Here is a 56,307-nt window from a genome sequence, read left to right on the forward strand (position 1 = left end):
ATCCGGGCCCGATGCCCCGCCCGGCTCCGGGCCCGGTGCCCGCCCGGATTCCGGGCCCGGGGGCAAGCCCGTCGTGCGGACCGCGAGGACCGTCGTGTCGTCGGCGAGCCGGCCGTGGCAGTGGCGCAGGGTGCCGTCGCGGACGTGGGTGACCAGGCGGGCGGGTTCGGCGGTGCGGGGGTCGCGGGTGATCGCCGCCGTGAGGTGTTCGGTCAGCGGGTAGAAGGCGCCCGAACCGTCCCGGGCCTCCGTCACCCCGTCCGTGACCAGCAGCAACGTCTCGCCGGGGTCGACGGTCACCCGCAGCACGGCCGGCGGGCCGGCCCACAGGGCGAGGTCGCCGAGGCCGAGCGGCAGGCCGTCGCCGGACGGCAGGAGCCGTACGCCGTGGGTGCCGACCGCGAGCGGCGGCTCGTGGCCGAAGCCCACGATCTGCACCGTCCGCCGGTCGCCCGGCGGGAACCCCAGCAGGACCGCCGTGGCGAACCGGTCCCCGTCGGCGCCGCCCAGGGCGGCGGTGAGCAGCCGGTGGCGGCGCATCCGGGTCTCCAGCCGGACGGCGACGGTCGCGAGGTCCGGCTCGTGGTACGCGGCCTCGCGGAACGTGCCGAGCAGCGCGGCCGCCGCCTCCACCGCGCCCAGCCCCTTGCCCTGGACGTCACCGAGCAGGACCCGGGTGCCGTGCGGGCCGGGCTGGATGTCGTAGAAGTCGCCGCCCACCCGGGCCTCGGCGTCGGCCGCGAGGTAGACGGCCGCGTGGTCCAGACCGCCCCAGACGGCGGGCAGCGGGCGCAGCACGGTACGGCGGGTGGTCTCGGCGATGTCCATCATGTGCAGCATCCGCCGCTCCCCGCGCACCCGGACCGCGGCGGCCAGCACGGAGAGGATCCCGCCGACCAGGACGAGGACGAAGTCGGCCGGCCCGGCCCGGTACTGGTCGGGCCAGGCGGAGTCCGCGAAGAGGTAGGTGAGGAGCGCGAGCACCGCGAACAGGATCGTCGTCCACACCCCGCAGAGCGCGGCGGCGATGGCGCAGACGAACACGCACCAGGAGACGATCCGGAACTCGCCGGTGGTGTTGTAGTCGGCGACGGCGATGGCGACGAGCGTGGCGAGCGGCACCAGCCAGGTGACGCTGCGGCCCCGAATCCGCAGCAGCTGGTGGCGTTGCGGGACGTCCCGGCGCCGGGCCCGCGGGGTGCGGTCGTGCGGGTCGTGGCCCCCGGCCTCCATGAGGTCAGCGAAGCACGGTGGGCGAGCGGCCGCATCCGGGCACCCTGCGCGGGCACTCCGCGGGCACCCGACTTGCCACCGCCCCCGGCCAGGTGTGCTCTGGAGACGGGGGCGAGGAGAGAGGAGTGCTCTCATGGCTCATGCGGCACCCGCGGTACGGACCCCGTCCCGGCCGAGCAGGACACCCGACGTCTTCAGCGAGCGGACCCACCGGATCGCGTCGTGGGCGGTACCTGTCGTGCTCGGGCTGATCTACGGCTACTGGGTCGCGGCCAACAACCGCTCCGGCGGTCCCATCACCGGCTGGAACGTCCTGCTCGGCTTCGTGAGCGCGATCGTGTTCGCGGCGCTGTGGATGGGCATCCACGCCCTCGCCCCGCACATGATGCGTGAAATGCACGCCCTGCTGTGGGCGACGTTCGCGGGCTGTGCGTTCGGCTTCCTCTTCAGTGAGACCGGTGCCAGCGTGCTGCGTTCTGCGGCCATGGGCGTGGCCATCGGCGCGAGCACCTTCGGGGTGCTGTTCTACCGCTACTACACGCACGAGGACGCGGCGGGCCATCGCATCCGTTAGCCCCCGCCCCCCTCCAGTCGCCACGTGGGCCCCGGCGTTGTGCGCCGGGGCCCACGTGTTCCCTCATCCCTCCACTCACCGGACGACGGGGATCCAGTCCCAGCCGCCCGACGAGGCTCAAGAAGCGCTGAACTCGAAGGAGCCCGAGATGGTGAACGAGCCGGAGGCGACGACGCTCCACGCGTCGTTCCAGAACGGGTCGTCCCAGTTGAGCCAGTGCCCGTTCTTCCACTGCGGGAAGGGGTCGGCGCAGGCCGGTACGTGCGCGCGGCCGATGTCGACGAACGCGGCGGCGGCCCAGGCCTCGGCGCCGACGAGCCAGTACCAGTACGGGTTGCCGTTGACGCTCTGTCCCTTGACCATGCACAGCACACGGTCGTGGCTGCCGGGCGGGAGCTGCCCGACCAGCGGTGCGTGGGTGGTGGGTGCCTGTCGCAGGTTGACGTCGGTGCTGGAGACGACGGTGCCCCGGACGGAGCCGTCGCCACTGCCGTGTCCTTCGGTGTAGGTCGGTGAAGCTTCCGCCGCGGTGGTGCCCAGCGCCGTAGCGGCGAGGGTGCCACCGGTGAGCAGGGCCGCGGCCAGAGTCCGCAGGGCCGGAGTGGTGCGCATGATCGGCCTCCTTCTCCCCAGAACCAGGAAACACCCGTTCGGGTGAACCCTCCACCGGAGACGGCAGGGAGGGCCGAAAACCCCAGCTCCGGCGCGGTGCGGTGGGGGTGCACCCGGGCGGCCCAGCACCGCTCGCGCCGCCCGTGCGGCCGCTGTTGCCTGGGAGCGTGTCCCGAAGCCCGCGGACCGCCGTCTCGGCCGTCCTGATCGCTCTGGCCTGCCTGCTGGTGCCGTTCGGCACGCTGGCGGCCTGGGCGGCGTACGGCCTGACGGACACCGGCCGGTACGTCACCACGATGGCGCCGCTCGCCTCGGACCCGGCGGTCCGGGACGTCGTCGCGGACACGGTCGGTGACGACGTGGCACGCGCGTCCGGCCTGAACCGTGTCCTCGTGCGGGACGCGGTCCGCTCCTTCACCGGCACCCGCGCCTACCGCACCGCGTGGGACGCGGCCGGCGAGGCCGCGCACACCGCGGTGATGCGGGCGCTGCGCGACGACCACCACGACCGTCCCGTGACCCTCGATCTGGCCTCCGTCACCGCGCCCCTGAAGCGCCAACTGGCCGCCGACCATGTGCCGTTCGCCGCGCACATCCCGGTCGAGCACCGCGGGGTGGCCCTGTTCCGGCCCGACCAACTGGCCGTCCTGAGGAAGGGCTACCACGTGCTCGACTTCGCCGCTGTCTGGCTGCCGTCGGCAGCCGTCCTCTTCGCGGTCACCGGCATCGCCGTGGCCGCCTGCCGCCGCCGCGCGCTCACGGCGACCGCGCTGGGCACCGCCCTGGGCGGCGCGTTCCTCGGCCTCGCGGTCGCGATCGGCCGCCGCCTCACCCTCGCCGATCTGCCCGACCCGGCCCACCGCCCGGCGGCGGCCGCGGTCTACGACGCCCTGACGGCCACCCTGCGCACCGCGTCCTGGCTCCTGCTGACCCTGGGGCTGACGGTCGCGACGGCCGCCTGGCTCACCCACCGCCTCCACATCCGGCTGCCCCAGCCCCGGCGCCGGGCATCCCCCGCCCCCACACCGGTTCCCCCTCCTAACCCGACCCGAGCCCGAGCCTGACGGCAGCGCGGGGACACGGCCCGCTCAGCCGGCGCCTCCGCCCGGCCCCGCCGCCGCCACGCCCGCCAGCGTGCGCAGGGCCCGGGCCAGTTCTTCCTCCGGTGCCGACGCCAGGCCGAGTCTGACGGCGGGTGGGGTGCGGTGCGGGGTGACGGTGAAGGCGGTGCCGGGGGTGACGGCGATGCCGTGGGCGGCGGCGGCCGCCGCGAAGGTGTCCGCCCGCCAGGGCGCGGGCAGCTCCCACCAGGCGAAGTAGGCGCGCGGGCCGGTGCGGACGCCGGCCGTGCCCAGGTGCTCGGCGAGGATCGCCTGCCGGCGTTCCGCGTCCGCCCGTTTCCGGTCGACCAGCGTGGCCACGGTCCCGTCCCCGATCCAGCGCACGGCGGCCTCCAGCGCGAACCGCGCCGCGCTCCACCCGCCGGAGCGCACCGCGGCGCCCACGGCCTCCACCCGGTGCTCCGGTACGACGAGGAGGCCGACGGTCAGCCCCGGCGCGACCCGCTTGGACAGCCCGTCGACGACATGGGTGAGCCCCGGGGCGTGCGCGGCGAGCGGGACGGCGTCGGGACGCAGGAAGGACCAGATGCGGTCCTCCACCACGGGGATGTCCAAGTCCTCCACCGCGGCGGCCAGTTCGCGCTTGCGGCGCTCGGTGGTGACCAGCGAGGTCGGGTTGTGCAGGGCCGGCTGGAGGTAGAGGGCGGAGAGCGGCGCGGCACGGTGGGCGGCGGCGAGCGCGTCCGGCCGTACGCCCTCCTCGTCGCCCGGCAGTGGCACGAGCACGATGCCCAGCCGTCCGGCGATCTCCTTGACCAGCGGATACGTCAGCTCCTCCACGCCGACCCGGCCGCCGGGGCGGACCAGGGAGGCGAGGGCGGCGGCGATGGCCTGGCGGGCGTTGCCGGTGAACAGGAGGCGGTCGGGGGCGGGCCGCCAGCCCGGGAGGGCGAGCAGGTCGGCGGCGGCCGCGCGGGCGTCGGCGGTGCCGCCCGCCGCCCCCGGACGCATCGCCTCCGCGAGCACGTCGGGCCGCAGCAGGGGCGCGAGGGCGGGGGCGAGCAGCTCCGACTGGCCGGGCGCGGAGGGGTAGTTCAGCTCCAGGTTGACGGGGGCGGTGGTCGCCGCCTCGACGAGCGAGCGCCCGTACGGCCCGGCCGGGGCGGCCCGGACGAAGGTGCCGCGTCCGACCTCGCCCACCACCAGTCCCCGGCGGACGAGTTCGCCGTACACCCGCCCGGCGGTCGAGGGCGCGATGCCGTGGCGGCGGGCGAACCACCGCTGTGGGGGCAGCTGTTGGCCGGGGCGCAGGCGTCCGGCGGCGATGTCGTCGGCGATGCGGTCGGCGACGGCCCGGAAGTCCCGCATGAGGCTCCCCCTCCTGAGATTGCACCGAGGGCAATGATCTTATTGCACCGAGAAGTCGGGCCGACCTAGGGTCGCACTCATGGCACCCTTCCTCGCATACGAGGACAAAGGCCCGCACTCCGCACTGGCGCCCCTTGTCCTCGTCCACGGCCACCCCTTCGACCGCACCATGTGGACCCCGCAGATCGAGACGTTCTCCGCCGAACGCCGGGTGATCGCCCCCGACCTGCGCGGCTACGGCGCCTCCCCCGTCCACCTGGGCGTCACCCCCCTCTCCCGCTTCGCGGAGGACATCCGGGAACTGCTCGACGCGCTCGGCGTCGGCACCTTCGTGCTGGCCGGACTCTCCATGGGCGGCCAGATCGCCATGGAGTGCTACGACCGCTTCGGCGACCGCGTCCGGGGACTGGTCCTCGCCGACACCTTCCCGGCGGCGGAGACCGGCGCCGGGAAGCTCGCGCGCCGCGAGACGGCCGACCGGCTGCTCACTGAGGGCATGCGGGGCTACGCCGACGAGGTGCTGGAGAAGATGGTCGCGCCGTACGCCGCCCCCGAGGTCAAGGCGCACGTCCACCGCATGATGACGGCCACCTCCCCCGAGGGCGCCGCGGCCGCCCTCCTCGGCCGCGCCGAACGCCCCGACTACCGCGCCCTGTTGACCCGGGTCACCGTCCCCGCCCTCGTCGTGGTCGGCGCGGACGACGTCTTCACCCCGGTCTCCGACGCCGAGGCCATGCACGCCGCCCTCCCCGACTCCGAGCTGTGCGTGATCGCCGGCGCGGCCCATATGCCGAACCTGGAGCGGCCGCGGGAGTTCGACGCGGCGCTGGGGAAGTTCCTGGCGAGGATCGAGGCGTAGCCTTTTGACGGACATGCGAGGAACAGCCCGTCCGGCGAAGCGGGGGACCGGCAAAGGAGTCGGATGAGTCGGATGACACGGACGAGTTCAACGCGCACATCGGGGGGCGCATCGAGGTCGTCCGAGCGTTCCGCCGCGCCGCCTTGGCGGGGCCGGCACCGGATGCGGCTGCTCGGCGCCTGGTGCGCGGGGCTGCTGCTGGCCGGGGTGAGCGTGGTCGTCGGCTGCCGGACCGCCGACACCGACGCCGTCACCCCCGTACCGCAGGTGCTGGCCTTTCTGCCGTGGCTGCTGGTGCCCGCCGGCCTGGCCGCGGCGCTCGCCCTGCTCGCCCGCTGGTGGACCGGCCTGGTCTGGGGGGTCCTGGTCCTCGCGCTGCTCGCCTGGTACGTCCGGCCGTACGGCCCGGGCGGCGAGCCCGGCGGACCGGCGCTCGCCCGGCTGCGGGTCCTCACCTCCAACGTGGAGTTCGGCTGGGCCACCGGCGCCCTGATCCCGGTGATCCGGCGCGACGAACCGGACATCGTGTTCGTCCAGGAGTGCGAGTACACCTGCCAGGCCCGGCTGCGGCGCGAGGTCGGCGCCGCCTACCCCTACCGGGCGGCCGTGGAGGGGGACACCTCCGTCGGGTCGGTCGTCCTCAGCCGCTTCCCGCTCACGGCCGCCCCGGCCGTCCCCGGGAGGATGGGCATGCCGGGGGCCGTCGCCGACGTCGACGGGCACGCCGTACGGCTCCAGCTCGCCCACCCCAAACCCCCGCTGCCCCGCCAGGTCTCCCTCTGGAAGACGGAACTGGGCCGGCTGCGCGCCTTCGCCGCCCGGCACGACGACGGACCGCTCGTCCTCGCCGGGGACTTCAACGCCTCCCAGGACCACGCCGTCTTCCGCCGCATCCTCGACACCGGGCTGCGCGACGCCGCCCGGCTGGCCGGCGAGGGCCGCGAACCGAGCTGGCCGAGCGACACCACCCCCGCGTTCGGCACCCAGATCGACCATGTGCTCGTGTCCGAGGAGTTCTCGGCGAGCCACGCCCGCTTCCTCGACCTGCCCGGCACCGACCACCGTTCGCTGCTCGTGGACCTCACGCTCCACCGGCCCGAATAGCCGTTCGCGGGCGGTGCCCATAATGAGCCCATGTCCCGCCAGTTCCCCATCGGCCTCACCCCTCCCGACTGGCTGGTGCGGAACCTGCGGCCCCAGCGCTCCCCGGTCAACCGGCCCGCCGTCGCCCGCGCCGCCGTCGCCATGACCCTGCCCCTGGTGATCGGGCCGTGCCCGTCCCCCGCTCCTACTGGGTGGCCCTGACCATCACCTTCGTCCTCAAGCCCGACTTCGGCTCGGTGTTCTCCCGGGCCCTGCTGCGGGCCCTCGGCACGGTCGCCGGACTCGTCGTGGCCGCCGCGGTCCTCTCCCAGGTACCGCGAGGCTGGTGGGACGTGCCCGTGATGCTGCTCCTGGCCCCGCTGATCCCGGCGCTCACCCCGCGCGGCTACGGCTACCAGACGGCGGCCATCACCCCGGTGATCCTGCTCCTGTCGGACGTCCTCAACCACCAGGGCACCGGCCTGCTGCTGCCCCGCCTGGTGGACTCCCTGATCGGCTGCGCGATCGCGCTGGTCGCCGGCTATCTGCTCTGGCCCGAGAGCTGGCACACCCGGGTCGGCGACCGGCTCGCGGACGCGGTCGCCGACGCCTCCCGCTATGTCGAGGCGGCCTTCGGCCCGGACGTCGTCCCGGCCGCCCGCGCCCGGATGCGGCGCCGTCTCTACCGCGACCTCTCCGTGGTCCGTACGGAGTTCCAGCGTGCCCTGACCGAGCCGCCGCCCACCGGACGACGGGCCGCCGCGTGGTGGCCGCTGGTCGTCGCGGTGGAAAGGATCGTGGACGCGACGACGGCGGCCCGGGTCCGTGTCAAGCACGGAGCCGGACCGCCGTCGGAGCGGGAGATCGCCCATGTCGCACTCCAGCTGCGGGAGCTGGCCGAGGGCCTGCGGGACACCGAGGTCCTCTATCCCGTCCGCACGGACCTCACGGGTCCGCCGGACAGCGTCCTGGAACCACTGCGCCAGGAGGTCGCCGCCACCCGCGCGATCACGTCACCGCGGGCGGAGGCGGGTCGGTGACCCGCCTCCTTCGGTGTCAGACGCCGATGTCGCGGCCGTCCGCGCGCCACACCGCCACGACCGCCGGGCGGACGATCTTCCCGGGCCCGTCCGGCCAGGTGCTCGCCGGCTTCTCCACGGACGCCCCGTCGACCTCGCCCGGGTGCTGCACCGCGACCAGCACCCGCCGGTCCTGGATGATCGGACCGCAGGTCTCGGCGCCCTTCGGCACGGTCAGGAACTGCTTCAGCTCACCGCGCCGCGCGCCGCGCGTGGCCACACCGAAGAGACCGTCGTGCGAGCCGAGCTGGGCGCCGTCGGTGGAGATCCACAGGTTGCCGTACGGGTCGAACGCCACGTTGTCCGGGCAGGAGATCGGGCTGACGTCGTCCTTGGGGAACCCGGCGAAGTAGGTCGCCGGGTCGTTCGGGTCACCGGCGACGAGGAACAGCGACCAGGCGAAGGTCTTGCTCTCCGGCCGGTTCCAGCGCTCGGTCAGCTCCAGGATGTGCCCGTGCTTGTTGGCGTTGCGCGGGTTGGCCTCGTCCGCCTTGGCGTTCGAGCCGACACCGCGGTTGCTGTTGTTGGTGAGCGCGACATACACCTTGCCGGTGACCGGCGAGGGCTGGATGTCCTCGGGCCGGTCCATCTTCGTGGCGCCGACCTTGTCACCGGCGAGCCGGGTGAAGACGAACACCTCGTCCGCCGTCATGCCCTCGACGTGCGAGACCGCGCCCGAGGCGGTGGCGGTGGCCAGCGGGATCCACTCGCCGCTGCCGTCGAACTCACCGTCGGCGGGGAGCTTGCCGGTGCCGTCGATCTCGAGGGCCGGGGAGTCGCCGGTGAGCTTGGCGACGTACAGGGTGCCCTCGTCGAGCAGCGAGAGGTTGTGCTCGCGCACGGCCCGGGAGGAGCCCTTCTTCATGCGCTTGGTGCCGACGAACTTGTAGAAGTAGTCGAACCGCTCGTCGTCACCGGAGTAGACGACCGGCCGGCCGTCCTCGGTCAGCCGCACGGTCGCGGCCTCGTGCTTGAAGCGGCCGAGGGCGGTGTGCTTGCGGGGCGTGGAGGTCGGGTCGTACGGGTCGAGCTCGACGACGTACCCGAACCGGTGCACCTCGTTGGGCTCCTGCGCGACGTCGAAGCGCTTGTCGAAACGCTCCCACTTGCGCTCGGTGGCCCCCGTGCCGATGCCGTACCGCTTGTCGGTGGCCCGGCTGCTGTTGGCGAAGTACTGGTTGAAGTTCTCCTCGCCGTGCAGCGTGGTGCCCCACGGGGTGGTGCCGCCGGAGCAGTTGTTCAGCGTGCCGAGGACCTTGCGGCCGGTCGGGTCGGCGGAGGTCTTGAGCAGGTCGGACCCGGCGGCGGGGCCGGTGAGCCGGAACTCGGTGGTGGCGGTGACGCGCCGGTTCAGGTGGTGGCGCGGGACGGGGGTCAGCGCGCCCGTCCGGCGGTCCTCCTCGACGACGACGGCGGCCAGGCCGTGCGCCGCCCAGGCGATCTCGACCTGCTCCCGGGTGGGGTTGGCGGGGTCGTAGCCGCGGAACATGAGCACCTCGTCGGTGTACTCGTGGTTCGCGACGAGGAGCTGGCGCCGGCACTCGTCCTCGAGCGGCAGCAGCGCGAGGAAGTCGTTGTTGTAGCCGAACTGGCCGGCCTGGGCCGCCGCGGTCTGCTTCTCCGGGTCGAACGCCGGCGCGCCGCGCAGGATGGGCTCGCCCCAGCGGATCACGACATTCTGCTTGTATCCGTCCGGGACGGTCACGGCGTCGGCGGTGTTCGGCGCGACGGAGGAGTAGCGCAGGCCGCGGGCGCCGTCGGCGGCGGGTTTCTTGGACGTGGCCCGAGCCGTGCCCTGAGACGAGTCCTGGGGCGCCGCGGCGGCGGGAAGCGCACCACCGGTTCCGGCCGCCGTGGCGACGGTGACGACGGCCGCGGCCTGCATCATCGTGCGGCGGGACAGGGCGCCGGCGATGACATCGCCGACGTACTCGTTGTCGCTGGTGTTGGGCACCTCGTGGAAACAGGCGTCGCCACAACGGAAACGACAGGTCAGGGCGGATCGTCCGCCGGGATGCGATCCGGACGGCGTTCCGATGATCGGAAGAAGCTTGCGCACCTTTAATCTCCCCTTGCATGCCCTTGGTGTGAGCGTGACGGTAGGGGCACGTATGTGCGGAAGCGCGGCGACCGGGTGAACGGCGGGTGAATCCCCGGCTGCGACAAGGGTGTTGAGGTTGCGGCGGACAAGGCTGAGAGGCGGTGTTGACACACCCCACTTCCCCTTACTCACCCCTGCCCAAGATCGCCACGTGAGGCCGCTAACCTTACGTGTCCGTCCTGGCCAGGGATTGACGGGCATCAACTCACGCGAAGGGTTGCGCGCATGGGCATTCTCACTCGCCTTCGGAACGCTTTCGGCCGCTCACGCAAGGAGCGCGCCCTCGAGGCGGAGGGTGCGGAACAGGTCCCTTCGCAGGGGCACACGCCGGCACAGGAAGAGGTCCCCTCGCAGGGACAGACGCCGGCACAGGAACAGTCACCGGCCTCTGAGCCCACGCCGGAGGCCTCTGAGCCCACGTCGGCACAGGCCTCTGAGCCCACGCCGAAGGTCCCCGAGCCCCGCTCGGAGTCCTCCGAGGCCCATGACCTCGTCTCAGCGGCCTTCGACAACGTGGCGGTCCCGAAGCCGACCCCCTCCGGGGAGCCGAAGACGGACACGGAGGCCGCCCCGGCGACTGAGCCGGAGGCCCTTGAGCAGGAGCCGGCGGCTGCTGAGCCGGAGCCGGAGCCGGCGGCTGCTGAGCCGGAGCCGGAGCCGGCGGCTGCTGAGCCGGTGGCTGAGGCTGAGCCGGAGCCGGAGCCGGTGGCTTCCGAGCCGGAGCCGGCGGCTGAGGTGATCGCTGAGCCGGTCGCTGAGCCGGTTGCCGAGGCAGAACCGGAGGCTGAGGCCGAGGCCGAGGCTGAGCCGGTGGCTGAGGTCACTCCGGAGACCGAGGCTGAGGCGGAGGCGGAGGCCGAGGAGGCCGCTGAGCCGGTCGCCGAGGCTGAGCCGGTGACCGAGGCGGAGCCCGTCGCCGAGGCGGAGCCGGAGCCGGAGGCCGTGGCGGAGGCCGAGGCGGTCGCCGAGCCGGTCGGCGAAGTGGAAGCTGAGGCCACGGTCGAGGCTGAGGCCGAGGGCGAGCCTGTCGCGGAGGCCGAGGCGGTTGCCGAACCGGTGACTGAGGCGGTCGCCGAGCCGGTGGCTGAGGCGGTCGCCGAGCCGGTGGCTGAGGCGGTCGCCGAGCCGGTTGCCGAGGCCGAGGCAGAGCCGGAGGCCGAGGCCGTGGCGGAGGAGCCGGCGCCGGCTGTGGAGCCGGTTGCGGAGGCGGAAGCCGAGGCGCCGGCGCCGGAGGTGATCGAGCCGACGGCGGAGACAGAGCCCGAGCCGGTCGCCGAAGAGCCGACGCCCGAGGTGGAGCAGGCCACGGAGACCGAGCCCGTCGCCGAGGACCCGACGCCGGAGACGGTCGAGGAGCCCACGGCCGAGCCGGAGGCGGAGCCGACGGCTGAGGCCGAGCCCACCGAGCCCGAGGCCGCCGACGGCGAGGCCGCCCTGGAGGAGCCCGCACCCGACAACGAAACCCGCACGGGTGGTGCGGGTGGGAACGACGAGGCCGAAGGCGAAGCCGAGGCCACCGAGCCCGAGGCCGCCGCCCAGGCAACCGCCGAGGCCACCGAACCCGCGGCCAGCGACCCCGCCGCCGACGCCATCGAGAAGGCCGGCCTCACCGGCACCCGGGCCGCCGTCTACCTCGTCCTCGACCGCTCCGCGTCCATGCGCCCGTACTACAAGGACGGCTCCGCCCAGGCCCTCGCCGACCAGACCCTCGCCCTCGCCGCCCACCTGGCCCCCGAGGCCACGGTCCACGTCGTCTTCTTCTCGACGGAGGTCGACGGCACCGCCGACCTCACCCGCACCGACCCCGAGAACAGGATCGACGACCTGCACGCCGGCCTGGGCCGCATGGGCCGTACCAGCTACCACGCCGCCGTCGAGGCCGTCGTGAGCCATCACGAGAAGTCGAAGAACTCCCAGGCCCCCGCCCTGGTGGTGTTCCAGACGGACGGCGCCCCGGACGCCAAGACCCCGGCCACCCAGTCCCTCACCGACGCCGCGAAGAACCACCCCGGCGTGTTCTTCTCCTTCGTCGCCTTCGGTGAGCACGACAACAAGGCATTCGACTATCTCCGCAAGCTGAAGACCCCCAACGCGTCCTTCTTCCACGCGGGCCCCACCCCGCGCGAACTCACGGACGCCGAACTGTACGAGGGCGTCCTCGCCAACTGGCGCCCGTAGCCCCCGTACCCGCAACACCCTCGGCACTCATGACCCGCAGTAATCGGGCCGCCCCCTCCCACCCCTTAAAACGGGAGGCGGGCGGCCCACCCATGTCGGCTACGATTTCAATTTCAAGGCTCATAAAACGACCGACTGGGAGCAGCCTCCGATGGCTCGACACCTCATCACCAGCGCCCTTCCGTACATCAACGGAATCAAGCACCTGGGCAACATGGTGGGGTCCATGCTCCCGGCGGACGTGTACTCCCGGTACCTCCGCCAGCGCGGCCACGACGTGCTCTACATCTGCGCCACGGACGAGCACGGCACCCCCGCCGAGCTGGCCGCGAAGGAGCGGGGCCTCCCGGTCGACGAGTTCTGCGCGCAGGCGCACGACGCGCAGAAGGCCGTCTACGACGGATTCGCACTCGCGTTCGACTACTTCGGCCGCAGCTCGTCTCCCGAGAACCGGGAGATCACCCAGCACTTCGCCCGCAAGCTGAACGAGAACGGCTTCATCGAAGAGCGCGCCATCCGCCAGGTGTACTCGCCCGCCGACGGCCGCTTCCTCCCGGACCGCTATGTCGAGGGCACCTGCCCCCACTGCGGCTACGACAAGGCCCGCGGCGACCAGTGCGAGAACTGCACCCGGGTGCTCGACCCCACCGACCTGATCAACCCGCGCTCGGCGATCTCGGGCTCCACGGACCTGGAGGTGCGCGAGACCAAGCACCTCTTCCTCCTCCAGTCCAAGCTCCAGCACGAGGTCGAGGCCTGGGTCTCCCGGCACGAGGACGACTGGCCGCAGCTGGCGTCCTCCATCGCCCGCAAGTGGCTGAACGAAGGCCTGCACGACCGCGCGATCACCCGCGACCTGGACTGGGGCGTCCCCGTCCCGGCCGACACCTGGCCGGAGCTGGCCGCCGAGGGCAAGGTCTTCTACGTCTGGTTCGACGCCCCGATCGAGTACATCGGCGCGACGAAGGAGTGGGCGGACCAGGATCCGGAGAACCGGGACTGGAAGTCGTGGTGGTACGAGGCCGACGACACGGTCCGCTACACCGAGTTCATGGCCAAGGACAACGTCCCCTTCCACACCGTGATGTTCCCGGCCACCGAGCTGGGCGTGCGCGAGCCGTGGAAGAAGGTCGACTACGTCAAGGCCTTCAACTGGCTGACGTACTACGGCGGGAAGTTCTCCACGTCCCAGAAGCGCGGTGTCTTCACCGACCAGGCCCTGGACATCCTCCCGGCCGACTACTGGCGCTACTTCCTGATCGCCAACGCGCCCGAGTCGGACGACTCGTCCTTCACCTGGGAGCACTTCACGGCGACGGTCAACAAGGACCTCGCCGACACCCTGGGCAACTTCGTCAACCGCGTGCTGTCCTTCTCCAAGAAGCGCTTCGGCGAGGAGGTCCCGGCGGGCAACGCGGCCGGTGAGGCCGAAGCGAAGCTGGGTGAGCAGATCTCCGAGCTGCTGGCCGAGTACGAGACGCAGATGGAGGCCCTCCAGTTCCGCAAGGCGGCCGCCGCCCTGCGCGCCCTGTGGTCCGCGGGCAACTCCTACCTCGAGGAGAAGGCCCCCTGGCTGGAGATCAAGACGGACAAGGACGGCGCGGCCCTCACCCTCCGCACGGCGATGAACCTGATCCACCTGTACGCGGTGGTCTCGGAACCCTTCATCCCGTCGACGGCGAAGACCATGCGCGAGGCGTTCGCCCTGGCGGACGACACGGCGACCTGGGTCACCGCCGAGGAGGCGAAGGCCCTGACCTCCGTCCCCGCCGGCACCCCCTTCACCGTCCCCCCGGTCCTCTTCGCCAAGCTGACGGACGACGACCTGGCGGCGTACAAGGAGCGTTTCGGCGGCCAGGAGGCCTGACCGCTCCGCACCAGGGACCCGCACGAACGCGCCCCGCACCCGGTTTCGGCCAGGTGCGGGGCGCGGCGCGTAGGTGCGGTCAGGTGCCGGACGCGTAGGACACGAAGTCCGTCCACGCCTGCGGCGCGAAGCCCAGGCGCGGCCCCTGGAGGTGCTTGGAGTCGCGGACGTGGACGGTGGCGGGGGTGGTGGCGATCTCGACGCAGGACTCGCCGTTGGTGCCACCGCTGTAGCTGCTCTTGAACCACGCCAGTCCGGAGGCGTCCCTGGCGGAGGGGTTGCGGATCATGTCTCTCCCAGCAGTTGCAGAATGAAGGCCAGTGACTCCCGTGGCGGGAGGGCTTGCGCCCGGATGGTGCTGAACCACAGGTCGAGGATGCGCAGTTGCTTCGGGTCCGAGGCCGGCCTGCCGTTGAACGCCCCTCAAGGGTGAGGCGGATGAACCGGGTTGGGAGGTGGACCCGGACGACGAGTGGAGCCGTACCGCCTGGCCGTTCACGCGCTGCATCCCGGTGCCCTCCGTCGTACGTCCGTGACCCCACGCCGCCGGTTACACGTTAAGTACGCACCACCACGCTCAGTCACCCGAATCGGAGAAAGTCCACCCCCCTTCTGCGTCACATCCCGCGTCACATGACAGCCGAGGGGCCCGGGAGCGTGGCGCTCCCGGGCCCCTCAGGCGTGCTCGGGCGTCACTTCAGGACGCCCGCCCCCGTCGTCGTCCCCAGCGAGGTCGGCAGGTTCTTCGCCGAGGTCTCCAGGCCGGTGGTGAGGGCCGGGGTCCAGTTGACCGTCGTCTTCAGGTCCTTCGACGACGCGGCGTTGTACGCGGCGACGAGGTCGGTCGCCGTGCCGTTGACGAGGTTGCCGCTGCCCTTGACCGAGCCGGTGCCGTCGCCGCTGAGCAGCTTGGCGACCTTCACGCTCGACGGCACCTTCCAGTAGTTGTTCTCCGCGACGATCTGGGCCTTCGCGCGGGAGTTGATGCTGTACTGCACCGCGTAGCCGCTGAGGGTCGTGACGTCGTAGTAGTTGTTGTAGATGTGGACCTGGCCGACGCGGGTCAGCGGGGCGCGCTGGACGATGCCCTTCCACATGTTGTGGTGGAGGGAGACGCGCAGCTTGCCGGCGGGCTCGCTGTCGCTGCTGCCGATCAGCATCGTCTTGTCGTGGTGGGTGAACTGGTTGCGCGAGACGGTCACCAGGTCGGAACTCTTGGTGATGTCGAGCGAGCCGTCGTGGATCTGGTACTCGCGGCCGTAGTACTTGGGGTTGGCGCTGTCCAGGTGGGGCGCGTCGGTGAACGTGTTGTGGTCGGCCCAGACATGGGTGGCGCCGCGCAGGGTGACCGAGTCGTAGTTGGAGTTCCAGTTGCCGTCGTCGCCGTCGGTCGGATCCCACTGCGGGAAGCAGTCCTCGGTGGCGGCGAAGGTCAGGTTGCGGACGATGACGTTGTCCACGTTCTGGATCTGGAGCATGCCGCCGGAGATCCCGGCGTTGCTGCCGGGCACGCCCACGAGGGTGGTGTTGGCGGGGACCTTGAAGACGATGTTCTTCGCCTGCTTGGTCTGGGCGGCGGCGCGGGCCTTCTCCTGGGTTCCGGAGGGCAGCTTCGACGTGCCGTAGGCGGCGGGGTCGTACGCCTTGAGGTACGCGGAGAGCGAGTAGCCGGTGCCCGACGCGTAGTCGGCGCAGGTCAGCTTCTTGCCGGAGTCGTCGGTGTTGGCGTCGATGGTGCCCTTGACCTTGATGATCCGCGGGGTGGTGTCGGACGCCGAACCCAGCGCCTTCACGAGCTGGGCGCGGGTGGAGACGGTGAAGGTGTGCGCGGCGTCGGCCTTGGTGCCACCGGTCGTGCCCGTACCGGACGAGGCCCAGCCGTCCTTGGCGGCGAGCGTCTGGTGGTACAGGTCCACGGTCCCGGCGTTCGCGTTCATCACGACGACACCGGCGCCGACCCCGGCGGCCACGACGGCGGCGGAGACGACGAGGGTGCGACGGGTGTGGAGGGACCGGCGGTGAGCGGGAGCTGCCACGGGGGATCCTTAGGGGAGGAGCGGACTTACGACCTGTCAGTGGCCGCCGGGTCGTGAAGAGTTGCCGCGAATCGAAAATTTTCTCTCCCTTCCCGCGCGCCTCGTGATCAAACCCTTCACGATTCCCACACGTCCCGCTTAAGGTGCCCATCGGGGGGCGAACGCCCCTACGGGGAGGGGAAACACCACACATGGGCAGATCAGCCCTGCCGTCGCGCCGTCGCGCCACGGCCACCACACTCATCGCTGTCTCGCTCGCCCTCGCGGGCGCCACGCTCCCGGCCACACCGGCCGCGGCGGCGACCGTGCTGCCGCCGTGGACGAGCGCGAAGACACTGAGCAGCTACAAGTCCGAGGTCCAGGACGTCGTCGTCACCGCGGACGGCACCGCCGTCGCCGTCTGGACCGAGACCGTCACCGGCGACCTCTACGCGGCCCGGCGTCCCGCGAACAGCGACACCTGGAGCACCCGGGCCAAGCTCGCGGGCCCGACCTTCGACGCCCGGCTCGCGGCCCGGCCGGACGGCTCGGTCGTCGCGGTGTGGACCGACAGCGGAACCGGGACGGGGTGGCGGACCCGCTCCGCCGTCCTGGCTGCCGGGCAGACGGCCTGGTCGGAGCCCACCGTTCTCGACTCGGTCAGCGTGTCGGGCTCCGTCGCGCCCGACATCGCCGTGGGGCCCGGCGGGCAGGTCGCCGCCGTGTGGGCCCGCAGCGCGAACTCCCGCAGCGAGGCGTTCGCCTCCCTCCTGTACCCGGAGGGCACCTGGTCCGAGCCCGAGCAGGTCAGCAACGCCGCCACCCACGCGGGCACCTCCGGCTACGGCAACATCGCCGGGCCGGAGATCGCCTTCGACGGGCAGGGCGGGCTCGTGGCGTCGTACTGGATGACCGTGAACAACCTCTACCGGGTGATGACCAACGTCCGGCCCGCCGAGACCTTCGCCTGGCACACCCCGCAGATGATCACCGCCTCCTACGAGACGCCCACGCTGGCCTCCGCCCCGGACGGCTCGGTCCATCTGGTGTACGAGGACCTGAACGGCGCCTTCCAGGTCATGCGGCGCACCGACGCGGCCTCCGCGTGGAGCGGGCCGCAGAGCGCCGCGTCCGGCGTCGGCGAGCCCGCCGACATGCCGGAGCCGCTGGTCGGGCCCGACGGCGATGTCACCCTCGTCTGGTACGACCGGGCCGAGGGTGCCAAGGACGTGCGGACCACCACGTTCGACAGCGCCACCGGCGCCTGGTCGGAGCCGCGCACCCTGTCGGGCGAAGTCGCGGCGTACACCTCCGACGCGGCGATCGCCCCCGACGGCTCGGTCCATGTGCTGTGGCCCGAGACCGAGGATCAGAGCGGCTCCCTCTACGAGGCCACCCTGGCCGACGGGGTGTGGACGTCACCGCGCCGGGTGGGCACCGTCGGCAAGCTGGTGCACGGCCAGATCGCCGCGAACTCCGTCGGCACCGCCACCGCCGTCTGGGGCGCGGTCTCCACCTACTCGACCTACACGGACGTCACCGCCGCCCGCACCGCCTGGCCCGCGCTCGCGGTGACCGAAAGGATGGTCCCGGGCACCGTGCCCCTCAAGGGCACCACGTCCTCCAGCGCCGCCTGGAAGCCGACCTGGACGACGAACTCGCCGGTCGCCTCCTGGACGCTCACCCTCACCGACACCGCGGGCAAGGCGGTGCGCACCCTCACCGGCACCGCCGCGGCCGGCTCCACCACCGTCGCCCCGGTGTGGAACGGCCGTACGAGCACCGGCGCCATCGCCGTCAACGGCAGGCTCACCTGGACGCTGAAGGCCGTCCAGTGGGGGTCCGGCACCTCGTCGACCCTCGGGACCGGCACCGTGACGGTGACCGGCGGCAGCCCGGCGTTCCGTGACTTCGGCGGCCACGACGTCACCCCGGACGGCCTGGGCGACCTGCTCCAGCTCGACTCCTCGGGCCGGATCCAGTGGGACCTGGGCGACGGCACCGGCCAGCTCGAGACGGGCGCGTCGGCCACGGGCTGGTCGACGAGCATCAAGGCGGTGCCGTTCGGCGACCTGAACGGCGAACGCTGCAACGACGTCCTCGTCCGCGTCGGCGACGCCCTGCGCGCGTACCGGCCGGCCTGCGGGACCGCGCCGAAGCCGACGACGTCGTACAAGACGATCTCCAGCACCGGCTGGAAGCAGTACGACGTCCTCACCTACCCCGGGGACGTGACCAAGGACGGCCGCCCCGACCTGATCGCCCGCAACGCCTCCACCGGCGCCGTGTACCTCTACAAGGGGACGAGCACCGCCACCCTGTCCGCGCGGGTGAAGCTGTACGACAACTGGAAGACGTACAAGAAGGTCGTCGGCGCCGGGGACCTCAACGGGGACGGCATCGGCGATCTGCTGGCGCAGGACACGGCCAACAACCTGTACCGGTACTACGGCAAGGGCAACGGGACCTTCTCGGCGCGCGCGAAGATCGCCGCGAACTGGGGTGGCTCGTACAACGTCGTCGTCGGTGTGGGGGACCTCAACCGGGACGGCAAGGCGGATCTCGTCGCCCGCGACACGGCCGGGAACCTCTACCGGCAGTCCGGCACCGGCAAGGGGACGTTCGGCAGCCGCGTGAAGATCGGCGGCGGCTTCGACCGCTACAAGGGCCTGTTCTGATCGACCCGATCCACCTCGCAACGCGACAACCGACATCTGGGGGATTTCCATGGCACTCTTCGGCAACGCCCACCCGATCGACAACAACCAGGCCCAGCAGGACTACGCGCGTCTGCTGGGCCAGGGTGAGCAGGTGCACGCCGCGTTCCTGCTGATCCGCGACACCATCCTGTTCACCGACCGCCGGCTGCTCCTCGTCGACAAGCAGGGCATCACCGGCAAGAAGGTGGAGTACCACTCCATCCCGTACCGCAGCATCACCCACTTCGCGGTGGAGACCGCCGGCACCTTCGACCTCGACGCCGAGCTGAAGATCTGGGTCTCCGGCACGCCGACCCCGATCGAGAAGACGTTCACCAAGGGTGTGGACATCTACGAGGTGCAGGCGATCCTCACGCAGTTCGTGGCCAGGTGACGTCGGTCGTCACGTCGGTCGTCACACCGATGTCCGCGGGGGCCGTCTGTCACTGACGGCCCCCGCCGTCGTCACTGGCGGCCGCCGCCCGGCCCGCCGCCTCCGCCGAAGCCGCCGCCCTCCGGGGCGTCCCCGGCGGTGACCGTGGCGATCTGTTCCGCGTCACCGAGCGTGCCGGGCTTCGCGGCCAGGCCGCCGGTGGCCTCGGAGGCGGCCGCCGAGCCGCCGGACCAGACGCGGTACTTCGCCCCGGACTCGATCGCGGCCGACGAGTAGACCACGTTCTGGATCTGCTTCGCCGTGACGTACGTGGCCACCACCTTCCCGTCGGCGTCGGCCACATGGAGCGTCGTGCCCGCCGGGACGGAGGAGTCGAGGGTCGCCGACAGCCAGCCCTGCGCGGAGTCCTCGTCGGGGGCGACGGCCATGCCGGAACTGCCCGCCGCGAGGAGCGTGCCGCCGCTGACGGTGAAGCTGCCGTTGACGTCGAGCGCGCCGTTGCCGCCCTGCTGGGGGCCGTTGACGACGACCGTGCCGCCGGTGATCTCGGCGGTGCCGTTGGAGTCCAGACCGTCGCCCTCGGCGTCGATCAGCAGGGTGCCGCCGGTGACGGTCAGCTGGTGGTCGCCGACGCCTTCGCCGCCACCGCCTCCGCCGGGCCCGCCCCCCTGTGCGGCGGAACTCCCGCTGCTGCCGGACGCGTTGACCCCGTCGTCGCCGGCGACGACCGACACCGAGCCGCCGCCCACGAGACGAGGAGCGGTTGGGTGCTCATGACACGACGATCGGACAGCCGCCTGTGAGGCTCCTTGGGGATTGCTCAAGCGACGTTGAGAAGTACGGGGGAAGTACGGGGGAAGTACGGGAGAAGTGCGGGGGAAGTACGGGAGGAGTCCTGGCAATGACTGGCTGGTAAAGTTCGCTCACTTGTGCGAGGGCGGGGGCCCTCGCGGGGGAGGGAAACAGCACGTGGGCACGCACGCCCGGAGACAGGGCGGCGTGACCGCCGCGCTCTCCGCACTCGCGGTCGCCGCAGCGACCGTCGTCATCACCAGCGGCGGCGGCACCGCCAACGCGACCGGCACCACCGGCACCACAGAGATCGTCCTCACCGACCCGGCCTCCGCCGCACCGCGCACCGAGCGTCCGCTCGTCGCCGGCGAGACCGGCTATCTGCACCGGCAGAGCGGAGTCGCCGGCCTGCTGTGGACGGACTACACCACCGGCGCCACGGTCAGCGTGCGCAACGCCGACGGCGTCTACGCGCCCGTCTGGCCCTGCGCCACCGTGACCAGCGTGTGCCGCAACGCCTGGTACGGCTCGGACGGCGACCTGGTCGCCCTGCCCGCAGGGACGTCGACGTCGAAGTCCGTCACCCTGTGGGACCCGGCGACCCGCGACACGTCGACGGTCACCTCGGACCACTACTACCGGGCGCTCGCCGGGGAGACGGTCGTCACCGGCCGGACCCTCATCGACTTCCCGGGCGGAGAGCGGCGCGAACGGACCATCACCGGCGACGCCTTCACCATCCAGGACAACACGGTGGCCGCCGCCGACGCGCACGGCGTGCTGGTCAAGGACGGCACCGCGATCTCCTACATCGACGTCGACACGGCCGTCGAGACCGGGGCCTTCCAGGACGTCGACGACGACGGGTACGCCGTGATGAGCGACGACCGGGTCGGCTGGTACGACGTCGACAACGGCGACCTGCACCTCAAGTCCCGGACCGACCCGGCCGTCGAGGAGCGGACGTACGCCCTGCCGTACCTCGGCGACCTGCACGGCGCCCCCGTCCTCAGCGGTGACCGACTGCTGCTGCCCCTGGACGCCGCCTCCGTCTCCTGGACCGAGCTGGCGGCCGTGTCGCTCACCGACGGCTCCGCGCGGGTCCTGCTGACGGCCTCCGACGCCTACCCGCTGGCCGCCCCCGGCGACACCGCGCTGGTCGCCGGCGGCACCGGCGCCGACGACTGGTGGCTCCAGCGCGTCGGCCCGAGCGCGGAGGACGGTACGCCCGTCCTCAGCAAGCAGGCGCGGGTCCCGGCCGTGGAGAACGCCAAGACGGGCCTCGCCCTCAGCCGGGGCAGCCTGCGCGTGGTCGAGACGGGCGGCGACACCTCCGTCCGCACCCTCACCACCGACGGCCACGCCGCCCTCGACTCCTCCGCCCCCACCGACAGCTCCAAGATCACCGCCGCCTGCCCGTACACCGGCGTCGTCTGCGCCCCCCTCTGGGGCAACGCGGGCCACTCACCGGACGACGTCTACCTCAGCACGTACACCGGGGGCACCGGTCAGAAGCTCGACAGGATCAAGGTCACCGGCTCGTACAACGCGGTCGAGTTCGGCACCTCCGGCGGCACCATCGTCGACGTCTCCGACGACTACGTGGTCTACCAGTCCGGCGGCACCTCGCCCGCCCAGTACGTCTGGGAGCTCGGCCAGGGCCAGAAGCTGAAGCGGAGCGTCCGCGCCACCGCCCTGAACGGCCCCACCTTGTGGAGCGCGACCTCCACCTCCGGCCAGGTCACGTCCTACAGCCTCACCGACGACAAGACCCTCAGCACGGTCACCCTCCCCGGCGCCGGCTGCGTCCCGACCGAGCTCCAGGCGGCGGGCCGCTGGCTGTACTGGGCGTGCGGCACGGCCTCGGCCGGCGTGTACGACACCAAGGCCCGCACGGCGGTCCCCGTCACCCCGGGCGATGTCCTGCTCGGCGACGGCTTCACCGTCCGCCACGACCACACGACGGACGAGTTGGTCCTGACCGAGGCGGCCACCGGCACCACCCGCGTGCTCGCCGCCGACGTCCCCGAGACCGGCCAGGCCACCGACCGGCGGTACCGGTGGACGGTGGACGAGTACACGGGCCTGGTCGCCTGGTTCGACGGCTACGAGCGCACGCACGTCGCCACGACCGGCGGGACTCCGTCGGCACCGACCGTGTTCCGGTCGCAGACCGGTCACTACGGGCCCATCGGCGCCTCGGACTTCTGGAGCGGCAGCCTGCAGGTGTCCCGCCCGGTCAGCTCCTGGTCCCTGACCTTCACCTCGGTGGAGAGCGGCGAGACCGGCCGGGCCGTCCGCACGATCACCGGCGACGCGACCACGACATGGCTGTACGCGAACTGGAACGGCAAGACGGAGAGCGGCACACGCTTCCCCAACGGCCCGTACAAGTGGTCCCTGAGCGTGACCGCCCTCGGCGCCTCGACCGCTGCACCGGCGGGCGGCGGCAGCGGCTTCCTCACCGAGGGCTCACCCGTCCGCCACGACTACGGCAGCATGGACGGCACCGACGGCACCGGCGACCTGCTCACCCTCAACACCACCGGCGGCCTGACCATCCACCGGGGCACGGGCACCGGCAGGTTCTCCGAGAAGGTGACCGGCACGGGCTGGCCCACGACGATGACGGCGGTGCCGGCCGGCGACCTCAGCGGCGACCGCTGCAACGACGTCCTCGTCCGGCTGAGCAGCGGCGCCCTGCGTCTGTACAAGCCGGGCTGCAACGCGACGCTCAAGCCGTCGACGTCGTACACCACCCTCGCCACCAGCGGCTGGAACCAGTACGACCTCCTCACCTCCCCCGGAGACATCACCGGCGACGGCCGCCCCGACCTGATCACCCGCGCCACGACGACCGGCACGCTCTACCTCCACAAGGGCACGAGCACCGGCAAGCTGTCGTCGCGCGTGAAGCTGTACGACAACTGGAAGACGTACAAGAGGATCGTCGGCACCGGCGACCTGAACGGGGACGGCGTCGGTGATCTGCTGGCGCAGGACAAGGCGAACAACCTGTACCGGTACTACGGCACCGGCAAGGGGACCTTCGGGGCCCGGGTGAAGCTGTTCGCCAACTGGGGCGGCACGTACAACGCCGTCGTCGGAGCCGGAGACCTCAACCAGGACGGCAGGGTCGACCTCGTCGCCCGCGACACCGCCGGCAAGCTGTACCGCCAGTACGGCGACGGCAAGGGCTCGTTCGCGTCGCGGGTGCAGATCGGGACGGGCTGGGGCGGGTACAAGGCCCTGTTCTGAGCCGTGCGGATCGGCCGAGCCGAAGGCGCCCGGGTCCCGTGGACCCCCGGAGTCCCCGACGCGAGCGAGAAGGGCGACGCCTTCGGGGGTGCCCTGACGGTGGCCGACCTCAACCGGGACGGGCTGGCGGACATCGTGATCGGGGCGCCCTACGAGACCGTGGGCTCGAAGCTGTACGCGGGCCAGGTGACCGTGATCCCCGGGCGGCGCACGGGCACCCTCGGTACCGGCGCGTACTCCTTCACCCAGGACACGGCGGGCGTCCCGGACGCTTCCGAGCCCGTCGACCAGTTCGGCATGACCGTCGCCACGGGGGACGTGAACAGGGACGGCAGGCCGGAGCTGTTCGTCGGCGGGACCGGCGAGAACGACTTCACCGGCGCCGTCTGGACCTTCCCCGGCTTCACCGCCGGCCCGGTCGCCGCCCGCAGCCGTATGTTCACGGCCCCCTCGGTCGGCCTCACCCAGCAGACCGGTACGGCGCTGGGCGGGAACGGGCTGGGCTGGGTGATCTGAGCCGTATATCAGAGGTGAGCGGTGGAGCCGGGACGCTAGGCTCCGCCGCATGTCCACGCCCTTGCCGAGCTTCGAAGAAGCCGCCATCGACTCGATCATGACCCACGCGGGCCGGGCGACGCTCCCCTTCCAGCGGGCCCATCGCGGGGAGGGACACGCGACGGCGTTCTGGTTCAACGAGCTCGTGAGCAGTGACGCCGACGGCGAGACGGTCCGCCCGTACCTCGTCACGGCCGCCGCGCCGACGCGCGTGGACCTCGCCGAGGTGACCCTCCGCCCCGAGCTGTGCGACCCGGCGCCCAGCGCCGCGAAGCTCCTCATGCTCGACTTCGCCGAGGGCTGGACCACGCTGCCGGGGCTCGGCGTGGCCGTGCTGCCGGGCGCCGTCCTGGACGCGTACGCCGAACGCAAGGGCTGGAGCTGGTCCACCGACGAGATCACCGACGGGCTCGCCGCCCGCGCGGAGGACATCGCCCGGATCGGCAAGGACCCGGTCACGGCGTACGCCCTCGGCCACGAGGCGGACGAGGACCGGCCGCAGGCCGTCGTGGTCGGCGCGCTCGCCCGGGCGGACGACGGCAGCGTCCGCTGGGGCGGCAGGCTCCCCGAAGGCTGCGTGGGCGCCCCGGTGTTCATGAGCCTCCCGCTGCCGGGCAACGCCTTCAAGCTGGTCTGCGCCGGGGTGGCCCTGCCCGCCGACGACCACGGCTTCGGCCATCACCCGGTGGCGACGTTCGACGCGATCCGTACGGCGCTGAACCCGGCCGCGGGGCCTGCCGCCCGCCGTTGGTGGCGCTTCGGCCGCTGAAGCCCGTACGACTGCTACGACTACTCAGTGGACCTTCTCCAACCGCACCTGCGCCTCCTCACCGACGTCCTCGCGCTGACGCCGGCCCCTTCCTTCTTCCTGGCCGGCGGGTACGCGCTCCAGGCCCATGGTCTGCTCCAACGCCCGCACGCGAACGTGGACCTGGCGACGGAGAGCGCGGAGCCGATGCCCGACATCGCCCGCTCGCTGGCCGAGGCGCTGATCTCCCGGGAGCACGAGGTGACCGTGCGGGACACGGACCCCCTGTCGGCGCACCTGACGGTCACCGACCAGGAGACGGGCACCGCCCTGGACCTGGCCCTGGCTCTCCACAAGGAAACCCTCTGGGCCCCGCCGGTCCTGACCCCCTACGGCCCGACCCTCTCCCTCCCCGACGCGGTCGGCACGAAGATCCGGGCCCTCTACGACCGCGGACTGGCCGTCGACCTGATCGACGCGCGGGCCGCGTCCGCCCGCTTCACCCTCCCCGACCTGGAGGAACTGGCCCGGCGTCACGCCCGCGACCCGTTCGACCTCCCCACCCTCCAGACCCGCCTGACCGGCACCGACCACTACCCGGACACGGCGTTCACGGCGTACGGCCTGACGGAGGAGGAGATCGTCGCCCTGCGGGCGTGGGCCCAGGAATGGTCCACTGACATCGCGGAACGCCTGCTGGAGGACGGGGCGTCACCGGACGACACGGAAGGGGAGCTGCCATGAGCGAGGCGGCGCACGCGAGTCTGGACGGTCTTGTGCTGGGGGACGCGTTCGGCGACAGCTGGTTCCTGCACTCCGACGAACCCGCCGAGGAGCTGTGGGCGGCGCGGGAACCACGCCCGGCACCCTGGCCCTGGACGGACGACTCCGCCATGGCATTCGTCCTGTTCTCCCACCTCACGGCCCACGGCGAGGTCCGTCCGGACGACCTGGCGCGGGAGTTCGCCGCCGAGTACGAGCGCGACCCGAGCCGCCAGTACGGCCCGTCCATGCACCGGGTGCTGCGCCGCATCGGGGCCGGTGAGCACTGGCGGGCGGTGACGACGGAGCAGTTCGGCGGGCAGGGGTCCCACGGCAACGGCGCGGCCATGCGGGTCGCGCCGCTGGGGGCGTGGTTCCACGACGACCCGGCGGCCGCCGCCGAACAGGCCCGCCTCTCCGCGCTGACCACCCACGCCCACCCGGAGGCCGTCGCGGGGGCGGTCGCCGTGGCGGTCGCGGCGGCGCTGGCGGCGGCGGGCGCGGGCCGGGAGGCGATCCCGCGCGCCGAGTTCCTCCGTCGGATCGCCGCGCAGCTGCCGGACACGGACGTCCGGGCCCGCCTCCTGGTGGCCGCGGGCTTCCCCGACCGCACGTCCGTGCGCCATGCGGCGTCCGTCCTGGGCTCCGGCAGGGAGATCTCCGCCCAGGACACGGTCCCCTTCGCCCTCTGGTCCGCGGCCGGGCACCTGAACGACCTGCCCGAGGCCCTCTGGCAGACGGTCGCGGGGTGGGGCGACCGCGACACGACCTGCGCGATCACGGGCGGGGTCGTCGCGGCGCGAACCGGCACGGGTGCCGTGCCGGCGGCGTGGCGGGAGGCATGCGAGCCATTTCCCGCCCGCGTCACGACCCTTCGACGCGAAGACGCCGCAGGAGAGCGGCGAGCCCGACGGGGGTGACGGGAAGTATTCGGCCGGGGTCGTCACTCTCGCGGAGGAGGAGCGAGGCTTCGCCGCGAGCGAGTTCGACGCACTCGTTGCCGTCGGCACCACCGGAGAACGTGGACTTCCCGCGGTACTGGAGGCGGAGGCGGATGCGGTGCTCGTCGCCTCGGCCGCCTCATCGGCGGAGGCGGACATCGCGAGGGCGCCGCCCGCGCCGACCGCGGCCACCGCCGCGGTGCCGGCCACGCCGACCTTCCGGCGCGTCAGGTCCCTTTTGTGCTTCGGTTCTTGTGTTCCCGTCATGTCCCGGACGCTAGGTAGGAAGGCTGTCAGCGCCGTGGGAAAGCACTGTGGCTGACCAAGAAACCTGAAGGAGAAACAGAAAGGGGCCGGAAATCTACGATGATTTCCGACCCCTTACGGGAATTCAATCAGGTAAGGCTTGCCTTACCGAATTGCCTTGCCCGGATGCCTACCGGTTGCCTCACCCGGTCGCCCTACCCGGTCGCCCCTACTTCGGCTGCGGCTTCCGCACCGTCAGGTGCAGTTCCTTCAGCCGCGCCTCCTCCAGCTCCGTCGGCGCGCCCATCATCAGGTCCTGGGCGTTGCCGTTGAGCGGGAAGGCGATCGTCTCGCGGATGTTCGGCTCGTCCGCGAGGAGCATGACGATGCGGTCGACGCCGGGGGCGATACCGCCGTGCGGCGGGGCGCCGAAGCGGAACGCCCGCAGCATGCCGGCGAACTTGTCCTCGACCGTCTCCCGGTCGTAGCCCGCGATCTCGAAGGCCTTGAGCATGATCTCCGGCTCGTGGTTCCGGATCGCGCCCGAGGACAGCTCGACGCCGTTGCAGACGATGTCGTACTGCCAGCCCAGGATGTCCAGCGGGTCCTGGGTCTCCAGGGCCTCCAGGCCGCCCTGCGGCATGGAGAACGGGTTGTGCGAGAAGTCGATCGCGCCGGTGTCCTCGTCCTTCTCGTACATCGGGAAGTCGACGATCCAGCAGAAGCGGAAGACGCCGTCCTCGAAGTGCCCGGCGCGCTTGGCGGCCTCGACCCGCACCGCGCCCATGATCTTCGAGACCTCGTCGAACTCGCCCGCGCCGAAGAACACGGCGTGCCCGGCGGCCAGCGAGAGCCGCTTGGTCAGCTCCGCCACGTTCTCCTCGGTGAGGAACTTCGCGATCGGGCCGGACAGCGCGCCGTCCTCGCCGACGCGCACCCAGGCCAGGCCCTTCGCGCCCTGCGAGACCGCGAAGTCACCGAGCTGGTCGAAGAACTTCCGGGGCTGGGCGGAGACGTCCGGCACCGGCAGCGCGCGCACGTGCTTGCCGGCGAACGCCTTGAACTCCGAGCCCTCGAAGATGTCGGTGATGTCGACCAGCTCCAGCTGGGCCCGCAGGTCCGGCTTGTCGGAGCCGTACTTCAGCATCGCCTCGCGGAACGGGATGCGCGGGAACGGCGAGGTGACGTGACGACCACCGCCGAACTCCTCGAACAGCTCGGTCATCAGCTGCTCGATCGGCCGGAAGACGTCCTCCTGCTCGACGAAGGACATCTCGACGTCGAGCTGGTAGAACTCGCCCGGCGAACGGTCCGCGCGCGCGTCCTCGTCACGGAAGCAGGGCGCGATCTGGAAGTAGCGGTCGAAGCCGGAGATCATCAGCAGCTGCTTGAACTGCTGCGGCGCCTGCGGCAGGGCGTAGAACCGGCCCGGGTTCAGACGGGAGGGGACCACGAAGTCACGCGCGCCCTCGGGGGAGGTGGCGGACAGGATCGGCGTCGCCATCTCGTTGAAGCCCAGCGCCGTCATCTTGTGCCGGATGGCCGAGATGACCGCCGTACGCAGCATGATGTTGCGGTGCATGCGCTCGCGGCGCAGGTCCAGGAAGCGGTACTCCAGGCGCCGCTCCTCGTTGACCCCGTCCTCGGCGTTGATGGTGAAGGGGAGCGGGGCGGCCGCGCCGAGCAGCTCGACCTCGCCGACCTCGACCTCGATCTCACCGGTGGGCAGGTCCGGGTTCACGTTCTCGGCGCCGCGGGAGACGACCTTGCCGTCGACGCGGACCGTGGACTCCTTGGTGACCTTGTCCAGGGCCTCGTACGCGGGCGTGCCGGGACGGGCCACGAGCTGCGTGATGCCGTAGTGATCGCGCAGATCGATGAAGAGGATGCCGCCCAGGTCGCGCCGATTGTGCAGCCAGCCACTCAGCCGGACGTCGGTGCCGACGTCAGAGGAGCGGAGCTCGCCGCAGGTGTGGGACCTGTACCGATGCATCGTCGTTCATCCAGTCTTCGCGGATCGGGGGGCACGTTTCACGTGAAACAACCCCAGCCTACCGGCCAGCCCGAGATCGCCTCCCCTCAATAGCGCGGCGACGATCAGTGGCACTTTTCGTTCCGGTCTTCTTAAAGTGGGGCGATGCGCACTGGCGAGCCCCTGCCCGCCGTGGGAGAGGTCCTCGCCTCCCTCGCGACCGGCCTCTGGCACTGGAGCACCGCCACCGGTCTGGTCACGGTCGACGCCGAGGCTGCCCGGCTGCTCGGGCTGCCCGCCGAGGAGGCGGTCCTCACCGAGGCCCAGACCCGGGCCCGGCTCCACCCCGTCGACTGGAACGAGATCACCGGCGTCGTCCAGCTCGCCGTCGCCGAGGGCACGCTCGCCGAGGTACGCATCCGGATCATGGACGACCGGGGGCGGGTCGTCCGGGTGGTGCGCAGCCGCTCCAAGCCGTCCTTCGACCCGGTGAAGAGGGCGTACGAGCTGATCGGCACCCTCCAGGAGGTGACCGAGCCGCGTCCGGGCACCCCGGCCGGGCGGACCGCCGTCACCGGTGACTGGCGGCGTTCGCGGGAGGCGTTCCTGCTGGACGCGGGCCGGGCGCTGGCGGAGGCACGGGACACCGAGGAGGTGCTGCGGGTCGCGGCCGGGCTGTCGATGCCGGGCTTCTCCCCCGACGGGCTGGCCGTCTTCGGTGTGGAGGGCGACCGGCTGACGGTCATCGGCCACCACGGGCAGCGGCCCGGCGACGAGAACCCCTTCCTCCATATGCCCGTGGAGACGGACTATCCGGCCGCCGAGGTGGTGCGCACCGGCCGGGCCGTGTATCTCTCCTCGCCCGGCCAGTACAAGGAGCGCTATCCGCTCACCTGGCCGATGGCCTCGGACTTCGGCCGGGAGTCATGGGCGTTCCTGCCGCTGACGGTGGCCGGCCGCACCATGGGCGCCTGGATGGCGGCCTTCACCTATCCGGTGGCGTTCACGCCCGACGAGCGGTCCGTGCTCACCACGGTGGCCCGGATGCTGGCCCAGGCCCTGACCAGGGCGGGCGTCGCCGAGACCCAGCGGGAGCTGACCGACGGGCTCCAGCGCTCCATGCTGCCGACGCTCGGCCCCGAGATACCCGGCCTGACCCTGGCCGCCCGCTACATACCGACCGGCGGCGGGCTCCAGGTCGGCGGCGACTGGTACGACATGATCCCGCTGCCCGGCGGCACCTCCCGGTCGAAGTCCGGCTCGGAGCGGTTCGCGCTGGTCATCGGGGACGTCCAGGGGCACGACGTGCGCGCCGCCGGGCTGATGGGCCAGCTGCGCATAGCGCTGCGGGCGTACGCCGCCGAGGGGCACCGCCCCGACGCCGTCCTCTCCCGCGCCTCCCACTTCTTCCACGGCCTCACCGACGCCGACGGCGACGGCGACGTACGCTTCGCGACCTGTCTGTACGTCGAGGTCGACCCGGAGAACGGGGTGCTGGAGTTCGCCCGGGCCGGCCATCTCGACCCGGCCGTGCGCCTGGCCGACGGCACGGTCCTGCTGCGCGCCACGGCCGGCGGGCTGCCGCTGGGCGTCGACCCCGACGCCGACTACCCCACCACCCGGCTCGCCCTGGAACCCGGCGAGGCGCTGATGCTCTGCACGGACGGGCTGCTGGAGACCGGCGGGCACGACCTCGACACCGGCTGGCGGCGGATCCGCGGGATCCTGGAGACACACGAGGGCGACCTGGAGACGCTGGCCGACGCCCTGGTCCAAGCCGTGCACGGCCCGTCCTCCCACCACACCACCGGCCCGCTGGCGGACCGCCGCGAAGACGACATCGCGGTCCTGCTGCTGTGCCGGCAGGGTGCGGCGGGCTGCGGCCTCGACACCAGCGCGACGGTACGACGGCCTTCCGTACGGCGCACCATGCTCACCGTCGCGCAGGCCGACCCCGAGCGGGTCTCGGTGGGCCGGCAGCAGCTGCGCGAACTGCTGCACGACTGGAGCAGCGACGACCAGGTGGACTCGGCGGTGCTGCTGGTCTCCGAGATGCTGACGAACGTCCTCGTGCACACGGACGCCGACGCGCTGCTCGTCGCCGAGGTGACCGGAGCGTCCGGCCAGCGCCGGATCCGGGTCGAGGTCACCGACACCAGCGACGATCTGCCGCACAAGCGCCGGCCCGGCGAGCTGGCGTCCTCCGGCCGGGGGCTGGTCCTCATCGAGCTGCTCGCGGACACCTGGGGGGTGGCGCCGCGGGGCGAGGGCAAGAGCATCTGGTTCGAGCTCTACGAGCCGCCGGTGGCGTCCGCCGGGGTGCCGTAACGGACCCGCAGCTCGTGCAGGACGCCGAAGGCGGCGGCGGTGAGCGGGACGGCGAGCAGCATGCCGAGAATGCCGGCGACGGAGGCACCGGCCGTGATCGCGAGCATCACGGCCGCCGGGTGCATCTGCACGGTGCGGCTCTGGATCATCGGCTGGAGCACATGCCCCTCCAGCACCTGCACGGCCAGCACCACCCCGAGCGCCCACAGCGCGATGACGAACCCCCGGTCGGCGAGCGCGACGAGCACGGCGACGGAGCCGGAGAGGAACGCGCCGAGGTAGGGGATGTAGGCCAGCACGAACACCAGGGCGCCGAGTCCCACGGCGCCCGGCACGTCGAGGACGAGCAGCCCGATGGTGATGCACAGGGCGTCGATGAGGGCGATGAGCGTGGTCCCCCTCATGAACCCCTCCACCGCCTGGAAGGCCCGCCGGGCCATGGCCTCCACGATGTCCGCGGTGCCCCGAGGGGCGACGGCCCGCATCGCGTCGACGGCCCGGTGCGAGTCCCGCAGGAAGAAGAAGACGAGCAGCAGCGCGAGTACGGCCATGGCGATGCCCTCACCGACCACGCTCACCCCGCTGATCACATTGGAGGCGGCGGTCCCACCGAACCGGCTCAGCAGCTCCCTGGAGTTGGCGGCGAGGTCGTCGAGCGAGGTCCCGGCGGCACCGAAATGATCGGCGATGCCGTCGGCGGCGTCCCGGAGTGAGGCGATGATCTCGTCGCCGCTGTCGATGAGCGCGGCGACGACGATGTACACGGCACCGCCGACGACGGCGACCACCGCGACACAGGTCAACCCGGCCGCGATCGACCTGGGCACCCGCGCCTTCACCATCCGGCGGTACAGCGGCCCGAGCAACGCCGTCCCGAGCAGGGCGAGCAGCACGGGCGTCACCGCCGTACGGAACTCCGCACACAGCCGGATCCCGACGTAACCGACCCCGGAGGCCAGCAGAATCACGGCACACCAGGCGGCGAACCGGCGGGCGGGGTCGGGGAGCAGGTGCACGGGTCCAGCGGATCACGGGGCGAGCGAATTGTCCTACCCGGCCGGGCCGGTCGAGTGACGGGGCGTCACATCCGTGCAGAATCGATGCGTCGATCCCCTAACGGATGAATATCCGTGCTACGCACACCAGTTGCACCCGTCCCATGCCTACCGTCCGGGACGGAGGTGATGCTCGATGTACGAGCACAACAACACACCGTCGGACGAGTCGACGGGACTGCGACGGGACGCGATCGAGATCAGTGACTTCGTGTTCGCGGCCACCGGGGCGCGTGTGCGAAGGCTGACCACACCGGACGGGACCCACTGGTTCCCGGCCGTGGACGTATGCCGGAACCTGGGGTACGCACATGTCGGATCCACTCTGCGGAACGTTGCCGACACAACCAACTTCGCCAGTGTCGAGAGCGTGCTCCTGACGCACGATCTCGACATTCCCGCAGGTCGAGAGTGGCGACGAGACATGAATCTGGTGAATCTCCAGGGACTGATCCGGTTGGTGAACGGCTGCACCAAGCCAGACGCCCAGCCCTTCAAGACCTGGGTCTCCGAAGTCATCGCGACCATCCAGCGCGACGGTTTCTACTCCCTCGAACCGGCCGCCGTGCAACCCGCCCCGTCCGGCGGCACCGCGTACGCCATGCCGGCCGAGGTGGCCGAGGCCATCGTGCGGCTGGAGGAGCGCAACGTCCGGGCGGACGAGATGATGCTGGCGTTGCAGGAGGAGCGGAACGATCTGCTGCGGGGGATCGGTCACAGCCAGAGCCTGATGGCCGACGCGCTGCGGGACATCGCCGAGGCCCTCAGGCAGCCCGACGCACGTCCTGGGCCCGCCCCGGCCACGGAGCTGACGCCTCAGCAGATCCTCGCCAAGTGGAAGGCGACGAACCTGGTCGTGACGGAGGACGTCCATGTGGTGGCGGCCTACCTGGCACCGGCGCTGCTGCGCGGCGGGGCGAGGTGCTCCGTGGACGAGATCTCCACTCGTACAGGCCTGTCGCCCAAGCGCGTACGGGACTGCCTGGACGTGCTCTTCGAGCGGGGATGTGTGCGGCACGGCGGCCGTGCGGCGGATGGGACACCGGTCTGCGTCCTGCCGTGACGCGATGAAACGGCCCGACGTCGCAAACCGAAGTTGCGGCGTCGGGCCGTCGTCGTACCGTATCGGACCTCAGGCCTCCTGCGGGCCCTCCTCCGTCATTCCGTGCACCGCCGGGATCGTGCCGAGGCGGCCCTTCTGGAAGTCCTCGAACGCCTGCATGAGCTCGTCCTTGGTGTTCATGACGAAGGGGCCGTAGTGGGCCATGGGCTCACGGATCGGCTGTCCACCCAGGAGCACGACCTCCATGTCCGGCGTGTGGGAGTCCTGCTTCTCGTCCGCGCGGACGGTCAGCGAGGAACCCGCGCCGAAGACCGCCGTCTGGCCCAGGTGGATCGGGCGGCGCTCCGCGCCGACCGCGCCCTTGCCCGCCAGGACGTAGGCGAGGCCGTTGAAGTCCTCACGCCAGGGCAGCGTGAGCTCCGCACCCGGGGCGAGGGTCGCGTGGATCATGGTGATGGGCGTGTGGGTGATACCCGGGCCCGCGTGGCCGTCCAGCTCACCCGCGATGACCCGCAGGAGCGCGCCGCCGTCGGGGGTGGTGAGCAACTGCACGTTGCCGCCACGGATGTCCTGGTACCTCGGCGCCATCATCTTGTCCCTGGCCGGCAGGTTCACCCACAGCTGGAGGCCGTGGAAGAGACCGCCCGACATGACGAGGTGCTCCGGCGGCGCCTCGATGTGGAGCAGGCCGGAGCCGGCCGTCATCCACTGGGTGTCGCCGTTGGTGATGGTGCCGCCGCCGCCCTGGCTGTCCTGGTGGTCGAAGATGCCGTCGATGATGTAGGTGACGGTCTCGAAGCCACGGTGCGGGTGCCAGGGGGTGCCCTTCGGCTCCCCGGGCGCGTAGTCCACCTCGCCCATCTGGTCCATCATGATGAACGGGTCGAGGTGGCGGTAGTGGATCCCCGCGAACGCCCGGCGCACCGGGAAGCCCTCACCCTCGAAGCCGCTCGGCGCGGTCGTGACGCCGAGTACGGGACGGGCCACGGCGTCAGCCGGCGCGGCGACGCGCGGCAGCATCAGCGGGTTCTCGACGGTCACTGCGGGCATGGTCGGTACCTCCTTGGGCGACTGCGTCCCAGTTTAGTTGAGCGTTGAACTTTCTACCACCCCAGAACGACGGAAGCCCGGAGGACATTCCCTCCGGGCCACGTCACCCCCGTTCACCGAGGACCGGGGTCGGTCAGTTGCTGAAGTACAGGTACTTCCACGCGCCGTACGTCGTCGAGTTCACGTTGTCGCCGGACGAACCGTTGACGTACACGGAACGGGCACGCAGTCGCCAGCCGGCCTCACCGGCCGCCTCCAGCGACACGGCCGACTTGCCGTTCGAACCGACCGGGAACCAGTACGGGTCCGCCGGGTACCACGAACCCTGGTAGTAGACCTCGACGTCGAAGCGCTGCTGGCGCCCCGGGAAGTAGGTCATCGTCGTGGTGAGCAGCGGGTCGGTGTTCTTGTGGAACCAGTAGTACGACGTCGAGCCGATCTTGGCCGTCCTGTAGTGCTTGGTGACGGCGGTGGAGATCTTGACCCGGGCGTAGGCCGTGACCTTCACCGTCTTGGGCGCGTAGCGGGCGTCGCCCGCGAAGACCGCGGTCACGGTGGTGTCGCGGGTCATGTCCACCCAGGCGGCGAGGTCGCCGTTGGAGTTGACCTTGCCCGTCTTGATCAGCTTCTTCGGCTTGTCGCCGCCGAAGGGGTCCGCGTAGATCTGGACCGAACGGTTCTTGTACGTCGTCCCGAGGTGCGCGGTGAACTTGACGTCGGTGCCGTAGTTGTACAGCTTGCCGTTGTTGTTCAGGCTCAGCTTGGTCGACGCGCGGGAGACCGTGACCTTGTCGGAGGCGGAGACCCCGGTGTGGGTGGCGTCGCCCGCGTAGCTCACCTTGTAGGTGACCGCGCCGCCGGCCGGCGGGATGTCCGAGAAGGAGTACGTGCCGTCCGCGTTCGCCGTGACGGCCGGCAGCGCCTTGCCGCTCGGGCTGTCGAGGTCGGTGCGGGTGACGGTGAGCTTGGCGCGGCCCGGCAGCGGGATCGTCGCCGAGATCTTGCCGGTGACCGTCAGCTTCTTGGCGCGCGGCGCGGACGTCGGGGCGTTCACCGTGAGGGTGGGGACGTTCTGCGCGGGCTCGGTCAGGGCCTTGAGCGTGTAGGTGCCGCCGCTGCCCGCGACGAGCGCGAAGATCCGGGAGGAGTCCGGGGCCCAGGCCACGTCCGCGGCCGGCTGGGTGCCGGTGGCGAAGGTGCGGACCGGCTGGGTGGCGTTCGGCCGGTACACCGCCACCTTGGTGCCGGTGATCTGGGCGATCAGGCCGCTGCGGCCGACGTCGGCAGCCTGTCCGGCCGGGTAGGCGCCGGCCTTGGCGAACTTGCCGTCGGCGTAGGCGTCCCGGTCGGTGCCGTTGACCAGGACCTGATTCCAGCCCGCGACCAGGTCGATGTCCCGGATGCCGGTGTTCAGCGAGTAGTCGCTGAAGTACCAGGCGGTGAGCTGGGGCGTGCCGGCCGAGACGTCGACGACGGCCATCGAGTCCGTGGAACCGCCGCCGGTCTGGCCGATGGCCAGCACGCCCGGCCGGAGCGGGTCGGTGTCCAGCAGGGCCTGGCCCCACAGACCGACGGACGTGCCCTCGGTCGGGAACTGCGCCAGCGTCACCGGGTCGGTGCCGCTCGCCGGGTCCACGGTCGGGTCGACGGAGCCCAGGTCGCCGTCCCACTGGTCGCCGTAGGTGAACCACACCTTGCCGGCCGAGTAGGCCAGGTGTCGCGGACCGGTGCTGGTGGCCACCGGGTACCGGGTCTTGACCTGGAGGGTGGCCGCGTCGAGGGCCACGATCTCGTGGCTGCTCGGCAGGGCCGCGTACAGGGTGCTGCCGTCGTCGGAGACGGCCAGGTCGCTGACGTCGCCGAAGCCGACGTTCAGACCGACGAGGGTGCCGCTGTAGTCGGCGGCGAGGATCCGGCCGTTGGCCTTGTCACCGACGAAGACGCGCTGGTGGGCGCCGTCCACGACGAGGCCGACGGGGCTGGTGACGGTGGTGGCGGCGGCCGAGGCGGGCCCGGCCACGGCGACGCTCAGCGCCGCAGAGCTGACGAGGACCGCGAGTGCCGTCGCGGCCGATGTGCTGCGCATGCGCACAGTGATGAACCCCCACAGAAGAACCCGGAGTTGCCGGGTGATTGAGAGAGCGCCGCGCGACACCCGGACACGACCGCCATGAGCGGCGACCCCCGGGGCGCGGCTGCCTGAGGAAACCCTATGGCATGCCTGTGACAATCAGGGAGCGGATTTCCACGGCGGGGGAAGGGGGCGAAGTACGGGTGCCGCGGGGGTGAACGGGCGGGGGTGGGGCGGGATACGGCTCCGGTCGATCTCGGGGGTGGGGGCGAACGGCCGGGCACGCGGGTCGACGGCCGGGGCGCACGGCGCGGCGAACCACCGGCTCGCTGGGCCCGCGCCGGACGCGTTGCGCGAGGGTCCGAGAACACCGCCCGAACCGCGAAGGCTCCGGCCGACGCGCCGCCGCCCCCAGGCCGACCGTCCGGGCGCCGGGCGAACCGCAGTACGCAGGGGGTAGATCATCCGGGACTCGCACAAGAAGCCGCCGGGAGCGGAGGGCGAGCCGCCGAGGGCGGGCGGCGGACCATCGAAGACGCTCGGCCATCGGCCGTACGGGATCCGACCGCACCACCGGAACCGGCGGGAAGCCGCCGGGAACCGAGCCTCCGAAGACGCACGGCCGGGCCGACGCAAGGGCCGGCCCAAGTCACGGAAGACCCAGAGCGTCAGCCGAGAGCACCCCGTCGGCCCGCAAGGTCACGGAGCGGGCCACCCGCAGCCGCACACAGCCGTGGCCCGGCCGCAGCCATCGCACCACCAACGGCGCCATCGAGCACCGGGAGCGCGAGCACCGGGAGCGTCCCCGGCCCAACCGCCGGAGGCACTCTCAGCCGTACATCCGCCGCATCGCGAATTCCACCATCTGCTCGACCGCCTTGGCGTCGAAGACCATGCGGTGTTCGCCCTCCATGTCGAGGACGAAGCCGTAGCCGGTGGGGAGGAGGTCGATGACCTCGGCGCCGGTGATGACGAAGTACTTGGACTCCTTGCCCGCGTACCGGCGCAGCTCCTTGAGGGAGGTGAACATCGGGATCACCGGCTGCTGGGTGTTGTGCAGGGCGAGGAACCCGGGGTTGTCGCCGCGCGGGCAGTACACCTTGGACGTGGCGAAGACCTGCTGGAAGTCCTCCGCGGCCAGCTGCCCCGTGGTGAAGGCCCGCACCGCGTCCGCGAGGGAAGGCGGGGACGGCTCGGGATACAGGGGCGGCTGCTGCCCGTAGGCGCCGGCCATCGGCTGCTGCGGCGGCGGGGCGTACTGCTGCTGGGCACCCATGTTCTGGTCGTAGCCGTACATGGGCGCAAGAGTACCGAGCGCGCCCGCCCCGTGGGGCTTCGCAGGGGTCCGTACCGCACTTGGGTACTTCACAGATTCGTCCCCGGAATCCCACAGTGGACACCCATAGCGTCCCGGACATCAAAGGACGGACCACGGAACGGCAAAGCCCGGACCATCACAGCGAGGGGCACGACCATGGGGCACCACCACCACGACGGCGAAGACCACGAGCACGACAGAGGGCTCTCCTACGACCTTCCGGTGCTCGCCCGCCGCCGGATGATCCGGCTGCTCGCGGGGGCGGGCCTGGTCCCGCTGGTGGGCTGCTCGGGCGGCGAGGAGGAGACCTCGGTGTCCTCCTCGTCCAGCACGGCGGCCTCGTCCGGCGCCTCCTCCGGCGCTTCCTCCGGCACCTCGTCCACCGAGTGCGCGGTGATCCCCGACGAGACCGCCGGCCCTTACCCGGGCGACGGCTCGAACGGGGTGAACGTCCTCAAGGAGAGCGGTGTCGTGCGCAGCGACATCACCTCCAGCTTCGGCGACTCCGCCGGCGGCACCGCCGAGGGCGTCCCGCTGACGATCACGCTCACGGTCGTCGACGCCGCCTCGGGCTGCGGGACGCCGAAGGAGGGCGCCGCCGTCTACCTGTGGCACTGCGACCGGGAGGGCAACTACTCGCTCTACTCGGAGGGCGTCACCGACGAGAACTATCTGCGCGGCGTCCAGGAGGCCGACGAGAAGGGCCAGGTCACCTTCGAGAGCATCTTCCCCGCCTGTTACACGGGCCGCTGGCCGCACATCCACTTCGAGGTCTACGGCAGCCTGGAGGACGCCACCGCCGCCACCTCCATCACGAACACCTCTCAGCTCGCGCTGCCGAAGGACGTCTGCGACACGGTGTACGCCACGGACGGCTACAGCCGGAGTGTGACGAACCTGGCCCAGCTCTCCCTCGAGACGGACAACATCTTCAGCGACGGCTACGACCACCAACTGGCGACCGTGGAGGGAAGTGTCGAGAAGGGGTACACCGCGGTGCTCACCGTCCCGGTGTGAACCGTCACAGATCGCCGGTTCGGGGTTGCTTCTTATTACCGACGGGTAGCATCATCGGAGCTACTAGTTGGTAAGTGAACTGGCGCGAGGATCCAAGTGCCTCGCCGATCTCTCTACGGAGCCATCGCCATGGGGCACTACAAGCCGAATCTCCGCGACATCGAGTTCAACCTCTTCGAAGTACTGGGGCGCGACAAGCTGTACGGCACCGGCCCCTTCGAGGAGATGGACACCGAGACCGCGAAGAGCATCCTCGACGAGCTGACCCGCCTCGCGGAGAACGAGCTGGCGGAGTCCTTCACCGACGCCGACCGCAACCCCCCGGTCTTCGACCCGGCCACCAACACCGCGCCCGTCCCGGCGTCCTTCAAGAAGAGCTACCAGGCCTTCATGGACTCCGAGTACTGGCGCCTGGGCCTGCCCGAGGAGATCGGCGGCACCACCGCTCCCCCGTCGCTGATCTGGGCGTACGCCGAGCTGATCCTGGGCGCGAACCCGGCCGTGTGGATGTACTCCTCCGGCCCGGCGTTCGCCGGCATCCTCTTCGACGAGGGCAACGACGTCCAGAAGAAGATCGCGCAGATCGCCGTCGAGAAGCAGTGGGGCTCCACCATGGTCCTCACCGAGCCGGACGCCGGCTCGGACGTCGGCGCCGGCCGCACCAAGGCCGTGCAGCAGGAGGACGGCTCCTGGCACATCGAGGGCGTGAAGCGCTTCATCACCTCCGGTGAGCACGACATGTCGGAGAACATCCTCCACTACGTGCTCGCCCGCCCCGAGGGCGCCGGCCCCGGCACCAAGGGCCTCTCCCTCTTCCTCGTGCCCAAGTACGAGTTCGACTTCGAGACCGGCGAGCTGGGCGAGCGCAACGGCGTCTACGCCACCAACGTCGAGCACAAGATGGGCCTCAAGGCCTCCAACACCTGCGAGATGACCTTCGGCGACAACCACCCTGCCAAGGGCTGGCTGATCGGCGACAAGCACGACGGCATCCGCCAGATGTTCCGCATCATCGAGTTCGCCCGCATGATGGTCGGCACGAAGGCGATCTCCACGCTCTCGACCGGCTACCTGAACGCGCTGGAGTACGCCAAGGAGCGCGTCCAGGGCCCCGACCTGGCGAACTTCATGGACAAGGCCGCACCCAAGGTCACCATCACCCACCACCCCGACGTGCGCCGCTCGCTGATGACGCAGAAGGCGTACGCCGAGGGCATGCGCGCCCTGGTCCTCTACACCGCCTCCGTGCAGGACGCGATCGCGGTCAAGGAGGCGGCCGGCGAGGACGCCAAGACCGAGCACGCGCTGAACGACCTGCTCCTGCCGATCGTCAAGGGCTACGGCTCCGAGAAGGGCTACGAGCAGCTCGCCCAGTCGCTCCAGACCTTCGGCGGCTCCGGGTTCCTCCAGGAGTACCCGATCGAGCAGTACATCCGCGACGCCAAGATCGACACCCTGTACGAGGGCACCACCGCCATCCAGGGCCAGGACTTCTTCTTCCGGAAGATCGTCCGCAACCAGGGCGCCGCGCTGAACTCCCTCGCCGAGGACATCAAGAAGTTCCTCGCGCTCGGCACCGGCGGCGAGGAGCTGGCGGGCGCCCGCGAGCACCTGGCCAAGGCCGCCGTCGAGCTGGAGGCCATCGTCGGCCTGATGCTGACCGACCTCGCCGCCACCGAGCAGGACGTCAAGAACATCTACAAGGTGGGCCTGAACAGCACCCGCCTGCTGCTCGCCTCCGGTGACGTGGTCGTCGGCTACCTGCTCCTCAAGGGCGCGGCGATCGCCGCCGAGAAGCTGGAGACGGCCTCCGCCAAGGACAAGGCGTTCTACACCGGCAAGATCGCGGCAGCGAAGTTCTTCGCGGCCAACGTGCTGCCGGGCGTCACCCTGGCCCGCAAGATCGCCGAGGGCGTCGAGCTGGACCTGATGGAGCTGGACGAGGCCGCGTTCTGATCCATCCCGCCCCGGTGACCGGCGCGGCATGCCAAAATGCCGCCCGGTCACCGACCCGGTGACTCTCACACCGTCCTCACGAGAGCCCGCTCCCATGACCGGGGGGCGGGCTCTCGTCCGTCGTTAAGGTGAACCCATGAGCGCACCCGCCCGCTTCGACCGCGGCCACACCGACGACCTCATGTCCTTCCTGACGGCGAGCCCGTCGCCGTACCACGCCGTGGCGAACGCCGCCGAGCGCCTGGAGAAGGCCGGTTTCCGTCAGGTCATGGAGACGGACGCCTGGGACACGGAGACATCGACGGCCTCCGCCGCGGGCTTCGGCGGCCGGTACGTCCTGCGCGGCGGCGCGATCATGGCCTGGTACGTCCCCGAGGGCGCCCCGCCGCACACCCCCTTCCGGATCATCGGCGCCCACACCGACTCCCCCAACCTGCGGGTCAAGCCGCTGCCCGACACCGGAGCGCACGGCTGGCGCCAGGTCGCCGTGGAGATCTACGGCGGACCGCTGCTCAACTCCTGGCTCGACCGCGATCTGGGCATCGCCGGCCGGCTGACCCTGCGGGACGGCACGACGCGCCTCGTGAACGTGGGCCGGCCGCTGCTGCGCGTGCCCCAGCTCGCCATCCACCTCGACCGGGCGGTCAACACCGACGGCCTCAAGCTCGACAAGCAGCGCCACCTCCAGCCCGTCTGGGGCCTCGGCGGCGACGTCCGCGGCGGCGACCTGATCGCCTTCCTGGAGGAGGAGGCCGGGCTGCCGGCGGGCGAGGTCGCCGGCTGGGACCTGATGACCCACCCCGTGGAGCCGGCCGCCTACCTGGGCCGCGACCAGGAACTGGTGGCCGGCCCGCGCATGGACAACCTGCTGTCCGTGCACTCCGCCACCGCGGCCTTGGCGGCCGTGGCCACGAGCGGCACGGAGCTGCCGTACATCCCGGTGCTGGCCGCCTTCGACCACGAGGAGAACGGCTCGCAGTCCGACACCGGCGCGGACGGACCGCTGCTCGGCAGTGTGCTGGAACGTTCAGTCTTCGCGCGCGGCGGATCGTACGAGGACCGGGCGCGCGCCTTCGCGGGCACCGTCTGCCTCTCCTCCGACACCGGGCACGCGGTCCACCCCAACTACGCGGAGCGGCACGACCCGACGCACCACCCGCGCGTCAACGGCGGCCCGATCCTCAAGGTCAACGTCAACAACCGCTACGCGACGGACGGTTCGGGCCGGGCGGTGTTCGCCGCGGCCTGCGAGAAGGCGGACGTGCCCTTCCAGTCCTTCGTATCCAACAACTCCATGCCGTGCGGCACCACGATCGGCCCGATCACCGCCGCCCGGCACGGCATCCGGACCGTCGACATCGGCGTGGCCATCCTGTCGATGCACAGCGCACGGGAGTTGTGCGGCGACGCCGACCCCTATCTGTTGGCCAACGCCCTGGTGGCCTTCCTGGAGGGGTAGTTCGGGGGGAGTGGGGTACCCGCCGGTGCGGACCACAGACCGGGACCACCGGAACCACCGGAACCGGAACGGAACCACCGGACCGTACAGGGAGGCAACACCATGGGCCTCGGCGGGTGCATCATCCTGATCGCCGTAGGAGCGATCCTCACCTTCGCGACCGACTGGGACATGCAAGGGGTCAATCTCGACCTGGTCGGAGTCATCCTGATGATCGTCGGCCTGATCGGCGTCACCACGTTCAGCAGCATCGCGCGACGCCGCCGCGTGGTGGTGCCTCCGGCGACCACGACCGTGGTCGAGGAGGAGCGCCACCACCACCGCGGCGGATACAGCGACGGGTACGGCAGCTGAGCCCTCGCAGGGCCCAGGACCCGTTCGTCATGGGGCAGTCCGCCGTCTGGTGCGTCCAGGGCGTCCCGCAGGCCGGGGCCCGTCAGCTCCCGCCTCCTGGGATCGGGTGATCCCGGGGCGCGGGGAGCTGTCCCGACCGACCGTCGCCTGCCGGGATCCGCTCGGCGGCGATGGCGAGGACGTCCGTCAGGGACTCGGCCAGGCGGCCCGCGATCCAGCGGAGCTGGTCGGCGGTGGGGTGTGCGCCGTCGTCGACCATCGGGCGGGCGAGACACAGGATCACGGCCGCCGTTTCGAGTTGCTGCTGCCGGTCGAGTCTCTGCGGCTGGTCGTCCGTCATGGTGCCGACCCTCGGAGTACGGGCAGGTCGAACCACCCGCCCTTGCCCTCCGGGTGCGCCTGCCCGCCGTACGGGATGTCCCGACCGTGCCCCCAGCGGCCGTCGGTGAGGGCGTCCACCAGGTACAGGCCCCGGCCACCGCCCTGGTGCCATGCCTCCGCCGTCCGTTCTCTCGTCACCGGCGGATTCGCGTCCCCGTCGTACACCACCACCCGCAGCCGCCCTGCTCCACCGCCAGCCACAGCACGGTGCCGTCGCCTCCTTTCGCGTGCACGCAGGCGTTGGTGACGAGTTCCGAGGTGCAGAGGACCGCGTCGTCCACCAGGGGCCGGTCCAGCTCCAGCGTGTCCGCGCCCGGCCCCTCCATGTGAAGGAGCCGGGCGCCGTGACGTTCCGTCGGTGTCGGGTCAGGCCAGCGCGTGGCCCGTCGTCGCGTCCACGTGGTCGGGTACCTCCTCGTGGCGGTCGCCGACGGTGGAGGTGCCGGTCGGTTCGAGCAGGAGGATCTCGGTGGGTACGGGCGCGTACGGCTTGTGTTCGATGCCGCGTGGGACGGTGAAGACGGAGCCCTTGGGAAGGGTCACCGTGCGCTCGCCTTCCGGCTCGCGCAGGGAGATCCGGAGCTCCCCCTCCAGGACCAGGAAGAACTCGTCGGTGTGGTCGTGGGTGTGCCAGAGGTGTTCTCCCTCGACCTTGGCCACCCGGACGTCGTAGTCGTTGACCGTGGTGACGATGCGGGGGCTCCAGCGGTCGGTGAAAGAGGCGAGGGCGGCGGGCAGGGAGACGGGTGCGTCGGTCATGCCCTCATCGTGGGGCTGGGCCCGGGGGTCCGGCGAGTGCTAGGAATCGCATATGCCGCAAGGATCCTCTCAGCCGCACCGCGTCGTACTGATCGTCGACGAGAACTCGAACCCCTTCGAGATGAGCTGCGCCATCGAGGTCTTCGGGCTGCGCCGCCCCGAGCTGGGCCGGGAACTGTACGACTTCCGGCTGTGCGCGGACGGGCCGGCCACCCGGATGCGGGACGGCTTCTTCACACTCAGCGGCGTCGCCGGGCTGGAGGCGGCCGAGGACGCGGACACGCTGATCGTGCCGAACCGGCCGGACACCGACACCCCGCGCTCCCCCCACGTCCTGGACACCGTGCGCCGGGCACACGCGCGTGGCGCCCGGCTCGTCGGCTTCTGCTCGGGCGCGTTCACGATGGCCGAGGCCGGACTGCTGGACGGCCGGCGCGCGGCCTGCCACTGGATGTGGGCGGACTCCTTCCGCGTCCGCTTCCCGCGCGTGCGCCTCGAACCGGACGTCCTCTTCGTCGACGACGGCGACATCCTCACCGCGTCGGGCAGTGCCTCGGCGCTCGACCTCGGCCTGCACGTCGTCCGGCGCGATCACGGCGCCGAGATCGCCAACGCCGTCTCCCGGCGGCTGGTCTTCGCCGCGCACCGGGACGGCGGGCAGCGGCAGTTCGTGGAGCGGCCGCTGCCGGACGTGCCCGACGAGTCGCTGGCGCCCCTGCTGGCGTGGGCGCAGGAGCGGCTGGGGGAGCCGCTGACGGTGGCAGGCCTCGCGGCACGGGCCGCGGTGAGCCCGGCGACGCTGCACCGCCGCTTCCGGGCCCAGCTCGGCACGACCCCGCTGGCCTGGCTGACCGGCGAGCGGGTGGCACTCGCGTGCCGGCTGATCGAGCGGGGCGAGGAGCGGCTGGACGTGGTGGCGGCGCGCAGCGGTCTGGGGACCGCGGCCAACCTCCGCGCGCGCGTGCGGCGCGAGACCGGCCTCAGCCCGTCGGCCTACAGACGGCGTTTCGGACCGGCCGCCGGGGAAGCCGTGAGGACATGAGATTCCTCGTACGCGACCGGCTGCTGGCCTTCGGTGACGACTACTGGATCGAGGACGACCACGGGAACAGGGTGTTCCTGGTGGACGGCAAGGCGATCCGGCTGCGCGACACCTTCGAACTGAAGGACACCCGCGGGCAGGTCCTGATCGACATCCACCAGAAGATGTTCGCCCTGCGGGACACGATGGTGATCGAGCGGGAGGGCGAGCCGCTGGCCACGGTCCGGCGCAAACGGCTGTCCCTGCTGCGCAACCACTACCGGGTGTCCCTGGCGGACGGCCGCACCGAGCTGGACGTCAGCGGGAAGATCCTCGATCGGGAGTTCGCGATCGAGTACGACGGTGAGCTGCTGGCCGTGGTCTCCCGGCGCTGGCTGCACGTGCGGGAGACGTACGGCGTGGACGTCGTCCGGGAGGACGTGGATCCGGCGCTGCTGATCGCGGTGACGGTGTGCGTGATCCACCTCGCCGAGAAGGAACACGGGGACTGACGAGCGGGGAACCGACGAGCGAAGGGCAGACGCTCGGAGCGACTAGGACCTGTCCTGGCGCCGCGGCCGTTCGAGGCCCAGCACCCGGTCCTTCAGCGCCGGGAACTGCTCCCGCGTCGCCGCCGTCTTCGCCGGGTCGAAGTCGACCGTGAGGATCTCCTCGTCGGGCCCCGCCTCGGCGAGGACCTCGCCCCACGGATCGACCACGATCGAGTGACCCGCCTGCGGAACTCCGGCGTGCGTCCCGGCCGTTCCACATGCGAGCACGAACGCCTGGTTCTCGACCGCCCGCGCCCGGGCCAGCAGCGTCCAGTGCGCCCGGCGGCGCTCCGGCCAGCCCGCGGGGAGGACGAAGGTCTCGGCGCCGGCGTCGACGAGACCGCGGAAGAGTTCGGGGAAACGGAGGTCGTAGCAGGTCCCCAGACCGAGGGTCGTGTCCGGCAGCCGGACCGTCACGAGTTCCTCGCCCGCGCCCATCAGCACCGCCTCGCCCTTGTCGAAGCCGAAGCGGTGGATCTTGCGGTAGGTGGCGGCCAGCTCACCGGAGGGGGAGAAGACGAGAGACGTGTTGTAGAGGGGACCTTCGGGGTCCTGTTCGGGGATCGAGCCGGCGTGCAGCCACACGCCCGCGTCGCTCGCGGCCTTGGCCATCGCCTCGTAGGTCGGCCCCTCCAGGGGCTCCGCCTCGGTGGCGAACTCCTCGTAGGCGAACGCCCCGGTCGTCCACAGTTCCGGCAGCACCACGAGATCGGCGCCGTCGGCCTGTTCCCGGACCAGCGAGGCCACGCGCACCCGGCGCGATGCGACCGATTCGCCCTCATCCACGGCGAGTTGGATCAGAGAGGCGCGCACACTACCACCGTCCTGGCATTCGAGCCGTCCATACGGGCCTACGATCGTCACACGAAAGCACTGCCGGGGTGCCTCACAGCAGCGTAACTTAGCGTTCCACGACACCCGCCGACAGCCGCCGACACCCGCCGCCCGCCCACCGACCGTCACCGCATCCCGCTGGCAACGCCGCCACCCGCCGCCACAACCGCCCGTGTACCGACCGCCGAGGGGTCCCGTTCCGTGAGTCTGCATCCCACCCTCCAGCCCTACGCCGACGCCTGGACCCACTCCATCGAAGCGATATCCGAGCTGGTGCAGCCTCTTGTGGAGGGCGAGTGGAACTGGCGGACACCGTGCCCCGGCTGGTCGGTCCGCGATGTGGTCTCCCATGTGATCGGCCTGGACAGTGAGATGTACGGCGATCCGCGCCCGATCCACTCGCTGCCGCGCGATCTCTACCACGTCACCACCGACCTCCAGCGGTACATGGAGGCGCAGGTCGACGTCCGCCGCCACCACACGGCGCCGGAGATGACGTCCGAGCTGGAGCTGACGATCATCCGCCGCAACCGCCAGCTGCGGAACGAGACGCGCCAGCCGGGCACGGTCGTACGCGGCCCGCTGGGCACGGAGCTGACGCTGGAGGAGTCGATGCGCGGCCACGCGTTCAACGTGTGGGTGCACGAGCAGGACCTGCGCGCCTCCCTCGGCCGCCCCGGCAACCTCGACTCCCCCGGCGCGCACATCGCGCGGGACGTGCTGCTCGCCGAGCTGCCGGCCGTGGTCGCCGAGCGGGCGGACGCCCCGCGCAGCTCCGCCGTCGTCTTCGATGTGCACGGCCCGATCGAGTTCCTGCGCACGATCCGCGTCGACATCCAGGGCCGCGGCAGCCTGGAGACGTCCCCCGCGCTCGGCCCCGCCGCCTCCTTCGCCCTCGACTGGGAGACGTTCGTCCGGCTGGCCTGCGGCCGGGTGACGCCGGAGGCCGTCGCGGACCGGGTGAAGGCGGAGGGCGAGCCGCGGCTGACGGCGGCGATCCTGCGAAACCTCGCGGTCACGAAGTGACCGCGGCCACACCGGGCAGGGGCGGCACTCGAGGCTGAGCGCCCCGGTCCACCGGGGGACGGAAACGCGGAAACGGGAACGAAAACGGCAACGGGCCCGTCGTGATGGTCACGACGGGCCCGTTGCGGTGCGGATGCCCAGGCGTCAGCTGATCCGCGCGAAGCCGTAGTTGATGAGCTTCTTCACGTCGGCCGTGCGGTTCGCCGCGTCGGGAGCCGTGAGGACGGTGCCCATGACCGACTCGCCGTTGACGGTGGCGGCGAAGATGAGGCAGTACTTGGCCTCGGTGCCGGAACCGGTCTTCACGCCGAGCGTGCCGTTCCAGCCGAGCAGCGTGTTGGTGTTGGCCCAAGCCGTCATGGTGCGCGTGGCACCGGTCTTGGTGATGGTCCTCGCCGTGTACGACTTGGTCTTCACGACGGCCTTGAACGTGGAGTTCTTCATCACGCTGCGGGCGAGCTTCGTCAGGTCGCGCGGCGTCGAGTAGTTGGAGCCGTTGCTGAGGCCGTCGAACGAGTCGAAGTGCGTGTTCGTCATGCCCAGGGTGCTGGCCATGGTGTTCATCTTGCCGATGAAGTTCTTGGTGCGGGCCGCGACCGTCGTGCCGGTACCGAACTTGTCGGCGAGGGCCATCGCCGCGTCGCAGCCGGACGGCAGCATCATCCCGTACAGCAGCTGACGGACGGTGACCTTGTCGCCGACGATCAGCTTGGCCGACGAGGGGTAGCCCTCGGCCACCATGTAGTCGCTGATGGCCCCCTTGATCGTGACCTTGGTGTCCAGGTTGAGGTTCGCCTGCGAGAGCACGACCTTGGCGGCCATGACCTTCGTGGTGGAGGCGGTGAGCCTCTTGGTGTCGGCGGACTTCTTGTAGAGGTCCGCTCCGGTCACGCTGTTCATCAGGTACGCGCCCTTGGAGGTGACCGTGGGCACCGTAACGGCTTGAGCGGGAGCCGCGGTGAGGACTCCGCCCGCGAGCACTGCACTGGCCGTGGCGACGACGGCGGCGGCTCTGCGGAGGCGGAAGCCCTTTGTGGCGGTTATCAACTGAAATACCCCGATTACGTCGAATGCCCCTGAAGTGCGGCCGAATTGGAAGGGGAATGGAGAGTGGGGCCGCACGTGTGTGACACGTAAGTAGCACAGAAGGTTGTGCGTCTGCTGGCACGACTTTCGAAAAGCTGTGCGCGGCGCCGCCCCCCAACCCCCTTCACGCGTCCCGCATGGTGGATGGTTCCCGCCGTTGCGTACGCGTTGTATCTATCCTGTGGACATGCCGTCCTCCGCTCCGCCCGCGCAGGCTCCCGCCACCTCCCCCTCACCCGCCCCCACCCCGGCACCCGTCCCCCTCCGGCAACCGCCCGCCGCCGACCGCGTGTACGCCCATGTCAAACAGGGTGTCCTGGACCGTCGTTACGAGGGCGGCACCCTGCTCACCGAGGGCGAACTCGCCGAAGCCGTGGGGGTCTCGCGGACCCCCGTGCGCGAGGCGCTGCTGCGGCTCGAGGTCGAAGGGCTGATCCGGCTCTACCCGAAGAAGGGCGCACTGGTCCTGCCGGTCTCCGCGCAGGAGATCGCGGACGTCGTGGAGACCCGGCTGCTGGTCGAGGAACACGCGGCCCGCAAGGCCGTCCCCGCGCCGGCCGGGCTGATCGAGCGGCTGGAGGAGCTGCTGGCGCGGCAGAAGGAGCAGGCCGCCGCCGGAGATCTGGCGGCCGCCGCGGTCACGGACCGCTGCTTCCACGCGGAGATCGTCCGCAGCGGCGGCAACGAGATCCTGTCCCGCCTCTACGACCAGCTGCGTGACCGTCAGTTGCGGATGGGCGTCGCGGTGCTGCACTCCCACCCCGACCGGATCGCCAAGACGCTCACCGAGCACGAGGAGATCCTGGAGGCCCTGCGCTCCGGCGACGCCGACGAGGCGGTCGGGATCGTCCACCGGCACATCAGCTGGTTCTCGCACCTGGCCCGTGGGCAGGTCCGATGAGCGCCGGCCGGCCCGGCCCGAATTCCACCCTTCCGGGTGATCCGCCCGGCGGCCGACGCGCGGTAGCCGTCTGGGGGATCGGCGTCTCGGTCTACTTCGTCGCCGTCATCTTCCGTACGTCGCTGGGTGTGGCCGGCCTCGACGCCGCCGACCGCTTCCAGGTGAACGCCTCGGCCCTGTCGACCTTCTCGATCCTCCAGCTGCTGGTCTATGCCGGGATGCAGATACCGGTCGGGCTGCTGGTCGACCGGCTCGGCACCAAGAAGGTGCTGACCATCGGCGTCGTGCTGTTCACGGCAGGGCAGCTCGGCTTCGCGTTCTCCCCCTCGTACGGCATGGCGCTCGCCTCGCGGGCGCTGCTGGGGTGCGGGGACGCGATGACGTTCATCAGCGTGCTGCGGCTGGGCACCCGCTGGTTCCCGGCACGGCGCGGGCCGATGGTGGCGCAGCTGGCCGGGCTGGCCGGCATGGCTGGCAACCTCGTCTCCACCCTGGTGCTGGCCCGGCTGCTGCACGGCGTCGGCTGGACGGCCGCGTTCGCGGGCAGCGCGCTCGCCGGTGTCGTCGTCCTCGTCCTGCTCCTGCTGTTCCTCAAGGACCACCCGGAGGGGCACGAGCCGGAGCCCTTCCCGCACCACGGCTCCGCGTACGTGCGCCGTCAGATCGCCGCGTCCTGGCGGGAGCCGGGGACGCGGCTGGGCCTGTGGGTGCACTTCACCACCCAGTTCCCGGCGATGGTGTTCCTGCTGCTGTGGGGCCTGCCGTTCCTGGTGGAGGCGCAGGGCCTGTCGCGCGCCACAGCGGGCGAGCTGCTGACCCTGGTCGTCCTCTCCAACATGGTCGTCGGACTGGTGTACGGCCAGATCGTCGCCCGGCACCACGGGGCGCGGCTCCCGCTGGCCCTGGGCACGGTCGGCGCGACCGCGCTGATGTGGGCCGTCACGCTGGTCTACCCCGGCGAGCACGCCCCGATGGGGCTGCTGATCGCGCTCTGCGCGGTGCTCGGCGCCTGCGGCCCCGCCTCCATGCTGGGCTTCGACTTCGCCCGGCCCGCGAACCCGCCCGAGCGGCAGGGCACCGCGTCCGGCATCACCAACATGGGCGGCTTCGTCGCCTCCATGACCACCCTGTTCGCGATCGGCGTCCTGCTCGACGCGACCGGTGACGACTACCGGGTCGCCTTCTCCTGCGTGTTCGTCCTCCAGGCGCTCGGCGTCAGCCAGATCCTGCGGCTCCGCAAGCGCGCGGCCCGCCGGGAGCGGGAGCGGCTGGTGGCGAGCCGGGTGGAGACGGTGCACGTGCCGGCGTAGGAACGCGTGACGGCGTCAGGGAGTGAGTGACGCCGAAACCCAGTTGTTCGTGCGGGTGTTCGGCGTCTAGCGTCGGGGCGTCGACGTGTAGCTCAGAAGCCAGAGCGCCGGGCTGCAAACCCGGAGGGCGCGGGGGCGGAACCCGCCACGTCGGACCTCGACGTGTAGCTCAGCAGCAGAGCACCGGGCTCCAGACCCGGAGGGAGCGGGGGCAGCACCCGCCACGTCGGATCCTCGGCATGTAGCTCAGCAGCAGAGCACCGGGCTCCGGACCCGGAGGGAGCGGGGGCAGCACCCGCCATGCCGGCTTATGAACGACGACGCTGACCAGCAGCACCTCGCAGAGGCCGCTCCCGGCTACGCGTCCGGCCAACTGGCCGGGGCGCTCGCCACCGCGCGCACCCACCCCGACCCCGACACCCGCCGCCGGGCCGAGGATCGCGCCCGCTCCTGGCGGGCCGTCCTCGCCGGCATGGCGAGCGGACGCCTGACGATCGGCTCCCGCACGCCCGTGTCCGGGCTCCCGGCCTGGGTGACCCTCGACGTGATGCGCGGCGGCTTCGCCACCGGCGAGCCCAGCGCCGGGGGACCTCTGACGGAGTACGAGACCGAGGCCGCGCGCCTCGCCGGCGTACCGCACGAGCGGCGCGCGCTGTTCGCGTACTGGCTGTCCGAGGACGGGCTGGGCCGGCTCGCCGCGCTGCTCGACAGCGGACGGTACGAGATCACGGTCCCGGAGGAGGCCGCCCTGCTCACCGTGGCCTGGCTGGCCCGGGCCGGGGAGACGGACGCGGCGCTCGCGCTCGTCGAGGAACTGGCCCCCTTCGCCGGACGTCTGCGGTTCACCCCGCGCCCCTCCACCCGCCCGGCGGCCGCGCCCGGCGCGGTGCACCGGCACACCGTCGCCGAGGCCGGCCAGACCCTGGCCCGGCGCCGGCCCAGCACGGCTGTCGAGACCCAGCGCGAGGCGCTGGCCGTCTGGCAGCCCTTCGGTGACGCGCTCCTGACGCACTGGCTGGAGACGGCCGACGCCGACGGCACCGTCCACGTCCCGGCCCGGCGCACGCACGACGGCTGGTACGAGCGGGGTGCCGCGCTGCTGCTGCGCTACCGCGACCTCGCCGACCGGCACACGTACTGCACCAAGCACCTCCGCCCCAAGGAGAACCTCGCCATCCTGCGGGGCGCGCTGGAGGAGGTGACCGCCGGGCGGACACCGAACGCGCGACGGCTCGGGCTGCTGCGGCACGCCGTCACCGCGATGGTGCGCCGGCGCGGAGTGCCCGGTTCCGAGCCGCACACCGCGCTGCGCCGCGCGCAGGCCGCCCAGGCCGCGCTCCCCTCCCACCACGCGCTGGCCCAGCTGGTGCTGCGCCGACTGTCGGGGCTGGAGCAGGGGGCGGGGGTGGCCGAGGTCGAACCGCTGCTGGTGCCGGTGGGCGAGGCCGAGGCGCGGGAGACCGGGCTGCCGGTCGGCGCGGCCGTCCCGGCCGCCGTCCGCCGGCCCGTCGAGACGGCGCTGAGCGCGCCGCTCGGCACGCTCGTGGAGCGCGGTGTCGTGCCCTCGGCGGAGGTACTGGCCGAGCTGGTCCCGCAGCTCGTCGCCGCCACCACCGCCGTGGCCCATCCGGACCCGGCCCTGCGCGCCCTGGCGGCCGCCCACCACCGGGCGTTCGCGAACCGCCGTTCGCTGCTGCTGCTCAACCTCCAGCGGCAGGTACGGATGGAGGAGCTGCCGTGGGTACGGGCCGTGGCCGGGCAGCGCTCCGCCGACGCGGCGGGCGAGGTGGCGGCCGTGGCGCTGCGACAGCTGGGCGAACTGGCCGTGCAGGCGTTCCCCGGCACGATCCTGCCCAACCCGCTGGTGCGCGAGCTGTCCGTCCTCGCCCGCGCGGCGGACCTCGGCGCGCCGCTGGTGGAGGAGCTGGCCACCGACATCTTCATGGGCACGTTCACCCCGAAGTTCCTCGTCGCGGCCCGGATCGCGGCGGACCTCCTGGGCGGCGGCTCGCTCTACGAGCGCTACTACGCCATCGACTACCGGGCCGTCCGCCATCTGGCGATCACCGAGGCGGAGTCCCGGCTTCAGGGGGCGCGGACCTCACCGGGGTTCGCGAAGCTGTGCGTGGAGCGCGCCGGGACCTCCTCGTCCCGCTCCCGGTGGGGCTTCGGGTCACCGGCCGCGAACGGCACGGTGATCGAGCAGGCGCAGATCCTCACCACGCACAACCTGGCCACCCTGGTCCACCGGGCCGGCATCGCCCCGGCGCCCGGCTGGGAGGACCTGGCACGCCGCTCGTTCACCACGGTGTGCCGGCTGACCGCCCAGGTGCACGACAACCCCCGCCCGCTGGGCACGATCAAGGACGCGGCCTACGCGTGGCGGCAGATGGTGTTCCACCTCTCCCTGTGCACCGCGCGGGAACAGGAGGACACCCTGCGGTGGCTCGGCGAGGAGGCCGCGCGCCATCCCGCTCCTGTCGCCGCCCGCCTGGCCCCGGCGCTGACGGGGCTGCGCCAGGTGGCGGAGGGCGGAGCGGCGGACGAGGGCGCGGGCCGGCGCTTCCTGGGCTGGACGACCGAGAACCACTGGCTCCGCCCGGATCCGACGGCGTCCGGCTGAGCCGCCGAGGTCGACACGGGCGGCCGGCATGCGGGCTGCCGACGCACAGGCGGCCGGCATGCGGGCTGCCGACGCACAGGCGGTCGGCGCGCACGCCGCCGACGCGCAAGAGCCGCGCCCCCGTTCTCGGGTGCGCGGCTCTGTGCGGGTCGTGCGCGCGGCTCAGCCCCAGGTGATCAGCCGCTTCGGCTGTTCCAGGATCGCCGCCACGTCGGCCAGCACCTTGGAGCCCAGCTCGCCGTCCACCAGGCGGTGGTCGAAGCTCAGGGCCAGGGTGGTGACCTGGCGGGGCTTCACCTTGCCCTTGTGGACCCACGGCTGGAGCCGGATCGCACCGACGGCGAGGATCGCGGACTCGCCGGGGTTGAGGATCGGCGTGCCGGTGTCGACGCCGAAGACGCCGACGTTGGTGATGGTGACCGTGCCGCCCTGCATCGCGGCGGGGGACGTCTTGCCGTCCCGCGCCGTCGCCACCAGCTCGCCCAGAGACTCGGCCAGCTGCGGCAGCGTCTTCGCGTGCGCGTCCTTGATGTTCGGCACGATCAGCCCGCGCGGGGTGGCCGCGGCGATGCCCAGGTTGACGTAGTGCTTCTGGACGATCTCCTGCGCCGCCTCGTCCCAGGAGGCGTTGATCTCCGGGTGGCGCCGGATGGCGACCAGCAGGGCCTTGGCGATCAGCAGCAGCGGGTTGACCCGCAGCCCCTGCATGTCCTTGTCCTGCTTCAGCTCCTCGACGAGCTTCAGCGTGCGCGTGACGTCGACCGTCACGAACTCGGTGACATGCGGTGCCGTGAACGCCGAGCCGACCATCGCCGTCGCCGTCGCCTTGCGGACACCCTTGACCGGGATACGGGTCTCCCGCGCCGTGTCGTACGTGACGACCGGCGCCGGGACGGCCGCCGCCGGGACGGGCTGCGGGACGGTGACCGGCACGGGCGCCTGCGCGGGCGCCTGGGCCGGGGCCGCCGCCGCGTGGACGTCCTCGCGCGTGATGATGCCGTCCGGGCCGGTCGGCGTGACCGTCGTCAGGTCGACGCCCAGGTCCTTGGCCAGCTTGCGCACCGGCGGCTTGGCCAGCGGCCGCTCCTGTACGGCCGGGGTGCTCCCGTGGCCGTTCAGCTCCGCCTGGACGGCCGCCGCTGCGGTCGCGGTCGCCGGCTCCTGGGCGGGGATCTCCGCGCCCTTGCGGGGGCGGCGCTTGGTGGAGGAGGCCGCCACGCCGTACCCGACGAGGACCGGCTGGCGGCCGGAGCCCACGGGCTTCTCCTCGGCCGGGGCGGGAGTGGCGGCGGGGGCCGGGGCGGGCACCTGTGCCGGTGCCTCGGCGGGAGCCGGCGCCGCTCCGCCGGACACGTCCACCGCGATGATCGCCGTGCCCACGTCCACCGTGGTGCCCTCGGGGAAGCGCAGCTCGCGGACCACACCGTCGTACGGGATGGGCAGCTCGACGGCGGCCTTGGCCGTCTCGACCTCGCACACCACCTGGCCGTCGGTCACCGTGTCGCCGGGCTGCACGTACCACTTGAGGATCTCGGCCTCGGTGAGGCCCTCACCCACATCGGGCATCTTGAACTCGCGTACGGACGCTTCCGTCATCGTCGTCACGACCCTCTCCTCAGTACGCCAGGGCACGGTCGACGGCGTCGAGCACCCGGTCCAGACCCGGCAGGTACTCCTCCTCCAGGCGCGCCGGCGGGTACGGGGCGTGGTAGCCGCCGACCCGGAGCACCGGGGCCTCCAGGTGGTAGAAGCAGCGCTCCGTGATCCGGGCGGCGATCTCCGCGCCCGAGCCGAAGAACACCGGCGCCTCGTGGACGACGACCAGCCGACGGGTCTTCTCGACCGACGTCTGGATGGCGTCGAAGTCCAGCGGGGAGACCGAGCGCAGGTCCAGGACCTCGAGGTTCTTGCCCTCCTCGGCGGCCGCGGCGGCGGCCTCCAGGCAGAGCTTCACCATCGGGCCGTAGGCGGCGAGGGTCAGGTCGGTGCCCTCGCGGACGACCTGGGCCTTGTGCAGCGGGCCGGGGATGGCCTCGGTGTTGACCTCGCCCTTGTCCCAGTAGCGCCGCTTGGGCTCGAAGAAGATCACCGGGTCGTCGCTCTGGATGGCCTGCTGCATCATCCAGTACGCGTCGGACGCGTTGGACGGGGAGACGATCTTCAGGCCCGCCACGTGCGCGAACAGGGCCTCGGGGGACTCCGAGTGGTGCTCGACCGCGCCGATGCCGCCGCCGTAGGGGATCCGGACGACGACCGGCATCTTGACCTTGCCCAGCGAGCGCGCGTGCATCTTCGCGAGCTGGGTGACGATCTGGTCGTAGGCGGGGAAGACGAAACCGTCGAACTGGATCTCCACCACCGGGCGGTAGCCGCGCAGGGCGAGGCCGATGGCGGTGCCGACGATGCCGGACTCGGCGAGCGGGGTGTCGATGACCCGGCTCTCGCCGAAGTCCTTCTGGAGGCCGTCCGTCACGCGGAAGACGCCGCCGAGCTTGCCGACGTCCTCACCCATGATCAGGACCTTGGGGTCCGCTTCCAGGGCGCGACGCAGCGACTCGTTGATCGCCTTGGCCAGTGCCATGTTCTTGGACGTCACGGTCTCCGCCATCTCAGTTGCCCCCTTCAGCGTCCGCGAACGACGCCTGGTAGGCGGCGAACTGGGCCCGCTCCTCGTCGACGAGCGCGTGCCCGTCCGCGTACACGTTCTCGAAGATGGCGAAGTGGTCCGGGTCCGGCATGGCACGGACCGCTTCGCGCACTCGTCTGCCCAACGCCTCGCTCTCGGCCTCGAGTTCCGCGAAGAATGCCTCGTCCGTGTGGTTTGAGGCCTCGAGGTGCCGGCGCAGGCGCAGGATCGGGTCCTTCGCCTCCCAGGCCTCGCGCTCCTCGTCCGCCCGGTACTTCGTCGGGTCGTCGGAGGTGGTGTGGGCGCCCATGCGGTACGTGTACGCCTCGACGAGGGTCGGGCCCTCGCCGTTGCGGGCCCGCTCCAGCGCCCACTTGGTGACCGCGAGGCAGGCCAGCACGTCGTTGCCGTCGACCCGGACGCCCGGGAAGCCGAAGCCCTGGGCGCGCTGGTAGAGCGGCACGCGGGTCTGCTTCTCGGTCGGCTCGGAGATCGCCCACTGGTTGTTCTGGCAGAAGAACACCACCGGGGCGTTGTAGACGGCGGAGAAGGTGAAGGACTCCGCGACGTCGCCCTGGCTGCTCGCGCCGTCGCCGAAGTAGGCGATCACCGCGCTGTCGGCGCCGTCCTTGGCGATGCCCATCGCGTAGCCGGTGGCGTGCAGCGTCTGGGAGCCGATGACGATCGTGTAGAGGTGGAAGTTGTTCCCGTTCGGGTCCCAGCCGCCGTTGTTCACGCCGCGGAACATGCCGAGCAGGTTGGTGGGGTCGACCCCACGGCACCAGGCGACGCCGTGCTCGCGGTAGGTCGGGAAGACGTAGTCGTCGTCGCGCAGCGCCCGGCCGGAGCCGATCTGCGCGGCCTCCTGGCCGAGCAGCGACGCCCACAGGCCCAGCTCGCCCTGGCGCTGGAGGGACGTGGCCTCGGCGTCGAAGCGGCGGGTGAGCACCATGTCGCGGTACAGGCCACGAAGCTCATCGGGGGTGACGCCGGCGACGTACTTGTCGTATTCGGCGTTCTTTACGCGTTCGCCCTCGGGCGTCAGCAGCTGTACGAGCTCCGGCTCGGTGCCCGGCGTGTTCCTCGCGGTGGTCCGCTTGCCGGCCGTGCTCTTCGTACCG

General features: G+C 71.6%; 48 protein-coding genes, 3 tRNA genes and 2 pseudogenes (2 of these 53 running past the window's edge). 30 read left to right on the forward strand and 23 right to left on the reverse strand.

Annotated elements, in window-relative coordinates:
• A protein-coding gene (locus tag ACZ6D7_RS14650; RefSeq protein ID WP_469489631.1) for a PP2C family protein-serine/threonine phosphatase crosses the window boundary here: on the reverse strand, positions 1 to 1,233 show its 5' portion. 15 nt of this gene lie to the left of the window's left edge; 1,233 of the gene's 1,248 nt are visible here — the first part of the coding sequence; the start codon lies at positions 1,231 to 1,233; its stop codon lies beyond the left edge, outside the window.
• Positions 1,234 to 1,366: 133 nt separating this feature from the next.
• Between ACZ6D7_RS14650 and ACZ6D7_RS14655 the strand changes: the two genes are divergently transcribed.
• Positions 1,367 to 1,807, forward strand: a complete 441-nt coding sequence (locus ACZ6D7_RS14655) for a hypothetical protein (RefSeq protein ID WP_469489634.1) — start codon at positions 1,367 to 1,369, stop codon at positions 1,805 to 1,807.
• A 117-nt stretch (positions 1,808 to 1,924) separates the two neighbouring features.
• On the opposite strand, the gene ACZ6D7_RS14660 is transcribed toward ACZ6D7_RS14655, so the two are convergent.
• Positions 1,925 to 2,419: an SH3 domain-containing protein gene (locus tag ACZ6D7_RS14660; RefSeq protein ID WP_469489640.1), complete on the reverse strand. Its 495-nt coding sequence runs from the start codon at positions 2,417 to 2,419 to the stop codon at positions 1,925 to 1,927.
• A gap of 167 nt (positions 2,420 to 2,586) precedes the next feature.
• Between ACZ6D7_RS14660 and ACZ6D7_RS14665 the strand changes: the two genes are divergently transcribed.
• Complete coding sequence (locus tag ACZ6D7_RS14665) at positions 2,587 to 3,483, forward strand: hypothetical protein (RefSeq protein ID WP_469489643.1); 897 nt, start codon at positions 2,587 to 2,589, stop codon at positions 3,481 to 3,483.
• A 24-nt stretch (positions 3,484 to 3,507) separates the two neighbouring features.
• Here ACZ6D7_RS14665 and ACZ6D7_RS14670 read toward each other — a convergent pair whose 3' ends face one another.
• A complete protein-coding gene (locus ACZ6D7_RS14670) occupies positions 3,508 to 4,848 on the reverse strand; it encodes an aminotransferase-like domain-containing protein (protein WP_469489646.1) in 1,341 nt (446 codons plus the stop codon).
• Between the two features lie 79 nt (positions 4,849 to 4,927).
• Here ACZ6D7_RS14670 and ACZ6D7_RS14675 point away from each other — a divergent pair, with 79 nt between their 5' ends.
• From ACZ6D7_RS14675 to ACZ6D7_RS14690, 4 genes and pseudogenes are all read left to right on the forward strand, one after another.
• Positions 4,928 to 5,707 (forward strand): alpha/beta fold hydrolase, encoded by a 780-nt coding sequence (locus ACZ6D7_RS14675; RefSeq protein ID WP_469489649.1) that lies wholly within the window; start codon positions 4,928 to 4,930, stop codon positions 5,705 to 5,707.
• A 162-nt stretch (positions 5,708 to 5,869) separates the two neighbouring features.
• Positions 5,870 to 6,811, forward strand: a complete 942-nt coding sequence (locus tag ACZ6D7_RS14680) for an endonuclease/exonuclease/phosphatase family protein (RefSeq protein ID WP_469489652.1) — start codon at positions 5,870 to 5,872, stop codon at positions 6,809 to 6,811.
• A gap of 30 nt (positions 6,812 to 6,841) precedes the next feature.
• Complete coding sequence (locus ACZ6D7_RS14685; protein ID WP_469489657.1) at positions 6,842 to 7,012, forward strand: hypothetical protein; 171 nt, start codon at positions 6,842 to 6,844, stop codon at positions 7,010 to 7,012.
• A pseudogene (locus ACZ6D7_RS14690) lies at positions 6,979 to 7,830 on the forward strand (FUSC family protein); the annotation flags it as partial. The gene ACZ6D7_RS14685 and the pseudogene ACZ6D7_RS14690, both read left to right, overlap by 34 nt.
• A 16-nt stretch (positions 7,831 to 7,846) precedes the next feature.
• Here ACZ6D7_RS14690 and ACZ6D7_RS14695 read toward each other — a convergent pair.
• Positions 7,847 to 9,928: a PhoX family protein gene (locus ACZ6D7_RS14695; RefSeq protein ID WP_469489662.1), complete on the reverse strand. Its 2,082-nt coding sequence runs from the start codon at positions 9,926 to 9,928 to the stop codon at positions 7,847 to 7,849.
• A 267-nt stretch (positions 9,929 to 10,195) separates the two neighbouring features.
• Between ACZ6D7_RS14695 and ACZ6D7_RS14700 the strand changes: the two genes are divergently transcribed.
• Both ACZ6D7_RS14700 and metG read left to right on the forward strand, forming a co-directional pair.
• Positions 10,196 to 12,148, forward strand: a complete 1,953-nt coding sequence (locus ACZ6D7_RS14700) for a VWA domain-containing protein (RefSeq protein ID WP_469489665.1) — start codon at positions 10,196 to 10,198, stop codon at positions 12,146 to 12,148.
• A gap of 151 nt (positions 12,149 to 12,299) precedes the next feature.
• Positions 12,300 to 14,015 carry a methionine--tRNA ligase gene (gene metG, locus ACZ6D7_RS14705; RefSeq protein WP_469489667.1) on the forward strand — a complete coding sequence of 572 codons (1,716 nt, stop codon included), beginning with the start codon at positions 12,300 to 12,302 and terminating at the stop codon, positions 14,013 to 14,015.
• A gap of 79 nt (positions 14,016 to 14,094) precedes the next feature.
• On the opposite strand, the gene ACZ6D7_RS14710 is transcribed toward metG, so the two are convergent.
• From ACZ6D7_RS14710 to ACZ6D7_RS14720, 3 genes and pseudogenes are all read right to left on the reverse strand, one after another.
• Positions 14,095 to 14,304 carry a DUF397 domain-containing protein gene (locus ACZ6D7_RS14710; RefSeq protein WP_469489670.1) on the reverse strand — a complete coding sequence of 70 codons (210 nt, stop codon included), beginning with the start codon at positions 14,302 to 14,304 and terminating at the stop codon, positions 14,095 to 14,097.
• A pseudogene (locus ACZ6D7_RS14715) lies at positions 14,301 to 14,438 on the reverse strand (transcriptional regulator); the annotation flags it as partial. The gene ACZ6D7_RS14710 and the pseudogene ACZ6D7_RS14715, both read right to left, overlap by 4 nt.
• A gap of 269 nt (positions 14,439 to 14,707) precedes the next feature.
• Positions 14,708 to 16,051 (reverse strand): pectate lyase family protein, encoded by a 1,344-nt coding sequence (locus tag ACZ6D7_RS14720; protein WP_469489675.1) that lies wholly within the window; start codon positions 16,049 to 16,051, stop codon positions 14,708 to 14,710.
• 191 nt (positions 16,052 to 16,242) lie between these two features.
• Here ACZ6D7_RS14720 and ACZ6D7_RS14725 point away from each other — a divergent pair, with 191 nt between their 5' ends.
• Together ACZ6D7_RS14725 and ACZ6D7_RS14730 are read left to right on the forward strand one after the other, a co-directional pair.
• On the forward strand, positions 16,243 to 18,708 hold the full coding sequence (locus ACZ6D7_RS14725; protein ID WP_469489680.1) for an FG-GAP-like repeat-containing protein: 2,466 nt from the start codon (positions 16,243 to 16,245) through the stop codon (positions 18,706 to 18,708).
• Between the two features lie 49 nt (positions 18,709 to 18,757).
• Positions 18,758 to 19,123: a PH domain-containing protein gene (locus tag ACZ6D7_RS14730; RefSeq protein WP_189714993.1), complete on the forward strand. Its 366-nt coding sequence runs from the start codon at positions 18,758 to 18,760 to the stop codon at positions 19,121 to 19,123.
• Positions 19,124 to 19,194: 71 nt separating this feature from the next.
• Here the strand turns inward: ACZ6D7_RS14730 and ACZ6D7_RS14735 are convergent, their stop codons facing one another.
• A complete protein-coding gene (locus ACZ6D7_RS14735) occupies positions 19,195 to 19,872 on the reverse strand; it encodes a hypothetical protein (RefSeq protein WP_469489687.1) in 678 nt (225 codons plus the stop codon).
• A gap of 220 nt (positions 19,873 to 20,092) precedes the next feature.
• On the opposite strand from ACZ6D7_RS14735, the gene ACZ6D7_RS14740 reads away from it, so the two are divergent.
• The 5 genes from ACZ6D7_RS14740 to ACZ6D7_RS14760 are packed head-to-tail and all read left to right on the forward strand — an operon-like array spanning position 20,093 to position 26,158.
• Positions 20,093 to 23,173: an FG-GAP repeat domain-containing protein gene (locus ACZ6D7_RS14740; protein ID WP_469489690.1), complete on the forward strand. Its 3,081-nt coding sequence runs from the start codon at positions 20,093 to 20,095 to the stop codon at positions 23,171 to 23,173.
• A 3-nt stretch (positions 23,174 to 23,176) separates the two neighbouring features.
• Complete coding sequence (locus ACZ6D7_RS14745) at positions 23,177 to 23,689, forward strand: hypothetical protein (protein WP_469489693.1); 513 nt, start codon at positions 23,177 to 23,179, stop codon at positions 23,687 to 23,689.
• A gap of 49 nt (positions 23,690 to 23,738) precedes the next feature.
• Positions 23,739 to 24,497, forward strand: coding sequence for a hypothetical protein (locus ACZ6D7_RS14750; protein ID WP_469489695.1), 759 nt, complete (start codon positions 23,739 to 23,741; stop codon positions 24,495 to 24,497).
• Between the two features lie 27 nt (positions 24,498 to 24,524).
• A complete protein-coding gene (locus ACZ6D7_RS14755; protein WP_469489698.1) occupies positions 24,525 to 25,220 on the forward strand; it encodes a nucleotidyl transferase AbiEii/AbiGii toxin family protein in 696 nt (231 codons plus the stop codon).
• Complete coding sequence (locus ACZ6D7_RS14760; RefSeq protein ID WP_469489700.1) at positions 25,217 to 26,158, forward strand: ADP-ribosylglycohydrolase family protein; 942 nt, start codon at positions 25,217 to 25,219, stop codon at positions 26,156 to 26,158. The genes ACZ6D7_RS14755 and ACZ6D7_RS14760 overlap by 4 nt, the downstream gene beginning before the upstream one ends.
• Here ACZ6D7_RS14760 and ACZ6D7_RS14765 read toward each other — a convergent pair.
• Both ACZ6D7_RS14765 and aspS read right to left on the reverse strand, forming a co-directional pair.
• Entirely contained in the window at positions 26,103 to 26,294 is a 192-nt protein-coding gene (locus ACZ6D7_RS14765) for a DUF397 domain-containing protein (protein ID WP_469490751.1), read from the reverse strand. The genes ACZ6D7_RS14760 and ACZ6D7_RS14765 overlap by 56 nt on opposite strands.
• A gap of 360 nt (positions 26,295 to 26,654) precedes the next feature.
• Entirely contained in the window at positions 26,655 to 28,418 is a 1,764-nt protein-coding gene (gene aspS, locus ACZ6D7_RS14770) for an aspartate--tRNA ligase (protein ID WP_469489703.1), read from the reverse strand.
• Positions 28,419 to 28,562: 144 nt separating this feature from the next.
• Here aspS and ACZ6D7_RS14775 point away from each other — a divergent pair, with 144 nt between their 5' ends.
• Positions 28,563 to 30,725: an ATP-binding SpoIIE family protein phosphatase gene (locus ACZ6D7_RS14775; RefSeq protein WP_469489708.1), complete on the forward strand. Its 2,163-nt coding sequence runs from the start codon at positions 28,563 to 28,565 to the stop codon at positions 30,723 to 30,725.
• Here the strand turns inward: ACZ6D7_RS14775 and ACZ6D7_RS14780 are convergent.
• On the reverse strand, positions 30,689 to 31,741 hold the full coding sequence (locus ACZ6D7_RS14780; protein WP_469489716.1) for an AI-2E family transporter: 1,053 nt from the start codon (positions 31,739 to 31,741) through the stop codon (positions 30,689 to 30,691). The two genes, ACZ6D7_RS14775 and ACZ6D7_RS14780, sit on opposite strands and share 37 nt — an antisense overlap.
• A gap of 175 nt (positions 31,742 to 31,916) precedes the next feature.
• Here ACZ6D7_RS14780 and ACZ6D7_RS14785 point away from each other — a divergent pair, with 175 nt between their 5' ends.
• Positions 31,917 to 32,843 carry a BRO family protein gene (locus tag ACZ6D7_RS14785; RefSeq protein WP_469489720.1) on the forward strand — a complete coding sequence of 309 codons (927 nt, stop codon included), beginning with the start codon at positions 31,917 to 31,919 and terminating at the stop codon, positions 32,841 to 32,843.
• A gap of 69 nt (positions 32,844 to 32,912) precedes the next feature.
• Here the strand turns inward: ACZ6D7_RS14785 and ACZ6D7_RS14790 are convergent, their stop codons facing one another.
• The 3 genes from ACZ6D7_RS14790 to ACZ6D7_RS14800 form a co-directional block, all read right to left on the reverse strand.
• Positions 32,913 to 33,893, reverse strand: coding sequence for a pirin family protein (locus ACZ6D7_RS14790; protein ID WP_469489723.1), 981 nt, complete (start codon positions 33,891 to 33,893; stop codon positions 32,913 to 32,915).
• A 133-nt stretch (positions 33,894 to 34,026) separates the two neighbouring features.
• Positions 34,027 to 35,979, reverse strand: coding sequence for a YncE family protein (locus tag ACZ6D7_RS14795; RefSeq protein WP_469489727.1), 1,953 nt, complete (start codon positions 35,977 to 35,979; stop codon positions 34,027 to 34,029).
• 814 nt (positions 35,980 to 36,793) lie between these two features.
• Positions 36,794 to 37,261: an SseB family protein gene (locus ACZ6D7_RS14800; RefSeq protein ID WP_030781597.1), complete on the reverse strand. Its 468-nt coding sequence runs from the start codon at positions 37,259 to 37,261 to the stop codon at positions 36,794 to 36,796.
• Between the two features lie 177 nt (positions 37,262 to 37,438).
• On the opposite strand from ACZ6D7_RS14800, the gene ACZ6D7_RS14805 reads away from it, so the two are divergent.
• The 4 genes from ACZ6D7_RS14805 (at position 37,439) to ACZ6D7_RS14820 (ending at position 42,068) form a co-directional block, all read left to right on the forward strand.
• The gene (locus ACZ6D7_RS14805; protein WP_469489730.1) at positions 37,439 to 38,299 is read left to right on the forward strand and encodes an intradiol ring-cleavage dioxygenase; all 861 of its coding nucleotides are present in this window, start codon (positions 37,439 to 37,441) and stop codon (positions 38,297 to 38,299) included.
• A gap of 129 nt (positions 38,300 to 38,428) precedes the next feature.
• On the forward strand, positions 38,429 to 40,255 hold the full coding sequence (locus ACZ6D7_RS14810; protein ID WP_469489734.1) for an acyl-CoA dehydrogenase: 1,827 nt from the start codon (positions 38,429 to 38,431) through the stop codon (positions 40,253 to 40,255).
• A gap of 136 nt (positions 40,256 to 40,391) precedes the next feature.
• Positions 40,392 to 41,714 (forward strand): M18 family aminopeptidase, encoded by a 1,323-nt coding sequence (locus tag ACZ6D7_RS14815; protein ID WP_469489739.1) that lies wholly within the window; start codon positions 40,392 to 40,394, stop codon positions 41,712 to 41,714.
• A 102-nt stretch (positions 41,715 to 41,816) separates the two neighbouring features.
• Complete coding sequence (locus ACZ6D7_RS14820; protein WP_469489742.1) at positions 41,817 to 42,068, forward strand: DUF6458 family protein; 252 nt, start codon at positions 41,817 to 41,819, stop codon at positions 42,066 to 42,068.
• Positions 42,069 to 42,150: 82 nt separating this feature from the next.
• On the opposite strand, the gene ACZ6D7_RS14825 is transcribed toward ACZ6D7_RS14820, so the two are convergent.
• Genes ACZ6D7_RS14825 through ACZ6D7_RS14840 form a run of 4 tightly spaced genes read right to left on the reverse strand, consistent with a single transcriptional unit; the run spans position 42,151 to position 43,208 of the window.
• The gene (locus tag ACZ6D7_RS14825) at positions 42,151 to 42,408 is read right to left on the reverse strand and encodes a hypothetical protein (RefSeq protein WP_469489746.1); all 258 of its coding nucleotides are present in this window, start codon (positions 42,406 to 42,408) and stop codon (positions 42,151 to 42,153) included.
• Positions 42,405 to 42,587 carry a hypothetical protein gene (locus tag ACZ6D7_RS14830; RefSeq protein ID WP_469489749.1) on the reverse strand — a complete coding sequence of 61 codons (183 nt, stop codon included), beginning with the start codon at positions 42,585 to 42,587 and terminating at the stop codon, positions 42,405 to 42,407. Before ACZ6D7_RS14830 ends, ACZ6D7_RS14825 begins: the two co-directional genes overlap by 4 nt.
• Positions 42,584 to 42,775, reverse strand: a complete 192-nt coding sequence (locus tag ACZ6D7_RS14835; RefSeq protein ID WP_469489752.1) for a hypothetical protein — start codon at positions 42,773 to 42,775, stop codon at positions 42,584 to 42,586. The genes ACZ6D7_RS14830 and ACZ6D7_RS14835 overlap by 4 nt, the downstream gene beginning before the upstream one ends.
• Positions 42,776 to 42,815: 40 nt before the next feature.
• On the reverse strand, positions 42,816 to 43,208 hold the full coding sequence (locus tag ACZ6D7_RS14840) for a cupin domain-containing protein (protein WP_469489756.1): 393 nt from the start codon (positions 43,206 to 43,208) through the stop codon (positions 42,816 to 42,818).
• Between the two features lie 52 nt (positions 43,209 to 43,260).
• Between ACZ6D7_RS14840 and ACZ6D7_RS14845 the strand changes: the two genes are divergently transcribed.
• Positions 43,261 to 44,250, forward strand: coding sequence for a GlxA family transcriptional regulator (locus ACZ6D7_RS14845; protein ID WP_469489759.1), 990 nt, complete (start codon positions 43,261 to 43,263; stop codon positions 44,248 to 44,250).
• Positions 44,247 to 44,741, forward strand: a complete 495-nt coding sequence (locus ACZ6D7_RS14850) for an LURP-one-related/scramblase family protein (protein WP_469489762.1) — start codon at positions 44,247 to 44,249, stop codon at positions 44,739 to 44,741. The genes ACZ6D7_RS14845 and ACZ6D7_RS14850 overlap by 4 nt, the downstream gene beginning before the upstream one ends.
• Before the next feature lie 42 nt (positions 44,742 to 44,783).
• On the opposite strand, the gene ACZ6D7_RS14855 is transcribed toward ACZ6D7_RS14850, so the two are convergent.
• Entirely contained in the window at positions 44,784 to 45,593 is an 810-nt protein-coding gene (locus tag ACZ6D7_RS14855; RefSeq protein WP_469489765.1) for a carbon-nitrogen family hydrolase, read from the reverse strand.
• 222 nt (positions 45,594 to 45,815) lie between these two features.
• Here ACZ6D7_RS14855 and ACZ6D7_RS14860 point away from each other — a divergent pair, with 222 nt between their 5' ends.
• Complete coding sequence (locus tag ACZ6D7_RS14860) at positions 45,816 to 46,640, forward strand: maleylpyruvate isomerase family mycothiol-dependent enzyme (RefSeq protein WP_469489768.1); 825 nt, start codon at positions 45,816 to 45,818, stop codon at positions 46,638 to 46,640.
• A 144-nt stretch (positions 46,641 to 46,784) separates the two neighbouring features.
• Here ACZ6D7_RS14860 and ACZ6D7_RS14865 read toward each other — a convergent pair whose 3' ends face one another.
• A complete protein-coding gene (locus ACZ6D7_RS14865) occupies positions 46,785 to 47,687 on the reverse strand; it encodes a D-alanyl-D-alanine carboxypeptidase family protein (protein WP_469489772.1) in 903 nt (300 codons plus the stop codon).
• Between the two features lie 226 nt (positions 47,688 to 47,913).
• On the opposite strand from ACZ6D7_RS14865, the gene ACZ6D7_RS14870 reads away from it, so the two are divergent.
• The 6 genes from ACZ6D7_RS14870 (at position 47,914) to ACZ6D7_RS14895 (ending at position 52,560) form a co-directional block, all read left to right on the forward strand.
• Positions 47,914 to 48,627: a GntR family transcriptional regulator gene (locus tag ACZ6D7_RS14870; protein WP_469489777.1), complete on the forward strand. Its 714-nt coding sequence runs from the start codon at positions 47,914 to 47,916 to the stop codon at positions 48,625 to 48,627.
• Positions 48,624 to 49,937, forward strand: a complete 1,314-nt coding sequence (locus ACZ6D7_RS14875; protein WP_469489782.1) for an MFS transporter — start codon at positions 48,624 to 48,626, stop codon at positions 49,935 to 49,937. Before ACZ6D7_RS14870 ends, ACZ6D7_RS14875 begins: the two co-directional genes overlap by 4 nt.
• Positions 49,938 to 50,018: 81 nt before the next feature.
• A tRNA-Cys gene (locus ACZ6D7_RS14880) sits at positions 50,019 to 50,091 on the forward strand.
• A gap of 4 nt (positions 50,092 to 50,095) precedes the next feature.
• Positions 50,096 to 50,167: transfer RNA gene (locus tag ACZ6D7_RS14885), tRNA-Trp, on the forward strand.
• Positions 50,168 to 50,172: 5 nt separating this feature from the next.
• Positions 50,173 to 50,244 (forward strand) — tRNA-Arg (locus ACZ6D7_RS14890).
• A 3-nt stretch (positions 50,245 to 50,247) separates the two neighbouring features.
• Positions 50,248 to 52,560 carry a hypothetical protein gene (locus tag ACZ6D7_RS14895; RefSeq protein WP_469489786.1) on the forward strand — a complete coding sequence of 771 codons (2,313 nt, stop codon included), beginning with the start codon at positions 50,248 to 50,250 and terminating at the stop codon, positions 52,558 to 52,560.
• Positions 52,561 to 52,722: 162 nt separating this feature from the next.
• Here ACZ6D7_RS14895 and ACZ6D7_RS14900 read toward each other — a convergent pair whose 3' ends face one another.
• The 3 genes in view from ACZ6D7_RS14900 to pdhA are tightly spaced (at most 10 nt apart) and all read right to left on the reverse strand, a layout consistent with a single transcriptional unit that may run on beyond the window.
• A complete protein-coding gene (locus ACZ6D7_RS14900) occupies positions 52,723 to 54,165 on the reverse strand; it encodes a dihydrolipoamide acetyltransferase family protein (protein ID WP_469489790.1) in 1,443 nt (480 codons plus the stop codon).
• Between the two features lie 10 nt (positions 54,166 to 54,175).
• Positions 54,176 to 55,168 (reverse strand): alpha-ketoacid dehydrogenase subunit beta, encoded by a 993-nt coding sequence (locus tag ACZ6D7_RS14905; protein WP_469489794.1) that lies wholly within the window; start codon positions 55,166 to 55,168, stop codon positions 54,176 to 54,178.
• Between the two features lies 1 nt (position 55,169).
• On the reverse strand, positions 55,170 to 56,307 hold the 3' portion of the coding sequence (gene pdhA / locus ACZ6D7_RS14910) for a pyruvate dehydrogenase (acetyl-transferring) E1 component subunit alpha (RefSeq protein WP_469489799.1). The gene runs 44 nt beyond the window's last position; 1,138 of the gene's 1,182 nt are visible here — the last part of the coding sequence; the start codon falls outside the window, past its right edge — the gene reads right to left on this strand; it ends in the stop codon at positions 55,170 to 55,172.

It is taken from the genome of Streptomyces sp. NPDC041784, assembly GCF_055591025.1.

Bases quoted from the DNA above. Each gene is read 5' to 3' on its own strand.
- ACZ6D7_RS14825 (WP_469489746.1), bottom strand. From the start codon at position 42,408: ATGACGGACGACCAGCCGCAGAGACTCGACCGGCAGCAGCAACTCGAA.
- ACZ6D7_RS14875 (WP_469489782.1), top strand. From the start codon at position 48,624: ATGAGCGCCGGCCGGCCCGGCCCGAATTCCACCCTTCCGGGTGATCCG.
- ACZ6D7_RS14775 (WP_469489708.1), top strand. From the start codon at position 28,563: ATGCGCACTGGCGAGCCCCTGCCCGCCGTGGGAGAGGTCCTCGCCTCC.
- ACZ6D7_RS14805 (WP_469489730.1), top strand. From the start codon at position 37,439: ATGGGGCACCACCACCACGACGGCGAAGACCACGAGCACGACAGAGGG.
- ACZ6D7_RS14670 (WP_469489646.1), bottom strand. From the start codon at position 4,848: ATGCGGGACTTCCGGGCCGTCGCCGACCGCATCGCCGACGACATCGCC.
- ACZ6D7_RS14760 (WP_469489700.1), top strand. From the start codon at position 25,217: ATGAGCGAGGCGGCGCACGCGAGTCTGGACGGTCTTGTGCTGGGGGAC.
- ACZ6D7_RS14905 (WP_469489794.1), bottom strand. From the start codon at position 55,168: ATGGCGGAGACCGTGACGTCCAAGAACATGGCACTGGCCAAGGCGATC.
- ACZ6D7_RS14725 (WP_469489680.1), top strand. From the start codon at position 16,243: ATGGGCAGATCAGCCCTGCCGTCGCGCCGTCGCGCCACGGCCACCACA.
- aspS (WP_469489703.1), bottom strand. From the start codon at position 28,418: ATGCATCGGTACAGGTCCCACACCTGCGGCGAGCTCCGCTCCTCTGAC.
- ACZ6D7_RS14815 (WP_469489739.1), top strand. From the start codon at position 40,392: ATGAGCGCACCCGCCCGCTTCGACCGCGGCCACACCGACGACCTCATG.
- ACZ6D7_RS14800 (WP_030781597.1), bottom strand. From the start codon at position 37,261: ATGTACGGCTACGACCAGAACATGGGTGCCCAGCAGCAGTACGCCCCG.
- ACZ6D7_RS14680 (WP_469489652.1), top strand. From the start codon at position 5,870: ATGCGGCTGCTCGGCGCCTGGTGCGCGGGGCTGCTGCTGGCCGGGGTG.
- ACZ6D7_RS14710 (WP_469489670.1), bottom strand. From the start codon at position 14,304: ATGATCCGCAACCCCTCCGCCAGGGACGCCTCCGGACTGGCGTGGTTC.
- ACZ6D7_RS14655 (WP_469489634.1), top strand. From the start codon at position 1,367: ATGGCTCATGCGGCACCCGCGGTACGGACCCCGTCCCGGCCGAGCAGG.
- metG (WP_469489667.1), top strand. From the start codon at position 12,300: ATGGCTCGACACCTCATCACCAGCGCCCTTCCGTACATCAACGGAATC.
- ACZ6D7_RS14700 (WP_469489665.1), top strand. From the start codon at position 10,196: ATGGGCATTCTCACTCGCCTTCGGAACGCTTTCGGCCGCTCACGCAAG.
- ACZ6D7_RS14810 (WP_469489734.1), top strand. From the start codon at position 38,429: ATGGGGCACTACAAGCCGAATCTCCGCGACATCGAGTTCAACCTCTTC.
- ACZ6D7_RS14895 (WP_469489786.1), top strand. From the start codon at position 50,248: ATGAACGACGACGCTGACCAGCAGCACCTCGCAGAGGCCGCTCCCGGC.
- ACZ6D7_RS14675 (WP_469489649.1), top strand. From the start codon at position 4,928: ATGGCACCCTTCCTCGCATACGAGGACAAAGGCCCGCACTCCGCACTG.
- ACZ6D7_RS14685 (WP_469489657.1), top strand. From the start codon at position 6,842: ATGTCCCGCCAGTTCCCCATCGGCCTCACCCCTCCCGACTGGCTGGTG.
- ACZ6D7_RS14790 (WP_469489723.1), bottom strand. From the start codon at position 33,893: ATGCCCGCAGTGACCGTCGAGAACCCGCTGATGCTGCCGCGCGTCGCC.
- ACZ6D7_RS14845 (WP_469489759.1), top strand. From the start codon at position 43,261: ATGCCGCAAGGATCCTCTCAGCCGCACCGCGTCGTACTGATCGTCGAC.
- ACZ6D7_RS14785 (WP_469489720.1), top strand. From the start codon at position 31,917: ATGTACGAGCACAACAACACACCGTCGGACGAGTCGACGGGACTGCGA.
- ACZ6D7_RS14840 (WP_469489756.1), bottom strand. From the start codon at position 43,208: ATGACCGACGCACCCGTCTCCCTGCCCGCCGCCCTCGCCTCTTTCACC.
- ACZ6D7_RS14730 (WP_189714993.1), top strand. From the start codon at position 18,758: ATGGCACTCTTCGGCAACGCCCACCCGATCGACAACAACCAGGCCCAG.
- ACZ6D7_RS14850 (WP_469489762.1), top strand. From the start codon at position 44,247: ATGAGATTCCTCGTACGCGACCGGCTGCTGGCCTTCGGTGACGACTAC.
- ACZ6D7_RS14660 (WP_469489640.1), bottom strand. From the start codon at position 2,419: ATGCGCACCACTCCGGCCCTGCGGACTCTGGCCGCGGCCCTGCTCACC.
- ACZ6D7_RS14750 (WP_469489695.1), top strand. From the start codon at position 23,739: ATGTCCACGCCCTTGCCGAGCTTCGAAGAAGCCGCCATCGACTCGATC.
- ACZ6D7_RS14820 (WP_469489742.1), top strand. From the start codon at position 41,817: ATGGGCCTCGGCGGGTGCATCATCCTGATCGCCGTAGGAGCGATCCTC.
- ACZ6D7_RS14870 (WP_469489777.1), top strand. From the start codon at position 47,914: ATGCCGTCCTCCGCTCCGCCCGCGCAGGCTCCCGCCACCTCCCCCTCA.
- ACZ6D7_RS14835 (WP_469489752.1), bottom strand. From the start codon at position 42,775: ATGGAGGGGCCGGGCGCGGACACGCTGGAGCTGGACCGGCCCCTGGTG.
- ACZ6D7_RS14795 (WP_469489727.1), bottom strand. From the start codon at position 35,979: ATGCGCAGCACATCGGCCGCGACGGCACTCGCGGTCCTCGTCAGCTCT.